The organism is Rubrobacter sp. M3-4 (genome assembly GCF_059772285.1).
On the sequence record NZ_JCBAJP010000001.1, the window covers coordinates 1 to 56645 of the forward strand.

Consider the following 56645-nt stretch of genomic DNA (forward strand, 5'->3'; position numbering starts at 1 on the left):
TGCCCTGGCCGCCGCCTCGGCCGCCGGAGACTGCACCGGAGCGACGGAAACGGAGACCGGGGTCGCCGTCTGTGAGGCGCCGCTGCTCACCACCCGGAGGGCGGACTCGGCCTGCTTCCTGGCGAGCGCCGCCTGATGTTCCTGGCGTGCCTTTATCTCCCGGGCCACCTTCGCGTCGAGCGAATCGAGGTACGCGGCGGCCTCCTTTCGGAGCCGGAGGGCTCGCTCCCGCTTCGCCTCGGCCTTCTTCAACACCTCGCTCTGCCGCCGTCGCTGCTCCTGGAGAGCGGCTTTCTTCGAGAGGAGAGCCTGCTCCGCCGCGCGCATCTTCTCGTAGCTGTTCCTCTGCTGGATGAAGGCGTTGACGAGCATGTCGAGCCGCGAGGTGAACTCCGAGAAGCTGCGGGTGCCGACGAGGACGTCCACGAACCCGAGATCCCCGCTCTTGTACACCTGCGTGGCCTGTTCCCTCAGAGCCTTCCGGGAAGACTTCAGGCGCTCCCGCGCCCGTTCGAGGGCCCGGTCGGTCCGGGCCAGCCTGGCGTCTATGCGGTTCAGCTCGTACAAGGCGTTGTTGTAGTCCTCGTAGGCCGCCGCGGACCTGCGCCCCAACTGTGCCAGCCTCTGCTGCGCGGCACCGAGTTTGGCCTGATCAACCTTCAATCCGGCGGGAGAAGCCCCGGCCGAAGCCCCTCCCAGAAACAGGCCGGCCGCAGCCAGAGTCGTCGCTAAGGCTAAACTTCCCCTCCGAGGCATGATCCGGGCTCCCTCCCTTGGCCTCCACAACCTTCTTCTCCGGCTCTTCAACCAAGCCCCGGGGGACCATCAAATGGTTCCCCCCTCCGGCTGAGGACTCTAAATCAACGACGCACGACTCCGCAACGCCAGAATCACCACCGAAAAACACCCGTCACCCCACTAAACGCAATCTGTCTTGCCCTCCACCTGACCCCTCCACAACATAATGTTGTTTCCGTCCCGATACAATTTTTAACAATTTTTAATCTTCTACGAAAACCGGAGCCCGCGCAGCCGCAGGAAGGCGCTCCAGAAGCGACGTTTGCGGATCGGGTCGTCGAGGGCGGGTGAGATGGGGGGGAGGAGAAGGCCCAGGATGGATGCGGTCCAGTCGAACCACTCCCCGGGGGTGGCCTGCGAGAAATCGTTACGGGCGAGGGGGAAGTGTACCGAATCCACCGCGCGGGCAGGGACGTCTCCAACGGCGACGAGCACCCGGGGCTGGAGGGTGAGGATACAGAGGGCGAGGCTCTCTCCGGAGAAGAAGCACACCGAGGCATTCCGCAGGCCGACGGCGTCCAGGCTCAGGGAGAGGGCCTCGAGGGCTCTGGGGCCGGCATCGGGCTCCATCACGAGGAGGACGGCGGATGCGGGGTCGCCCAGCGGCCGGGGGAGACCGTATTCGTCCGCGAGACGGGCGAGGCGGGAACTCTGCGCGCGGAGCATGGCTTCGTAACCCGCCCTCGGGCTGCTAGGAGGAGGGATCTTTCCTGTGCTCGATGGTGACACGGCGCACGTAGAGGATTCGCTGGAAAGAGGTCACGAAGGCACCCAGCGCCACGGCCCACACGCCGACGACGAGGATGCCCAGGATGGCGCAGCCGGAGAGGAGCACGACCCTTCCCGCCCTCTCGAGCAACCCGACCTGGCACTCGTATCCCAGTCCCTCGGCGCGGGCCCTGGTGTAGGAGGTGAGCAGCGAGAAGGTCATGGCCAGTCCCGTCAGGAGCACTTCGACCGGGCGGGAAGAGTCGGCGTAGAAGAACATGATCCCGACGAAGACGGCCGACTCCGAGAACCGGTCGAGCGTCGAGTCGAGGAAGGCCCCGAAGGGACTGATGCGGTTGGACTGACGGGCGACCGCGCCGTCGAGCGCGTCGAAGAGCCCGGCGGCCAGCATGATCACCCCGGCCACCCTCACGTGCCCGCTCCCGAAGAACCCGGCGGCCACCAGCGAGAGCGCCCACCCCAGCATGGTGAGCGTATCCGGCCGCACCCGCATGGTGGAGAGCAGGCGGATAAGAGGCCCCAGAAAAAACTGCCGCAGCGACTCCTTGAACGACACCGGTCGGCGCGGCTCACGACGTGGCAGGCTCACGGGCTATCTACCTCTCCTTCTCGTCTACGTTCTCTCCGGTCTCCTCGGAAACGGGCACGACCGGGGCCATGCTCCACGGCTCGAAGACCAGCGTACCCTTAAGATACCTTATGGCGGCCGCCACCATCGCCACCACCGGAACGGCGAACAGTGCCCCGGCGATCCCGTAGAGAGCCGTGGCGGAGAGCATGGCGAACATGACCCACAGCGGATGTACCCCGACCGAGCTTCCCATGATCTTCGGCACCAGGATGTTCCCTTCGAGCTGTTGGGCGAGGAGGAAGAGCAGCGCCACCACCAGAGCCTCGACCGGCCCGTCGAGCAGAGCCAGTACGACGGCCGGCACCGCACCCAGGAAAGCACCGAGGACGGGGATGAGCTCGGTGAAACCCACCCACACCCCTATGAAGAGCGCGTAGCGCCCGCCGGTGAAGAAGACTATCCCCCATCCGATAGCCCCCATGAGCACGCACAGCAGGAGCTGCGCCCTGAGATAACGAGCCAGCGATCCCTCCACCGCCCTGAACAGCTCGATCGTCTGCTCCCGCACGGTTTCCGGCACCATACCGAGCGCCGCCCCCACGACCCGCTCCCTGTCCAGCGAAAGGTAGATCGAGATGATGAACATCAAGAACAGGTTCAGGATCGTGCCGAAGATCCCGAACACCCCACCGATGACCCCTAGAGCCCCCTTCAGAATCGTCCCGGCGGGCGGCAGGTTGCCCCTGACGAAGCGAGCCGCCGTCTGTCGATCCAGGAGCGCGGCCTGCTCCCCGACGTAGGGCAGACGACGAAGCCAGTCCAGGAACGCCGTGACCTGGTCGGTGATCGTCTGCGGGTTCCCCAAGAGCGCCTGCACCTGCCTGATGGCGGGTACTATAACCACGACGAGCGCCGCGGCCGCCAGGAGGAGCAGCATCAGGTAGACCCCGAGTACGGAGATCAGCCGCGGAACCCCCCATCTCTCGAACCGGCGCACGAGAGGGTTGAGCGCGTAGGCGAGGACCATAGCCATCAAAAAGGTGAGCAGCACCCCGCTTATCTGGCGCACCAGGACCACCAGCACCACGAGCGCGGCGGCCAGGAGCACGTACTGTAGATACCGGGATACCAGCAGCCTCTTCGCCGACATCAGAGCTCCGGAAAGAGAAGACTACACGACCGGGTCGACCCCGCCAGCAAGTTTACAGCCCCCCGCCCCATCTGTATAATCGGCCGCCAGCATGGGGAGGATGCGGATGCAGAGAACACAACATGTTGTTGAAGGAAGGCCCGAACTTCGGGTGCTCACCCGCCCTAAGAAGTATGAGGAGGAAGAGGCCCGCACGGCCGCGGACCCGCCCCGGCGCAAGAAGCGCCACCGGAAGTCCTCGGTCTTCTGGCGCCGCAGGATGACGGCAGCCGGCCTTCTCGCGCTCGTAGCGGCGCTCGTGACGGCGGTGGTCCTGGGGGCCGGGCACGGTAGGGCGGCCTCCCTGAAGGAAGCCCCTCCCACCCTGATCCTCGCCCGGGCCGGCGGGCTCGATATCTCCACCCCCATACGCCCCCGGCAGATAGAGGGTCTGGGATACCATCCGGCCGGTAACGGGCTCGTCCCGCTCTCCCCCCGCGGCCGGAACCTCTCGGCCAACCCGCTGATCACCATCCTCTCGGGCGAGGCCGGCAGCCCGGTGGGCTACTTTCTGATGGCACCCGCGGGACGTCAGGGTCCGGAGACCGGCGCCCTAGACGTGGGGGCGCCGGCCGGGGCGCCGGTCTACGCTCCGGTCTCCGGGACCATAACCGCCGTGCGACCGGACCCCCTGCTGCAGGGCGCGAGCGTCATAGAGATCCAACCTGACGCAGCCCCTCAGGAGCGCGTCGCGGTGGCGCTCCTGGGCAAGATAAAGAACGGGGTCGGCGTCGACAGCCCGGTCGAGGCCGGACAGACCCGCCTCGGCACCGTCGCGGATTCCTCCTCCGTCATGAAGACCCAGCTCTCCTCGTATATCAAAGGGGCGGGGAACCACGTGACGATCTCGGTCTACAGACTGGACTAACGGGGCCTCGGCCTCGACACCAGAGGCCGCCACACGCCGGAATCACCTCCGGCGTGTATCATTAGAGGCCATGTTCGTGAGCCTCTTCTCCCAGAGCCCGGCGGCCGCCATAGCGGTTCTCCTCGGCTTCGCCGTGGGTATCACGCTGCACGAGGCAGCCCACGCCTGGAGCGCCATGATGCTCGGCGACGACACGGCCTACCGGCAGGGACGGGTCACGCTCAACCCCGCCTCCCACCTCGACCCGCTCGGCAGCATCATGCTGCTCATCGCGGGTTTCGGCTGGGGCAGACCCACGCCGGTCAACCCCTCGAAGACGCGTGGAGGAGTCCTAGGTCCGGTCGCCGTGGCCGCCGCCGGTCCCCTCTCGAACCTCCTCATCGTAGCCCTCTGCGCCCTGCTCTTCCGCCTGCCGGCGCTGCAGAGCGGCTACCTGGCCCTCATCGTGGTCGCGGTGGCCTTCGTCAACGCCCTGCTGTTCGTCTTCAACCTCATCCCCATCCCTCCGCTGGACGGGTCCAAGGTGATCTTCCCCTTCCTCCCCCGTTCGCTGGACGGACTCGTGGTGTTCATGAACCACTACGGCCCGTTCATCCTGCTCGCCCTCTTCCTCCTGCCCTGGCTGGTCCCCTCGCTCTCGATCTTCGGCTACATACTTCGCCTCAGCCAGCCCATACTCCAGGCCTTCGGACTCCCATCGCTCTTCTACTGAGGGCGGCGAAAAAGAGAGGGGCACTTCCCGGTACCGCAGGGAGGGGGGAGTCTACGGCCCGGAAAGCTGCCCCACAAATATTCTACCCACTCCGAAGCGTAGCAACACATCGAACAAATTAAAATTGCGTTAAGATACTTTGCGCTCTTTATCGCCGGCCCGGTCGAGCGCCGGGAGGGAGACTGAGAAGGTGCTCCCCTCGTCGGGGCGGCTCTGGACCGTGATCTCACCCCCGAGGTGGTCGGTGATCTCACGGGCGAGGGCGAGTCCGAGTCCGGTGCCGTCGGCGCGGGAGGAGCCCTGGGCGCGGTAGAAGCGGTCGAAGATGTGCTCCTGTTCGGGCTCGGGGATGCCGCAGCCGTAGTCTCTCACGCTGACGACCGCGCGGTCGCCCTCCCGTTTGAGGATGAGGTCGACCGGCGAGCCGTCGGCGGAGTACTTTATGGCGTTGTCTACGAGGATCGCGAGAGCCCGGTGGAGCTGGGTGGGGTCGGTCTCCACCGGGGGCACCTCTCCCTCTACGTCCACGTTGATCTCGCGCCCGGTGTAGGTGAAATCCCGGCGCAGCTCGTAGAGGATCTCCTCCAGGTCCACCTCCTCGGTGCGGAAGGTCAGCGCTCCGGAGTCTATGCGGCTGAGGTCCAGGAGCGTGCGGGCCAGGTTCTGCAGACGCTCGGTCTGGGCGCGCATGTCCTTCAGGAAGGCCTGCCGCACCTCCTCGTCCTCCTCGTCCTCGAGCATCTCCAGGTAACCGGAGAGGGCGAAGATGGGCGTCTTCAGCTCGTGGGAGGCGTTGGCTATGAACTCCGCCTTCGCCCGCTCCACCTGGCGTTGCTCCGTGATGTCGCGCATGATCGCGAGCGCCCCGTCCTCCAGCGGCGCGGCGCGCACCTCGATCACCTTGTCTGAGGCCTCCACCTCGGAGGTTATCGGGCCTCTCTCGCGGCTCTCGGCCAGTATCTCCCGCAACCGGGAGTAGAACTCACTCCCCGAGGACTCCAGGAGTTCCTGAGCCCGCGGGTTCAGGAAGGTCGCGTTCAGTTCAGCATCCACCCCGATGACCGCGTCGGTCATCCCGTCGAGGATGGCCTTGCTCCGCTCCTTCTCCTGCTCCACCTGGCGGAAGGCTCCTTCGAGAGAAGATGCCATGGCGTTGAACGTCGCTCCCAGATCTCCGACCTCGTCCTTGAGCGTCGTCTCTATTCGCTCGCTGAAATTCCCCGCCGCCAGCCGGTCGGCCGCGATCCCGAGACGGGTGACCCGCCGGGCGATCATGTCGGCCGCTATGTAGCCCGCGAGCCCGGTTATCACCAGCGCGAGGATGCCGGCTATCATCGCCAGGCGCTGGATGTTGCCGAGGGCCGCATCGGCGTTGAGGATGTCGCTCTGCGCGTAGAACTTGAGGAAGACGATGGCCTTGTCCTTACCCTGCGCCGGGACCGCGTAGGTGTAGACCTCCTGCCCCTTGCGCACCCCCAGCTGAATCGTGTGAGGAGGGCTCTGCTGCGGGCGGCGGGTCTTTATGGCCTCCTTGACCGTCGTCGGGTTCCAGCCCTCGCTGAGGTTGCCCGCGACCTGCTTGCCGTCCTGCACGATGCCCCACTGAACGTCGTGGCTCGCCGCGAAGTTCTTCAACCGGGAGTAGTCGAAGTGAGGGTTGCGCTGGACTTCGCGCTGGAACTGCTCGCCCACCTGCTGGAAGTTCGCCTGGCTCGCCCGGTAGAGCGTCTCGGCCAGTATGGGCTTGACGACCTCGTAGGCCGTCGCCCCCGCGAACGCCGCGACCAGCACGAAGAGCGCCGTGAGCCAGGCCCGGATGCCTATCCGCGGCCAGCCCGCACCCTTGCGGCGCGGCGCACCCTCCTTCCTCCGGCCTCGCTTCCTACCGAAAAACATACCCGACGCCCCGCGCGGTGTGGATGAACTCCGGGTTGCGAGGGTCGCGTTCGATCTTCTCGCGCAGGTGGCGGATGTGCACGTCTACCGTACGCTCGTCGCGGAACTCGTCCCCCCAGACCCTGGTGAGCAGGGCGCTGCGCGAGAACACCCGGCCGGGGTTGGAGGCCAGCGTGACGAGAAGCTCGAACTCGGTGTAGGTGAGGTCGATCTCCCGGCCCTCGACCGACACCCGCCGGCTGGGGATGTTTATCTTCAGCCCGTCGTAGCTCAACTCGTCCTGGCGCTGCCCCGCCGGCACCGAGACCCGGCGCATGATCGCCCGCACCCTCGCCACCAGCTCTCTCACGGCGAAGGGCTTGGTCACGTAGTCGTCGGCGCCGAGCTCCAGGCCGACCACCCGGTCTATCTCGTCGTCCTTGGCGGTGAGCATGATGATCGGCACGTCGCTCTGCGCCCGGATCCTGCGGCACACCTCGGTACCGTCCAGCTTTGGCAGCATGATGTCCAGGATGATCAGGTGCGGCTGGTAGGCCGAGAAGGCCTCGAGCGCCTCCTCCCCGTCACCTGCGGTGTGTACCTCGAACCCTTCGCGCTCGAGCGCGCGGGTGAGCATCTTCTGGATGGAGGGCTCGTCGTCCACCAGGAGGATCTTGCGGGTGTTTCCCTGTACGCTCTGAACCACTCTCCTTATGCCTCTTCTCTCGCCGCGGGATCACAAGCCGGTGTGCGCCACACACCCCGATTCTAGCATGCTAATGGGGATACATTAACTCCCGGGAACCCCGGCCAGAACCCTCCGGACGGCCGCGACGAGGTCCTCTTCCCCCTCCAGACGCACCACTTCCAGCGGCGACGGCCGCCTCCTGAGATAACCGACCACGATCCGCAGCTCGTCCGGACCCCGGACGGTCTCAACCCGCCGGCCGCCGAGCACTCCTCTGGCGAAACGGCGGACTTTCTCTTCCTCACCAAGGCAGAAGGTGCGGTATCCGGCGAGCCTCCCGCTCCGGAAGGCGAAAGCCTCCACGCAGCCGGACTCGGAGGCCGCAGAGAGCACCGCGCACACGCCCTCCGAGCCTATCGCGGCCCGGGTGGCCCTGAGCCTCTCGATTCCGAGGATAAAGTCCCGCAGGCGGGCCGCGCCCTCGAACTCGAGTCGGGCGGCGAGCCGGTCACGCTCCCGCCGGAGGGCGTCGAGCTTCTCCTCCCCGCCCCGGCCGCGCAAAAGCGCGGCGATCTCCTGGACCACCTCCCTGCGATACTCTTCCTCGTCCATCCCCGAACACGGCCCGCAGCGGCCCATCTGCCCGTAGAAGCAGGGACCATCCCCCTCATCCGGGCACCGCCTCAGGGGAAAGATCCTGCCGAGGGCCTCGATGCAGCAATCCACCATGCCGGCGCTACCGTAGGGACCGAGTACGATCTCCTCTCCCCCGCCGGGCGCGGCGACCCGCTCAGGCACCGGGTACCTCTGCGAGAGATCCAGCCTCACGTACCACCCCGCCCGCTCAACACGGCCGGCCGTGTTGTAACGGGGCAGAAGACGCCGGATCTCCCGCGCCTCGAGCAGCAGCGCCTCGAGCTCACTCTCCGTCCGCCGGTACCGCACCCCGGCGGCCTCCTCGACCAGGCGGGCCACCTTGCGCCGGCCGTCCCCGCCGCCGAAGTAGCTCCCGACCCGCTTCCTGAGGTCCTTGGCCTTCCCGACGTAGAGGACCTCCCCCCGCCGGTCCACGAAGTAGTAGACCCCCGGCGCATGCGGGAGATCCCGCGGGATGATGTACCGCTTGCTCCTCCTCCGCCCTCTCCGCAGAGACGCGGCCTCCCCCACCGTGGTCACCCCCATCTCATCGAGCAGCGGAAGAAGCCTCAGAAAGACCCCGGCGGTCGCCGAAGCATCGGCGAGCGCCCGGTGGTTAGGACGCTGTTCGATCCCGAAGTGGTCCGCGAGCGAGGCGAGCCGGTACCGCCGCAGACCGGGCACGAGCAGCCGGGCGAGCCTGAGGGTGTCGAGGGTCGGGTTGGACAGAGTCCGCCCGAGCGCCGCCTCGACGAACGCGCAGTCGAAGCGCACGTTGTGCCCCACCAGCACGGCCCCCTCGGCGAACCCCTCGAAGCGGGAGGCCACCTCGCCGGCGGGTGGGGCCCCACGGACCATCTCGTCCGTTATCCCGGTGAGCCCGACCACGAAAGGATCTATGGAATGCCCGGGGTTCGCGAGCGAGGCGAACTCTTCGACGATGCGCCCACCCCGCAGCCTGACCGCCCCTATCTCCGTGATCCCGCCCTCGCGCGCCGAGGAGCCCGTCGTCTCCAAGTCGAAAACCACGTACTCGGCCTCGTCCAGCCCGAGGGAGGCGAGGTCCACGACCCCGAGCATCCCCTGCTCGTCCCACGTGAACCGGCCATCTCCGGCCACCAATCGCTCCACGAGACCCCTTGCCTCGCCGTTGGCATCGGGGATGGCGAGGAATTCCCTTGCGATCTCTTCGGGCGTCACCGCCCCCCGGCTTCGGAGAAAGCCGTAGAGGCTAGAGGACACGCGTCTCCGCTCTTCTCGCCGCCTCGGCTATGGTTCTCGCCTGCCTCTCGGTTATGCCGGGGATGCTCATCAGGTTCTCGTAAGTATATTCATCGTCGAGGAGCCCGCTCGCCAGCACCCTGTCCCGGGTCTTCGCCCCCACCCCGGGCAGGACCTCGGTGTGAAAGATCTTGCCGCGCTGGATCCTGAGCTGATCCACCCCGGCGAGCCTCTCGCCGTCGATGAGTATCCTCCTGAGGGTCCTGGCGAAGAGCTCGACCTGCTCGGGATGGTAGACGCTTCGCCCCATCAGCGCCGGCGTCATCGGCAGGGGATGCAGCAGGTTGGCGTCCCGCACGGTGGTGTGCCCCGGCGGCTCGTTCGGGCTCAAAGGGTCCGGGTCACCGAGCCTCTGCGCCCGCAGCGCGTGCTCGAAGACCTGCTCCTCCAGGTCTCCTTCGAGGTCGAGCTCGGTCACCACGGGCCTGCCCCGGAAGCGGTCGTTGCGGTTCGCGGCGTACAGGAAGACGCGCCCGCTGCGCTCGTTCTCGTAGAAGGTGACGATCGCCCTGGCGCGCTTCTCACCGATCCCGGGCAGCCGCGCCAGGGCCTTCACGTCGCTCTCGTCTATCATCTGGCGCAGCTCTTCCGGCTCTATGGCCTCCGCAGCCTTCGCCGCGGCCCTCCGATCCACCCCCCTCACGCGCTCGAGCATCCCATGTACGCTGTCGGGGAAGACGCCGCGGCGGAGGTGGTTGATCTTGCGCACGGCCGTGAACTCGCTGTACTCCTCCCAGCGCCAGACGAACTCCCGCACCCGCTCCACCGCCGCGTAGTCCTCGGGGACGAACTCTATGGTCACCGCGTCGCCGATGTAGCGGCCGTTGGCGCCGGCAAGCGTCTCGGCGTCGCGCATCACCTGTACCTTGACCGAAGGGGAGTAGAAAGAGAAGTGCACCGGCACGCCCGGCGCAACCTCCTTCATCAGGCGCAGCCTGAAGATCTTCTCCTCTGGTTCTGATCCCAACATCGGGATTACATTCTAGCATCCTGCCCCAGCAGCACCTCCTCCCGCAGCACGATCGCCTCGACCTCCTCCCCGGGCCGCACCTCGGCCCCGGGACCGATCAGGGCGAGCGCGTCCGCCTTCGTGAGCGAGCTGACGAGCCCGGAGCCCTGCGCCCCGGCGGACTCGGCGCGCCAGCCCCTCCCGGTGCGCGAGAGCCGCACCCGCATCGCGTGCAGCCTCCCCACCCGGTTGCGCACCACCTCGTCGAAGTACACCTTTATCCGCGGCCGCCTCGCGTCCTCCCTGCGCCCGGCCATCTTCATCAGCGCCGGACGTACGAAGACCTCGAAGCAGACCATCGCGCTCACCGGGTTGCCCGGAAGCCCGAAGACCCTGACCCCCTCCCGAAGACCGAAAAAGAGCGGCTTCCCGGGCTTGAAGTTTATCCCCCAGAAGACCTGCTCGACGCCGAGGTCGCGCATCGCGGACTTGACGAGGTCCTTCTCCCCCACCGATACGCCGCCGCTGGTCAGGACCACATCCGCCTCCGAGAGTGCCTCCTCGACCGCAGAGCGCAGCGTACCCTCCTCGTCGGAGGCGGCATACAGCCTGCGTGCCACCGCTCCCGCTTCCTGCGCCTGCGCGACGAGCGCGTAGGAGTTGGAGTCGTAGATCTCCCCCGGCTCGAGCCTTCTCTCGCCCGGCTCGACGAGCTCGCTCCCGGTCGAGAGGACGACCACCCGGGGCCTCCCGAATACGGGAAGCTCCGCGTACCCCTGGCTCGCGGCGAGCGCTATCTCGGGTGCTCCGATCTCGGTCCCGGCGCGCAGGATCACCTCGCCCGCACGCACGTCCTCGCCGCTCCGGCGTACGTTCTGTCCGGGACGCGCCGGCTTCTTCAGCTCGAACTCCTCGCCCCAGCCGCTCGTGTTCTCGACCATCACCACCGCGTCCGCTCCCTCGGGGACGACGCCGCCGGTGAAGATCTTGATCGCCTCCCCCTCCCCGACTTTTTTCTTCGACGGGCGGCCCGCCGGGGCCTCGTCCACCACCCGGAACACCCGCCCGGCCCCGGCGTCACGGCTCCTCAAGGCGTAGCCGTCCACCGCCGAGTTGTCGAACGGCGGAGAGTCGAACTTCGCCACCAGATCCTCCGCGAGCACAAGCCCCCGCGCCTCGGACAGGGGCACCCCCACCGCAGACGACCGCGGGGTGTTCTTCAGGATGATCTCCACGGCCTCTCCGTAATCCAGGAGCCTGTCGAAAGTCTGCACGACGACCTCTCCCTTCGATGTCGAATTTCAGGACCCGGGCTGCTTCACCAGCACCGCGTGCACCTCCCCGGGACCGTGCACGCCGACGGTGAGCGTCATCTCGATGTCCCCGGAGCGGCTGGGGCCGGTGTGGAAGCAGAGGTCGGGGGGCATCCGCCCCCCTTCGTACTCCCCGAGAGCCTCCTCCAGCGTGCCGAGCAGCCTCTCCTCCGGCACGAGCACCACGTGCACCGGCGGAAGGAGCGTGGCGAGCCTCCCCCCGCCGCTCTCGAGCAGCAGGCTCCCGGTCTCGGCGAGCGCCCACCTCGCCTCGGTCACCCCTGCGTCCGCCTCCTCCAGGGACCTCCGTTCTGCACCGCCCCGGTAGACGGCCACCTCCAGCCCGGCCTCTTCGAGGCGCAGCCCTTCCAGAAACTTCGCATCCCACCGCACGACCCGCCGCGCACCTCTCCCCCGCAGCACCTCGAGCACGTAATCACGCGCCTCCTCGATGCCGGATGCGCGCGTCGCGTGTCCGCCGACCGCCTCGAACTCCCGGACGAAACGCTCCGCCGGGTCTTCATGCCCCTCTTTTCTCCCCCCGTCCGCGCGTGGTGTCCAGGCCACGTCCGGAGCGTGGGTCGGGCGGTAGCGCCCGGCGCGGGTGCGGTGCCGTATCCCTTCGAGGAACTCCTCCTTCCTCGCCACTAGATCCTCCCCTCCCGCCAGAGCTCGCGGAAGCTCTTCTTCGCCAGGTGCGGGATCTCGCGGGACTCCGCCCATCCCTTCAAGGGCCCGGGGAGGGACCGGGCGACCCCGTCCCTGAGCAGCGGCCCCTGCACGCCCCGCGCGGCTTTCGCCCCGATCCCGTAGAGTCCGGGACGCCTCATCCCGAATTCGAACGCGTCGAAGGCGAGGCGCTGCGCTCTGCCGGAGATTCCCGTTTCGGCCTGCCTGCGGCGCAGCCTGAGCAAAAGCTCGTGCAGCGGGATGCCGACCGGGCACGCCTCCCAGCACGCCCCGCACAGGCTGGAGGCGTGCGGGAGGTCCTTCGCCTCCTCGTCCCCCTTGAGAAGGGGTGTTATCACCGCCCCGATGGGCCCGGAGTAGGTCGAGCCGTAGGCGTGGCCCCCGGTCTGACGGTAGACCGGACAGACGTTGAGGCACGCCCCGCAGCGGATGCAGTAGAGCGCCTCCTCGAACTCCCCACCGAGGAGGCTGGAGCGGCCGTTGTCGAGCAGCACCAGGTGGAACTCCTCCGGCCCGTCGGGCTCGTCCTCACCCTTCGGCCCGCTCACGAAGTCGGTGTAGACGGTCATCTTCTGGCCCGTGGCGCTGCGGGCGAGGAGCCTGAGAAAGACCGCGAGATCCTCGAGGCGCGGCACGACCTTCTCTATGCCCATCACCGCCACGTGCACCGACGGGACGCTCGCGACCAGCCCCTCGTTGCCCTCGTTGGTCGCGGTGACGACGGTCCCGGTCTCGGCGACGCCGAAGTTGGCCCCGGTTATCCCGATGTCCGCCGAGAGGAATTTCTGCCGCAGCCGCTCGCGGGCGAAGGACACGAGATCCTCCACGTTGGGCGGCAGGGGGCGGCCCGCCTCCTCCGAGAGGACCTCGGCGGCCCGGTGGCGGCTCATGTGCAGGATCGGGGCGACGATGTGCGAGGGGGCCTCCCCGGCGAGCTGCGCGATCCACTCCCCCAGGTCCGTCTCGACGATCTCGAGCCCGAGCTCGGGATACTCCTCCTGGAGGCGGCGGTTGAGCTCTATCTCCTCGGTGGCCATGCTCTTGGATTTGGTGATGACCTTCGCGCCGCGACGCCTCGCCAGTTCCCCGATATACCGGACGGCCTCCTCCCCGTCGTTCGCGAAGAAGACCTTCCCTCCCCTCTTCTCGACGGCGGAGGCCATCCGTTCCAGATGGCGGTCGAGGTTCGCCATCGTCTCCTGTTTGATACGGTAGGCGCGCTCCCTCAGCTCGGGTGCGTCCGGCAGGGCGGAGAGGGCGGCGTTGCGGTTTCGGATCGTGTTCTTCGAGTGCACCGCCACCGCCGAGCGCAGCCGCTCGTCCTTCACGGCCTCCCTCGCCCGCTCGTTGAAGCCCTCGACCCGGCTCTCGAGCCCCTCCCCCGGGCGTCCCGCCTTCGCCGCCATCCTCAGACCTCCCCCCGTCTCGGGTCCAGAACCTGCGCCAGGTGCAGCACCCGCGTGTCGTGTCCGGTGCGCCGCAGTCGCCCCTCCAGGTGCAACAGGCAGCTCGGGTCGCAGGAGATCAAAGTATCCGCCCCGCTCTTCTCCAGAGCCCGGATCTTCTGGTCCGCCATCGCCGCCGAGACCTCGGGCATCTTCACCGAGAACGTCCCCCCGAACCCGCAGCAGAGCTCCTCGTCCTCCCAGTCGAGCAGTTCGAGCCCGGAGACGCCGCGCAGTATCCGCCGCGGCTCTTCCAGCACCCCGAGCTCGCGCCGCTGGTGGCAGCCGGCGTGGAAGACGGCCCTACCGGAGTACGAGGCTCCCGGATCCTCCATCCCAATCACGTTGGCCAGGAAGTCCGAGAACTCCCTGACCCTGCCGCCCAGGGCCTCCGCGCGCCCGCGCTCCTCCGGCGTCTCCTCGAAGAGGAGCGGGTAGTAGCGCGAGACCATCGTCGAGCACGACCCGGACGGGCATACGACGTAGTCGAAGTCCTCCCGCTCGAAGACGTCGAGGAAGCGCCGGGCCACGCCGCGCGCCTCGCTGAAGAATCCCGAGTTGAACGCCGGCTGCCCGCAGCAGGTCTGCCCCTCCGGATAGACGACCTCGACCCCCAGGCTGCGCAGGACGCGCACGGTGGCGACCCCGACCTCCGGCCGGATGAGATCCACGAAGCACGGCACAAAGAGCGCCACCCTCAACGAAAGGCACCCCCGATCACACGCTTTCCTTCGGAGATCATTCTACCGCGGTGGGCTTCGCGGAAGGCGTCCTCAGGACTTCCAGAGTCCCGCCCGGTGCCCCCGCGATCCGAGACCGCTGGAAACACGCCATGCAACCGGGGGATAATGCAGGAAAACCGACGCCAGGGGGTAAGATCCGATGTCGAAGAAGCTGGCGGCCGAAAAACCCGCCGGACGCCGGCAAGGGGTGGGGTGGATCGCGTTGATCTCGAGAACACCCCTCAAAAACAAGGCGTCTCTGTACACGCTCCTGGTCGTTTCGTCGTGGTGCGTCGCGGCCTTCGGGTTCGCCGCGCTGGCGAAAGACACCCCGGCACGCGCCCTGACGACCCATCTCTGCTACTGGTCGACCGCCACGTTCGCCTTCGGCAGCGCGGTGTGGGCCGCGCGGCAGACCGGAGGCAGGGAGAGGGGATTCTGGGCGCTGTTCGCAGCCGGTCTTCTCACCAGCTTCTGCGGATACCTGCTGTGGCAGATGGGTCCGGACGGCGCAAGGCTCGCGCTCCCGAGGGATCTGTCGTACACCCTCTCCTACCTGCTCCTCTTCGTGGCGCTCCTCTACCTGCTCGGGCTCTACACCCGGGGCATAGCCCCTCTGGCCCCGCTCGACGCCCTGAGCGTGATGTTCTCGTCGGGCATGGTGGTGTGGTACTTCTTGCTCGCTCCGGCAGCGCCGGTCCACGGGAAGAGCCCCGGGGAGATCGCAGACACCCTCTCGGGGCCGGCGATAGACGCCGGGTTGCTCTTCCTCTGCCTCACGCTGCTCTCGAGCCGCAGCAAACCAGGCTTTTCGGGCTGGCTCGCGGGGGGATTTCTGGCCCTGGTGGCCGGAGACCTCGCCTGGGCCGGGCTCGAACCCTTCAAACCCTACGAGCCCGGCAGGTGGCCGGAGCTGCTGTGGACCCTGGGGCTGGTGCTGTTCGTCGCGGCGGCTCTGAGAGCATCCTCGGAGCCCCAAGACAGCCAGAGAACGGGGATCAGCCCCTGGCGGGTGTTCCTGTTCTGGGCGGGACCGCTCTCCCCGGCCGTGCAGTACGCCTTTTTGCTCGCCTGGGCGACGCTGCACCCGCCGGTGCCGGCGTACGTGAGCTGGACGGGGGTGGTGCTCATGCTCTACCTCGCGCTGCGCATCTCCGCCCTCTCCTACATAAACCGCTCCCTCAGGCTCGAAGCCGAGAGAGACGCCGTACGTCGGGAGCAGAGAAGGATCTCGAGCGAGCTGCACGACTCGCTCAAACAGAACGTCTACGGGGCGACGCTTCTGCTGGAGACCTACAGAAAAGCGAGGGACCAACGAGCCTCCGAGAGGCTCCTCGAAGAGGCGCTCTCCGCCTGCAGAGAGTCCGGACACCTGCTCGAAAGCTCCATCGAGGAGCTGCACGCCCGCTGCGAAAACTCCGGGGTGGAACTCGACGCCCTCCTGCAGAGGACGCTGCGGGACATAAGCAGCCACTTCGGAGTCCACGCCCACCAGGACCTGCGCGCGGATTGCGGCACGCTGGACACCACCCGGCGCGCCGCCGCCTACAGGATAGCCGCTGAAGCGCTCTGGAACGCGGCGAAGCATTCCAGGGCCTCCAACGTCTGGCTGGAGTCCAGGAAAGTCGGCCGGGTGCTGCTGCTCCGGGTGCGCGACGACGGGAGGGGCTTCGATCCCACCTCTCCAACCCCGGGAGTCGGGCTCTCGCTCATGAGGAGCCGGGCGGAGGAGGCGGGAGGCACCCTGGACATCTTCTCCTCCCCCGACAGGGGCACCACCGTACAGGTGAGGTTCGAGCTTGGATGAGGGTGCTCCTCGTCGAAGACCACCCCACCATGAGGCTGGGCATCCGGGCAGCCCTCGGTCTCGCCGACGATGTAGAGGTAATCGCAGAAGCCATAGGCGCCGGGGATGCCCTCCATCTCAACCAAAAGCTCAAACCCGACGTCGTGCTGCTCGACCTGCACCTCGGAGGGGAGCCCAGAGGCGCTGAGATCTGCCGCAGGATCAAAGAACTTCCAGACCCACCCCGCGTCCTCGTATACTCCGCCTACAACTCGGAAGAAGACATCCTCCTTTGCAGGCTCTCCGGTGCCGATGGCTACCTGCACAAGAGCGAGGGACCGGAGAAGCTCCTCGAAGCCTTGAGGGAGGTCCACCGCGGCGGAAGGATGTGGCTGGAGGGAAGGGAGGAGGGCCATCCCGGCCTGCAGGATGTCCCGGGCATCACCCATCTGACGCCCAAAGAGAAGGAAGTTCTCCACCTCTTGCTGGAGCGCTGCTCCAACGCCCAGATCGCGGAGCAGCTCTACATCTCCGAGCGTACGGCCAAGTTTCACGTGAAGAACATCCTCAAGAAGCTCGGCTTCTCCTCGCGCAGGGAGCTCTTCCGGCACCTCACCGGCAGTTAGGCGCTCGCAAAAGGACAGGTCACAACCTGTCCCCCGATCGTCGAAAAACTGTCCCGAAAGGACAGCGTGCCGGCGATGGGCGGCTGGTAGGCTGACGCCGGCGCACCGGAAAGATCGGCAGGAGGAGGGCCAGGGTGAAAACTCTCAAGCGACACCTGATCCTGGGCTTCGACGCCGGGTGTATGACGTGCAGCGAGCTGGCGCATCGCATCGAAGAGGCGGCAGGGGGCAGGCTCGAGGTCAGAAGCCTCCACGACCCGCAGGTCGAGCACTGGCGCAAGCAGGCTCTCGGAGAGAACGCATCCTGGGCTCCCACGCTCATCGAAGTCAGGGGCGGACAGGTCAAAGCCTGGACCGGGCTCAAGATGGGGCTGGTCCTGAGCAGAAAGCTCGGTCCCGGGGCAACATGGCGGGTGATGCAAGTGCTGGGAGAGCCACACATAGCGTCCGGCGTTGACGATGAGGCTCACAGTGCAGAGATGCGCAGCATCAGCCGCAGGCGCTTCTTGAAAGGCTTGGCCGGCGGGTTGGCTGCTTTCTCTCTACTGCCAGCTGATCGGGCATTCGCTTCAGTGTCTGATAGGAGCCAAAAGACAGCAGGTATCCCTAGATTAACTCGGCTCTCGGCCGATTCCGTGTACGTAAACAGATTGAAGCGTAGCAAGGATGTTAAGGTTGCTATCAATAGCTTCGGTAAACCGAAGTGGAACCAAGTCGAAAAAGTACAATACAATAGAGGCAATAAGGCACAGACGATCTTCTTAATCCCTTTCGTACGCACAGGTGAGGCAAGCGCCGACACCCAGACTACTTACCTTGTGACCAGCGGTGAGCTTCGACAAGAAGATGCGGTCAGCATGGCAATGCAGCTACACTCGAAAGGCAAGAGGGCAGAGTTTGCCTGGTACTTGCCAGAGGGCAGCTTTCTTGGCACAGCAGAAATCTCTCGTAATGGTAGGCTCATACCACACCCAAATTACGCACTCACGCAAGAATCTGTCCAACCTGCCAGCAGGCTATCATTCCTCAGGTGCTTCTTCCATTGTGTGGGCACTAATGATCTCTCTGTCGAGTGTGCCCTCGAGTGTCTTGCCTGCGCGCTTGCGATTGAGTGTGTACTTTGCTTTGCCTGTGGAGGTATAGTGGCTTACGAATGCGCCGAGCACTGTAGATACGCACTATAATCTGTCTTTGGCGTAAGGTTGGGGCATCGAATTTGCTAGAGGAGAGTCAATTGTTTCGCTCTCATTGAAGGTGTTGAACTATACTACGAAATTAGGGGTGAGGGCCCCGCCCTTGTCCTGATACACCCGAGAGGTATGGATAGCAGGGTGTGGGACACCCAGGTCACTACCTTCTGTGAGCATTACAGAGTCATCAGCTACGATCGACAGTTCTGTGGCAAAACAAAGAGGAACGAGGGGGGACAACATGCGGCGGGAGCTTCGAGTCTAGAGGATCTCAAGCGCATATTTGAGAGCAGAATTAACTCTCCGCCCTCCTCTTCCTACAACGAGTTGAAAAGCCTGCTCGATTGGTTAGGGATAGAAAAATGTCATCTCCTCGGTCTCGAGGAGGGCGGACAGGTGGCCCTGGAGTTTGCAGTTGTGTACCCGGAGATTACCGACAAACTCCTTCTGGTTAACACCCGGTTTCCTGTGCTGAGTGATTTCGAAGACCCAGGGTCGAGAGAGAAACTGTGGAGCGGCATACAACGAGGGATAGAAAAGGCACAGGGGTTCAGAGAAGCTATCCAAAAGTTGGTGCACGAAGGAGATCCAGAGCCGTTGGTCGAGTCAAAACTTGCAGACCCGCTGTACTCCAAGGCCACCCCGCAGACGCGCCAGAGGTTGCGAACGATTCTCTCAGAGAACGCCTTCTCTGTGTTCGAGGGCTTTGAGCCTCAGTCTCACAGGCTGGCCCTCCTGACGGAGGATAGGCTCAAGGAAATCGACGCACCCACTCTTCTAATACTGAGCGATGGCGGGCGCGATCCCCTGGCACGAGCGCTCGATGACAGGCTGGAAGAGCTCATCCCCACTCTGAGAACGGTCGTCCTTCCAGATGCCTCACCCATGGTAAACATGGACCGGCCGGAGGAGTTCAACAGGATGGTGCTGGAATTCTTAGGCACTCCCCGAGACATCTGACGGATGGCGATTACAGCCTCTGGCCAGCCACGCGCTCGAAACACGAGGAGGAGGACAGCTTGCCGAACGATGAGGATGGATATCGAGGGTCACCGTCCGGTTTGCCTCGTTTGGGGATGACCATCTGGGGGATTCTCGCATTAACTGTTGCAACGAGTTTGGTGGCGCTGGCGTGGAACAGTACCGGGACGGCTACAGGCATCGTGCAGATGAGGATCTTTCTGGTGGGCTGGGCCGTGGCCGCCGTGATAACCGTCGCGGTAAGGCTCTTGTCCGGTACGATCTCCCGGAGGGATGGTCGTGGGTCTGGCTCGTTGACGGCCATGGAGCTCTCATACCACCTGGTCGTGGGATGCGTGGTGGGGCTGGCCATTGGTACGACTAACTGGAGCAACCTGCATATCGTCGGGTGGTGGCAAATGTGGTGGACGGTTCCGCTCGTTTTGGGCTATCTAGGTAACCTGGCAGCTCTCCGAAGACGGAGGCAGGCACGATAAGATGGACTCCGGACAGTAAGCCGAGCCGGATGGCACTCGCTTGATAAAGACCCACGCGCTCACCAAGCGCTACGGCAGGAAAGAGGCCGTTCGGGACGTGAACCTGGACGTAAGGCGAGGCACGCTCTACGGTTTCCTCGGCCCCAACGGCGCGGGCAAGACGACGACCATAAAGCTCCTTTGCGGCCTCCTGCGCCCCACCTCCGGCGAGATCACGGTGGCAGGGGTGGACGTGGTCAGGGACTCGCTCGAGGCCAAGCGCAGGATCTCCTACGTCCCCGACGAACCCGCGCTCTTCGAGAAGCTCACCGCCCGGGAGTTTTTGGGTTTCGTCGCCGACGTCTACGGCGTGGAGCAGGCAGAGGCCAGGGATCGCTCCCGGGAGCTGCTCGAGATGTTCGGCCTCTCCGGGGAAGCCGACGAGCTGCTGGGTGGCTTCTCGCACGGGATGAAACAGAAGGTGGCGCTCGCGGCGGCGCTGTTGCACGAGCCTGAGGTACTGTTTCTGGACGAGCCGACGGTGGGGCTCGACCCGGCGAGCGCACGGCTCACCAAAGACGTGCTGAGGAGGTTCGTGGCGCGTGGTGGCACGGTCTTCATGGCCACGCACATCCTCGAGATGGCCGAGGCACTGTGCGACGAGGTCGGGATAATAGAGCGTGGCAGGATGATCGCCTCGGGGACCGTAACGGAGCTCAGGTCGCTCGCCCGGTCCTCTCGGGACGACACCCTGGAGGATGTCTTCCTCAGGCTCACCGGCTCCAGCGAGGGCCGTCAGATAGCAGACTACCTGGAGGAGTGAGCCCGGTGGGCACGTGGAGGCTGCTCTACAGGCTCAAGATGAAGACGCTCCTCAGGTTCTCCTCCGACGAGAGGGGCAACCAGCGGATGGCCGGCTACGTCCTCGTTGTGATCGGGCTGCCCCTGACCTTCCTGCTGATGATCGGCTCGTTCTTCACGCTCTTCAGGAGCCTGCAGGGTTCGGTCGCCGGCCGCCACGAGTCCTTCGTGCTGCTCGCGAGCACCTTCGGCGGTGTGGGCGCGTTCGCGCTCTTCGCGGGATTCGGGCGCTCGGTGCAGGTGCTCTACCTCTCACGGGATCTGACGCCGCTGCTCGCGATGCCCTTCAAATCCCGGACGGTCTTCGCGCTCAAGTTCTGGGAGAGCGCACTCGGTGGCTCACTGCTCGTGGGTGTACTCGGGCTCCCGATCCCGCTGGCCTACGGGCTGGCGACCGGGGCCTCCATCCTCTTCTATCCCGTCCTTCTCCTCGTGCTCGCGCTGCTCGCGGTCGTTGCAAACGCCATCGGGATGCTCTTGGTGATGCCGTTCATGAGGCTGGTCTCCCCGGGCAGGGCCCGGGAGATCCTCTACGCTACAGGAATAATCCTCGGGGTGGCCGTGCTCCTCGGCGTGTTGTTCCTCGGCGACCATCCGGGGCAGAAGATGCTCGACTTTCCGCTCCTCACGATCCCGCCTGGAAGCTGGGCCGCCGCGGCCGTCACCGGGGCGGCCTCCCTGAGTGCCACCACCCTTCTCGGAGGTCTGGTACCGCTCGCCGCCGCGACCGCCGCGCTGTACTTCCTCTGCCTGTTCGTCGCCGGTCACCACTACGCCTCGGGGGTCTCCCGCGCCGCCGAATTCGCGGCCGGAGCTCGCCGGCGTCGGAGAAGGGCCATAGAAGGGAGGAGTGAGCTTCCCCTTCTTCCGCGAGACGTAGGGGCGGTGGTGAAGAAGGACCTGCTCTCGCTGCGTCGGGATCTCAGGATCTCCGCGAGCCTCCTGATCCCGCCGGCGTTCGGGCTCTTCTACGCCCTGACGAACGATTTCCAGAAAACAGGAATCCTCGGCCTCGCACCGTATCTCCTGGCCGCGACCCTCTCCGGAGCCAGCACGGGACTCTGGGGGAACCAGATACAGAACGTGGGCTTCGAAGGACGAGCCTACGCTCTCATCCTCTCCTCTCCCATAGCGGCGAAGAGGTTTCTGTTCGGTAAGTGGGTGAGCGGCGCTCTGGTCGGCTCGCTGCTCGCCGCGGTGACGGAGCTGGCGCTCTGGCTGCTCTCCGGTCCAGGACGACCGGGGTTCGCGGCCGCAGGCCTGATCTTCGGGATCGCCTCGGCGGTCGTCTTCTCATGCTACGCCACGGGCGTCGGGGCGCTCTATCCCCGCTTCGACTGGGAGAACCCCCAGCAATCACTCACCGGGATGGGAAGGGTGGCGCTGGGCGGAGGGGTCTTCGGGTTGCTCGTGCTCGGAGCACTCTGTCTCGCAGCCGGCTACCTGCTCTCGCTCACGATACCCCCACCGGCCGCCTGGTGCGCGGCCGCCCTGCTGTGGGTTGCGGTCACCTGCACCGTCGCGTACGTCGTCTTCAGAGCCGGAACGCGGCATCTGCAGGAGATCGAGTGGCGGCTATAACTTCGGGCGGCGCTCGCGGTAGCGGTTCGTGATCGGCATCCTGCGGTCGCGTCCGAAGGCCCGGCTCGTCACCTTTATGCCGATGGGAGCCTGGCGGCGCTTGTACTCTGCGGCGTCGACCATCCGGACCACCCGGCGCACGTCCTCCTCGTCGTAGCCTTCGGCCACTATCTCGCCCACCCCCTTGTCCTCCTCGATGTACGCTTCGAGGATCGGGTCGAGAACCTCGTAGGGTGGCAGTGAGTCGGTGTCCTTCTGCCCCTCGCGCAGCTCGGCGGAGGGTTCTTTGGTCAGGACGGACTCCGGGATCACCTCACGACCCTCGGTCTCGTTGATGTGGCGGCAGATGCGGTAGACGAGCGTCTTGGGAACGTCCTTGATGACCGCGAAGCCGCCGGCCGAGTCGCCGTAGAGGGTGGAGTATCCAACGCTCATCTCGCTCTTGTTGCCGGTGGAAAGAAGGATCCAGCCGAACTTGTTCGAGAGCGCCATGAGGACGTTGCCCCGGATGCGCGACTGCAGGTTCTCCTCGGTCACGTCCTCGGGTAGCCCCCGGAAGGCGGCGGCGAGCATCTCCCTGTACGCGGAGAAGGCGGGCTCTATCGGGATCTCGAGCACTTCTATGCCGAGGTTCTTGGCAAGCGCGAGCGCGTCGGTGTTGCTCCCTTTGGAGGTGTAACGGCTCGGCAGCAGCACACCGGTCACGTTCTCCGGTCCCAGGGCACGGGCCGCGATGGCCGCTGAGAGCGAGGAGTCCACCCCGCCGGAGAGCCCGAGGACGGCCCGCGAGAAACCGTTCTTCTGGAAGTAATCCCTGAGGCCCAGCGTCAGCGCCTCCAAAACCTCACCTTCCTCGGGCAACAGTTCCTCGACGCGGGGCTCGATTCCCTCCTGCGGTTTTTTCTGTATGAGGCTTGGCCCCTCGACGACGACCGGCGATCCACCCGGGTTCTCCTTGCGCGGACGTGGGTCGTGGAGGCGGTGGATCAAAGCCTCCTCCGGGTGGATGTCCAGCACGAGCAGGTCCTCCTCGAACTGCCGGGCGCGGGCTAGAAGCCGCCCCTGCGGGTCTATGGCCACCGAGTGGCCGTCGAAGACGAGCTCGTCCTGACCACCGACCAGGTTGCAGAAGAGGACGTAGCAGCCGTAATCAGAGGCCCTGACGGCGAGCATCCGCTCCCGGAAGAGCCCCTTGCTCCGCGAGTAGGGCGAGGCGGAGATGTTGATGAGGACGCTGGCCCCCGCGAGCGCCTGCTCACGAGCCGGCCCCCCCGGGTACCAGATGTCCTCGCAGACGTTCACGCCGGCCAGCGATCCGTCCACGCTGAGGACCGGGACGCCCTCGCCCTCCCGGAAGTATCGGTTCTCGTCGAAGACCCCGTAGTTCGGCAGGTAGTGCTTGTGGTAGCGGTGGAGGACTTCTCCGCCGGAGACGAGGGCGCAGGAGTTGTAGAGGTCTCCGGCGAGATCGACGAAACCCACGGCCGCGATCACGCCCTCGGGCACCCGTCCGGCAAACTCTTCGAGCCCTTCCAGGTTGGCCCGGATGAAGTCCGGACGCAGGAGCAGATCTTCGGGGGGATACCCGGTGATCGTCAGCTCGGGGAAGGCGACGAGGTCGGCTCCATCCTCCAACGCACGTTCCAGGGCGGACGCGGCCTTCTCGACGTTGCCCCAAACGTCGCCTACCGTGGTGTTGATCTGGGCGAGAGCGACCCTCATGCCCCGTAATGATAGCGTCCCCGGCGGTCACGCGCCGCCCTTCTGGTTTAGAATCGCCTGCTGATGGGGCTCTCGCAGCACGGCTCTCCTCTGATCCCGGCCGCGCTCTCCAGCGCAGCCGGGGCGGCCCGTATGCTCCGGGAGGCGTGCGCCGCTTCGGATGGCCTGCGGCTGCGGACGACGGGAGAACTGGCCGCGGACATCCTGCGGGAGCTTCGTGCGCTGGAAGAAAACGACCCCCCACCTTCTCCCCACCTCCTCGCAGAGGCCGCGGGAAGCTGCGCGGACCTCGCCACCCTCGCGGCCTGCGCGCTGCCGCACATCGGTGAGGAACACCTCTCGCAGGTGGCGGCCGCGGTGCACCTGGCGTCCGGTTCGGCGAAAGCGCTCGGGGCTCTGGGCTGCTCCTCGTCCGAAGACTACGTGCTCCGCGACGCGCGGAGCGCCGCCTGGCGCGCGGAGCTCGCCGCCGGGCAGGCGGACGAGGCGCTTCAGCAGGCCGTCTCTTCGCGGAAGACGGCGCCGGGGTCCGCGTAGCCGCCGAGGGCAGCCCTCACCGCGCGAACCACCCGGACGAGGTATCCATCCTCGTTGGGGACGAACTCCTCGAGCGCGACCGTCTCCCTCCCGCTCCCATTTGGCCACCAGAATCTCGCCCCCACCCTCTCCCCGGCCAAGAGGTGATCGATCCCGTCGAGCGGGAGGCGGTAGACGGCCGAGACCTCCTCGCGCTGCAGGCTCATCGTCCGCGGAGGGAGGCCCTCCGGGAGCAGGAAGACCTCGTGCAGCTCGCGGTCCATCCCGCCCGGGATCTCCTGTTCTATCCTCCTGGTGCCGAGTCGGACGAGATCCCGCGGAGCCACCCGCACCCCGAGCTCTTCCGAGAGCTCCCTCAGTCCCGCCTCGATCACGCCCTCCCCGCTGCGGAGGTGCCCGGCGCAGGTGACGTCCAGGCATCCCGGGAAGGTATCCTTCTGCGGGGCCCGGCGCTGGACGAGGAGGAAGGGGCCCTCTTCGTCCTCGCCCGAGATCCAGCAGTGGAAGCAGCGGTGCCAGAGGCCGCGGCGGTGGGCCTCGCTCTTCCAGAGGACCTCACCCGTCGGGTTGCCGGCGGCGTCGAGAATATCTATTTTCTCATCCACAGAGACCAAGCATACACACTCGAGAAGGAGCGGACACGATGGTCAAGGTGGCCATAGCGAGCTATCTCCCGCAGGATCAGGTACAGAGGATAGAGAAGCTCGACCCCGCCATAGAGGTCCTCTACGACCCCGAGGTGGTCCCTCCCTCGCGCTGGCCCGGGGACCACGTAGGCCCCGCCGACTGGAGCCCCTCCCCTGCGCAGAGGGAGCGGCTGCTCGGCATGCTCGCCGAGGCCGAGGTCCTCTACGACTTCCCGCGCGAGAAGGGGGCTCCGATCCCGGACCTGCCGGCGCTCGCCCCGCGCCTGCGGTGGGTGCAGGGGAGCATGGCCGGCGCCGGGGAGGTGGCGAAGAGGGCCGGGCTCCTCGAGAGCGAGGTGGTGGTGACGACCGCGAGCGGGGTCTACTCCCCGTACCTGGCGGAGTTCGTGCTCCTGGCGATGCTCGCCCACGCCAAGCGCCTCTTCCGGCTCCAGAAGGACAAGGCGGCCAAAAGGTGGAACGAGGAGCCCGTGGACACGCTGGAGGGGAAGACGCTCTGCATCGTCGGCCTCGGGAACATCGGCCGGGCCATCGCCTCGCGAGCCCGGCCCTTCGGGATGCACACGACCGGTGTCAAGCGCACGGTGCGCGAGGACGATCCCGCCCGCGGATACGCCGACGAGCTCTACGCGACGGAAGACCTGCACGAGGCCCTCTCCCGGGCCGACTACGTCGCCGTGACGCTGCCCACAACCCCGGAGACCATCCGCCTGATAGACCGGCGTGCGATCTCGGCGATGCGGCGGGGGGCGTACTTCATCAACGTCGGGCGCGGGTCGGTGGTGGACGAGGGCGCGCTCGTCGAGGCCCTGCGCGAGGGACACCTTTCGGGGGCGGCGCTCGATGTCTTCGAGACCGAGCCGCTTCCCGCCGAGAGCCCCCTGTGGGAGATGGACGAAGTCATCGTGAGCCCGCACGCCACGGACAACGTCCCCGAAGCCGACCGGCGCCAGACGGATCTCTTTTGCGAAAACCTCCGCCGCTACCTCGCGGGGGAGCCACTCGAGAACCAGCTGGACAAGGAGCTACTCTACTAGGAGCTCTTGCGGGAGGCGCGCCGGATGTTATATTTCTTCCCAGGAGCCATGGACCCAGCCGAGACATCGAGTACCGGCGCGCCTCCTCTCGGGAGGCGCACCCGCGAAACCCGCCCGACCCGGAGGGAATCCTGGAAGGGCTAGCTCTTCAGGGCGCGAAACTCTTCTTCGCGCTGCTCCTCATCGCGCTGAACGGTCTGTTCGTCGCCGCGGAGTTCGCGCTGGTGCGCCTCAGGGCGACCCAGGTCGACGAGATGGAGCAGAAAGGCGGGTTCACCGCCCGGCTCGTCGGCGAGGCCACCGACCGTCTCGACACCTACCTCGCGGTCTGCCAGGTCGGAATCACGCTGTGCTCCGTCGGGCTCGGCGTGATCGGGGAGCCCGCCGTCTCGTACTTCCTCGAGCCGGTCCTCGAGGCCGTAGGACTCTCCGCCTCGGCAGCGGGCTACGCCGGACCTGTGATCAGCTTCCTCCTCGTCACGGCGCTCGTCGTGGTGCTCGGCGAGCTGGCCCCGAAGACCGTGGCGATCCAGAAGGCCGAAGGGACCTCGCTCGTTACGGCGCTGCCGATGAAGTTCTTCTACTACGCGTTCTTGCCCCTGGTGGTGCTCTTCAACGGGGCGGCCAACGCCCTCACCCGCGCGCTCGGCATCCCGCCGGCCTCCGAAGGCGAGGAGAGCCCTTCGGAGACCGAGATCCGGGCGCTCGTCCAGCAGTCGGCGAAGCACGGGATGCTCGAGCAGGAGGAGAGCGAGATGGTCGGCGCGATCTTCGAGCTCAACGACAAGGTGGCGCGCGAGATCATGGTCCCCCGCCCCGACGTGGTGGCGCTCCCGGCGGAGATGTCCTTCCGGGAGCTGCTCTCGGTGTCGGCCCGGGGCCACTACACCCGCTATCCGGTCTACGAGGAGGAGGACCCCGACCGCGTCATCGGCGCGGTGCACGTCAAGGACGTGCTGCGGGTGGTCGACCAGACGGGCAGCGCGGATGCGGATTTCACGGCCCGCGACCTGATGCGGGAGGTTCTCGTCGTCCCGGAGAACCGGCGCATAGACGACATCCTGGAGGACTTCCAGCGTGAGGAGCTGCAGCTCGCGGTGGTCATCGACGAGTGGGGGTCCTTCGAGGGGATCGTCACCATCGAGGACATCCTGGAGGAGATAGTCGGCGAGATCCGGGACGAGTTCGACCAGGAGGAGCCGCAGGTCCTCAAGCTCCCCGACGGCTCCTTCCTCATAGACGGCAGCGTCCCGCTGGAGGTCGCCAACGAGGCGCTCGACGCGAGCTTCGAGAGCGAGGACTTCGAGACGATCGGCGGTCTGGTCTTCGGTGAGCTGGGCCGCGCCCCCGAGGTCGGGGACGAGGTGGTCTCGGACGGCTACGTCCTGCGCGTCGACGAGACCGACGGCCCGCGCGTCTCTCAGGTCCTCGCCCGCAGGAAACCCATGGAGGAGAGATGAACGGTCCGCCTCAGTGCATCATCGCGAACGAGGCGTAGATCGCGAGCAGGGCGAACGTCAGCACGATGGAGATGATCAGAAGCTCCCGCAAAGGTCCCTCACCCCCTTTCTCCCGCTCATCGCCAGGTCACGTCCGGCTCCTGCAGCGCGTAGAGCCGGGCGTAGAGGCCGTCGCGCTCCAGCAGCTCCTCGTGGGTCCCGCTCTCCACGATATCTCCGGAGTCTATCACCAGTATCCTGTCCACCTCCCGGGCGAGCCTGAGCTCGTGCGAGATCACGAAGGTGGTCCTCCCCTCGGTGAGGTGCCGCCAGCTCTCGGCGACCGCCCCTGCGACTTCGGCGTCGAGCCCGGCCTCGGGTTCGTCCAGGATCAAGATGGGTGAATCCCGCAGCATCGCCCGGGCGATGGAGATGCGCTGGCGCTGACCCCCGGAGAGGCTCTCCCCACGCTCGGAGACGAGGGTGTCGTAACCTTCGGGCAGCGCCCGGATGAACTCCGCGGCGCCGGCGAGCTCGGCGGCGTGCTCTATCTCCTCCCGGCTCGCGCCGGGGCGGCCGTAGGCGATGTTCTCGGCGACCGTGGCGCGGAAGAGCATCGGCTCCTGGGGCACGAAGGTCACCGCCTCACGCAGAGAGCGCAGCGTGAAACCCTTGATGTCCTGGCCGTCGATCAGGATCCTCCCCTCCTGCGGGTCGTAGAGGCGGGCGATAAGCGAGGTCACGGTGGTCTTCCCCGCCCCGCTCACGCCGACGAGCGCGACCCGGCTGCCCGCCCCGACGTCGAAGCTCATCCCGTCGAGGACGTAGCCGGCCTGCGGGTCGTAGGCGAAGCTGACGTCCTCGAAGGTCACCCGCCCGGCGATGGCGGGTGCGGGCCTGGCCCCGGGGAGGTCCTTCACGCCCGGCTCGGCGTCGAGCAGCTCGACGATGCGCTCGGCCGAGACCAGCGACTGGCCGACCTGGTTCGCCTGCCTGCTGAGAGACCACATCGGGGAGAAGAACTGTCCCAGATAAGAGACGAAGACCGTGAGCTCCCCGACCGAGATCGCCCCGGCGAGGACCTGCCGCGCCCCGAAGTACACGACGAGCGCGACCCCGAGCCCCCCGACGAGCCCGAGCATGAGCCCGAAGCGGGCCTGTATCGCGGCGCTCTCGACGCTCGCCCTAAGCGCCTCCTCGCTCTCGCGCCGGAACCGGGAGAGCTCCTCGCGCTCGCGACCGAAGATCTTGACCGCCCGGATGCCGGTTATGGCCTCCTGGGCAACCGAGGCTATGGCTCCTTCCCTGGTGCGCACGGTGCGCATTCGGTTTATCAAGGCGCCCCGGTAGCGGCTGACGGCGAGGAAGAGGAAGGGCGCGCCGAGCAACGCGAGCAGCGTGAGCTTCCAGTCGAGGAAGAGCATTACGACGAGCATCCCGAGCAGGATCAACGACGAGGAGCCGATCTCGACGACCGAATCCACGAGCAGGGTCCTGACCTCCCGCACGTCCCCGGTCACGCGGGTTATCGTGTCCCCGGTGCGCCTGTCGGAGTGGTAGTCGAGGCCGAGCTCGTGCACCCGGCGATAGAGCGCGTTCCTGAGGTCGAAGACGGTCTCCTGCCCGAGCCGTTGCAGGAGGTAAGAACGCAGCGAGGAGATCCCCCGGCTCGCCCCGCTCACGACCACGGCGAGAAAAGCGAGCGCGGCGAGCAGGACCCCGCTCCCGGCGAGGAAACGGGGGACGTACCCCGGCAGGCTCTTCCCGCCGAGGACGTAGTCCAGGATGAGGGCGAGCGGCCAGGGCTGGGCGAGGCTCGAGCCCGTCTCGAGCAGCAGGAGCACGAGCGCGAGGAGCATCCCCCTGAGACGCGGCCTCAGGAAGGGCACGAAGCTCGCGAGCGTGCGCCTGGTCTCCCGCAGGCTGGAGACGACCTCGGAATACAGCCTCTTCACGCCAGATAAGATACCGCAAGCCGGAAGGGTAGAATCGCGGGTGTCGGCGAAAACTTCCGAAGGAGGGAACGCGGGTGCCAAGAAGGATCGTGGCGGCGGTGGAGGATCTGCTGTTCAGGAGCAAGATCTCGGCTACCGCCGACAAACTCGGCGTGGAGGTCTCCTTCCCCAGGAGCGGCGGGAAGCTGCTCGAATCCCTGCGCGAGAGCCCGCCGGACCTCCTCGTCCTCGACCTCGCCTCCTCCCGCTACGAGCCCGTCGAGCTCCTGCGCGAGGTGAAATCCGGCGAGGCCACGCGGAAGATCAGGACGATCGGCTTCGTCCCGCACGTCGAGACGGAGCTCATAAAGGCCGCCCGCGAGGCCGGCTGCGACCGGATCTTCTCCCGCGGGGCGTTCACCGAGGAGCTGCCCGCGATCCTCTCCGGAGAAGATGGCCGCTGAAGAGCGCTGGGAGAGCCTCTCTTCGCGGAGGCTCCTCGAAACCCCGTACTTCGCGCTGCGTGCCGACCGGCTGCGGCTGCCCGACGGCACCGTCAAAGACCCCTACTACGTCATCGAGCGTCCGGACGCCGCGATCGTCTTTCCGGTGACGGATGAGGGGCGCGTTCTGCTGGTGCGCCAGTACCGCCCGCCGCTCGGGCGGGAGGAGCTCGGGCTGCCGGCCGGGCTCCTCGAACCGGGCGAGAGGCCCGAGTACGCGGCCCGGCGCGAGCTGCTGGAGGAGACCGGCTACGGGGAGGGGGAGTGGGAGCTCCTCGGAAGGGTCTCCTCCTCTCCCTCGCTCAAGGACAACTGGGCCCACCTCTTCCTGGCGCGCGGCGTGGAGCGGGTGAACGAAAGCCTGGACCTCGACGAGCACGAGCGCCTCACGGTGGAGAGCGTGCCGATCGGCGGGGTGGAGCGGCTGGTGCTCTCGGGTGAGATCTTCAGCTCCAGCGGCGTCGCCGCGGCGCTCCTGGCCTTCAGACGCCTGCGGGGAGGCTCCCCGTGCTAGGCGCGGCGCCAGATCAGGGCCGCGTTCTGTCCCCCGAAGCCGAAGGAGTTGCTCATGGCCGTTTCTATCTGCTGCTCACGGGAGCGCAGGGGTACGACGTCCGGCGGGGCCTCCGGGTCTCTGTTCTCGCAGTTGATGGTGGGCGGGAGGACGCCTTCCTGCAGGGCGAGCACGGTGGCGAGGCTCTCGATGGCGCCCGCCGCACCGAGCATGTGACCGACGGCCCCTTTTATGGAGCTGACGGGGAGCGTCTCCAGATACTCCCCGAAGACCTTCTTCAAGGCTTTCGACTCGGCGAGATCCCCGGCCGGCGTCGCGGTGGCGTGGGCGTTGACGTATCCCACATCCCGCGCCGGGACGCCCGAGGAGCGTAGCGCCCGCTCCATCGCGAGCACCGCCCCTTCCCCCGAGGGGTCCGGCGCCGTCTCGTGGTAGGCGTCGTTGGAGGTGCCGTAGCCGGCGAGCTCGGCGTAGACCCGCGCGCCGCGCGCGAGCGCCCGCTCCAGCGGCTCCAGCACGAGCACGGCCGCCCCCTCCCCCATCACCATCCCCCGGCGGTCGGCGGCGAACGGGCGCGACCAGGCCCCGGGATCCTCCGGCCCTTTGAGCGCGATCGCGCTGGAGGCCGCGAGCCCGGCGAGGATCGCCGGCGAGAACAGGCACTCGGTCCCGCCCGCGATCACCGCGTCGGCCGCCCCCGCGCCGAGCCAGTAGAGCGCCTCGCCAATGGAGTTGGCCGAGGAGGCGCAGGCGGTCGAGTAGGTCATCACCGGACCCCGCAGCCCGTGGCGCATCGCCAACGCCCCCGCGGGTGCGTTGGGGATGGCCTTGGAGACCAGGCGCGGCTCCCCCCGGGCCGAAGGGTTCCTGGCCAGACGCGCCGCCCCGGCCTCGAGCGAGACGACCCCGCCGAAGACCGATCCCATCGAGATCCCGACCCGGTCCCGGTCGAGACCGGAGAAGGGAACATCCCCCAGCAACCCCGCGTCGGCAAGGGCCTCCTCCGCCGCCACGAGCGCCATCTGTGTGACCCTGTCCGTGTTGCGGACCAGGCGCTTCGGGAGATGATCGGCAGCGTCGAAGTCCCGGGCCCGGGCCGCGACCGGGGACCATCGGGCGAGCACCGGATCGTCCATCTCGCCCACCCCGGAGCGTCCGGAGAGGATCGCCTCCCAGAACGTCCGGACCCCGACCCCGAAGGGCGTGACGGCCCCGAGGCCGGTGACCACGACCCTCACCCGCCCATCACTCATCTCGTGCCAGCCTTAAGATGCATGCGCTCACCACGAAGTCGATCTCTCGCGAACATCACCCGGCAAGGATACGCCGCCCCGCGGCGCCCAGTCAAAGCCGCTTACAACAGCATAGCACCCCGCCCGGGGCTCATGCCCCTCTCTTCGCGAGCCTCTCGGCGAGCACCCGGGCCCCGCAGACGACGCTGCGCTCGCCCAGCGCTCCTCGCGCGACCGGCACGCCGCGAAAGGCGGGCATGATCGGCTCCGCATCCACGGCTTCCCCGACGAGGCGCATGAAAAGGTCGGACTGGGCCACCCCGCCGCCGAGGAGGACGACCTCCGGGTCGTAGGCGTAGACGAAGTTGACTATCGCCCGGCCGAGGTATCCGGCGGCCTCGGAGAGCACCGCGAGCGCCCGCCGGTCGCCGGAGGCGGCCGCGGTGGCGACGGCGAGCGCGGTGACCTCTCCCCCGTCCTGCGGAGCCCATCCGGTCTCGAGCGCCCGCCGGGCTATGGCGGTGCCGGAGGCGACGGCCTCCACGCACCCCCGTCGCCCGCAACCGCAGACGCGCTCGTCGTCGGTTATGACGGTGTGCCCGAGCTCGGCGGCGAACCCGCGCGAGCCGCCGAAGATCACGCCGCCCACGACGAGCCCGGTCCCGACGCCGGTGGAGACGGTTATGTAGAGCACCGAACCGTACCCCCGGCCACCGCCGTACACGGCCTCCCCCAGCGCACCGAGGTTGGCGTCGTTCTCGAGCGCGGCGGGGCACCCCAAGATCTCCTCCATCCTTCCGGCGAACTCGAGCCCCCACCACTCCCCGGAGAGGTTGGGTGGGTTGAGGATCACACCGCCGCGCGGGTCGAGCGGACCGGGGGAGGCGGCGGCCGCCGCTTCGATCCTCTCGCCCGCGGCGAGCGCGAGCACGGCCTCCCCGACCCTGCCGGCGACGTCCCCGTCTCGCGGGGTCTCGAACGTGGTGGATTCGAGCGGCTCCTCACGACCGGAGAAGATCTCCACGCGGGTCTTCGTCCCTCCCACGTCTATGGCGGCGACGGCCATCTCTAGAGTGCCTCCAGGCCCTGCATGCGGGGGGCGTATGAATCGTGGAGCACGAGCGCGGCCGCACCGAGGGCGACGGCCTCCTCCCCCGAAGCGGAGACCTCCACGCCCACCTGGCGCCGTCCGGGGTAGAGCACCCGCCCGAGCGCCTCCTCCGCCTCCCGCCGGTAGACCTCCCCGACCCCACCGAAGGCCCTGCCACCGAGCACGACCTTCTCCGGATCGAGCGTGTTGGCGAGCCCCACGAGCGCCCGGCCGAGCATCCTGGCGGACTCTCCGACCTCCTCGAGCGCGAGGCGATCCCCGGCGGCAGCGGCCCGCCGCACGGCCTCGTAGTCGAGCGCGGCCGGGTCTCGCCCGTGGATCCCGCGCAGCGTGCTCTCCTCCCCGGCATCGAGCCTGCGGCGTACGCGGTCGGTTATCTCCCGCGGCGAGCAGTAGCGCACGAGGCACCCCCGGTTCCCACACCCGCAGACGGGTCCCGCGGGATCGAGGGGGATGTGTCCGATCTCGCCGGCGGTCCCGCTCCTCCCGCGGTAGAGCTGCCCGTCGACGAAGATCCCGGCCGAGATCCCCCACCCGGCGTAGACGAAGAGGAAATCACGCACCCCCCGCGCCGCCCCGATCCAACGCTCCCCCACCGCCGAGGCGACCGCGTCGTTGTCGAGAACGACCGGGTACCCGCAGGCGGCCTCGATCTTCTCCTTGAGCCTGACCTCCTCCCAGCCTTCCATCCCCGGCGGACCGTAGACGACCCCGCTATCCGGGTCGAGCGGCCCCGGGGCGGCCACCCCGACCCCGAGCACCTTCCCCGACTCCACCCCACCCTCCCGGATCACCGCACCCACCGCCCCCACAGCGAGCTTCACGACGTCCTCCGGCCCTCCTCTCCCCGCGAGCGGATGCCTCCTCCGGCCGACCACCCTCCCCGCCAGATCGACCAGCGCAACCCGTACCTCGTCCCGGTCTATCTGCACCCCGACCGCGTACCCCGCCCCGGGCCGCAGCCGGAGCAGAACCCTCGGCTTGCCCCCGCCTCTCGACCTCCCCTTCCCCACCTCCTCGATCACACCCTCCGAAAGAAGCCGCCGCACGATGTTCGAGACCGTCTGCGCCGTGAGCCCCGTGCGCTCCGCGATCTCCACCCGACTCGCCCCGTCCCCGAGCCGGATGATCTCCAAAACCAGACGCTGGTTGTAGTCTTTGACCTTCAAAAGGTTCGTCCCCGTGCGCATAGGATCACCCCCTGAACAGACTCGAATGGCTCTATTCTAAGATCCCAATCATCTCGAAACTCGATTCTGTTAACATAACTCAAGTTGAGTTATTTAATAAGAGGAGAAGGGCATTTGCTGGAACGGTGGAGGATCGGGGACTTCGCGCCGGGTGATGGCTTTGCAGCCGGGGCGCACGAGGAAAGGTTTCCGGAGGAGGGGTGGATCGGAGCGGAGGTTCCGGGGGACGTGCACACGGCGTTGCTTCGGGCCGGCCGGATAGAGGACCCTTTCTACGGTCGGAACGAGGGGAGGTGCTCCTGGGTCGAGGAGCGGGAGTGGTGGTACCGCACCGCCTTCACGGGCCCGGAGGAGCCGCTGGGGGAGGACGAGAGGCTCAGGCTCGTCTTCGGGGGCCTCGACACCTTCGCCACCGTCTGGCTCAACGGGAAGGAGCTGGGCTCGCACGAGAACATGTTCCGGGAGGCCGTCTTCGACGTAAGCGAGGAGATCAGATTCGGCCGGGAGAACGTCCTCGCGGTACGCTTCGACCCGCCGCTCGAGAGGGTCTCTGGACGCGAAGTTCCGGGGTGGGCGGTGAACGAGGCGCGGCGGGTTCTCATGCGCAAGGCCCAGTTCGGCTACGGGTGGGACTGGGGGCCGAGGCTCCCGACGGTCGGGATCTGGCGCCCCGTCGAGCTCAGGCGCGAGCGCGGGGCTGCGCTCTCGGGCGTCCACTTCTACACGCTGGAGCTCGGGTGTGATCGGGCGCTCGTCGCGGTGCGGGTCGAGGCGGAACGCTTCGCCGGTCGAGGGCGGCTAGGGGTGCGCGCAAGGCTGGCATCGCCGGCGGGCGGGGAGGTCGCTGCGGGCGTGGTGGACCTCCGGGGGGAGGAGAGGCCGAGAGGCACGCTCTACCTGGAGGTCAAAGATCCCGAGCCCTGGTGGCCCAACGGGCTCGGGGAACCCGCGCTCTACGGGCTACGGGTCGAGCTTCAAGCAGGCGGCGAGGTTCTGGAGAGCAGAGAGCAGAAGGTCGGCATCCGCACGGTCGAGCTCGATCAGTCTCCGGACCCGGACGAGCCGGGGAGCAGGCACTTCCGGTTCGTCGTAAACGGGGTGCCCGTCTTCGCGCGGGGGGCGAACTGGATCCCGGCGGACTCCTTCCCCGGCAGCATCACACCAGGGCGCTACCGCGCCCTGGTTCTCGCGGCCAGGGAGGCCAACATGAACATGCTCCGGGTGTGGGGCGGCGGGGTCTACGAGCACGACGCCTTCTACGAGGCGTGCGACGAGTGTGGGGTGCTCGTCTGGCAGGACTTCATGTTCTCCTGCGCCGCCTACCCCGAGGACGAGGAAATGGCCGCCGAGGTCGAAGCAGAGGCCGAATATCAGGTAAAGCGGCTCAGGAACCACCCGTGCCTCGCCCTCTGGTGCGGCAACAACGAGAACCAGTGGATCCACGACCAGAAGCACTGGGACGAGCCGGGGAGCAAGGTCCCCGGCTCGCTCTACTACGACGAGATACTGCCCCGGGTGGTGCGCGAGCACGACGGCAGGACACCCTACTGGCCCGGCTCGCCGTACGGGGGCGACGACCACAACTCCATGCAGGACGGCGACCGGCACAACTGGGACGTCTGGCACGGCAGCTTCCCCCGGCGTTTCGGGGAGCGTCCCCGGCGCGAGCCCACACCCGAGAACGTCTCGTATGAGCGCTACGCCGAGGACGAGGGGCGCTTCATAAGCGAGTTCGGGATGCACGCCGCGCCGTCCATCCAGACCCTGAAGCGGGTCATACCAGAGGAGGAGCTCTACCATCACAGCCCCTCGATGGACCACCACAACAAAGACGAGCCCAAGGACAAGGGAGACAACCTCATGCTCACCGTCACGGGCCTGCCGGAGACGCTCGAGGAGTACGTGGACTACAGTCAGATCTCCCAGGCCGAAGGCCTCAAGTTCGCCATCGAGCACTTCCGGCGCCGCAAGCCCCACTGCTCCGGCACCCTCATCTGGCAGCTCGACGACTGCTGGCCCGGTCTCTCGTGGAGCATCATCGACTACTACGGACGGGGCAAGGCCGGCTACCACTACGCGAAGAGGGCCTACTCGCCCGTCCTCGCCTCGTTCAAAGAGACAGAGGAAGGCACGGTCGAGCTCTGGGTCACCAACGACACCACGAGACCGGTGGAAGACCGGGCACTGGTCTCGCTGAAGACCTTCGCCGGGAAAGTCCTGCGGGAAGAGGAGGTCACGCTCCGCGTTCCGGCGAACGCCAGCAGGCCCGTCGCGCGGTGGGAAGGGGTCGAAGGTGGGAACGATCGCTACCTCTCGGTCCGGTCGGAAGGTGGCCTCTTCCCCAAAAACCGGCACTTCTTCCGCGCCATAAAAGACCTCGCGCTGCCGGAGGCCGTCCCCGAGATCACGGCAGAACAGGGAGGGGAAGATCTTCTGCGGGTCACGCTGGAAGCCCCAGCATACCTCTACTTCGTCCACGTGGAGGCACCGGACGGGCGCCCCTCGGACGACTACTTCGACCTCGAAGCCGGAGAGAAGAAGGTCATAGAAGTGCGCGGGTCGGTCGGGAGACGTGACGTCCGGGTGCACTGGAGGAGGTTCGGGGAGGATAGTTAGAGGTCACGCGGGTGTTTAGGATGGACGAGCTTCACCCGCTGCCTCTCCTCCTTCAGGCGGGTGGTGACGGCGTTCACCTCTATCCCGACGAGAACCGCGAGCCCCGTGAGGTAGAGCCAGACCATCAGGATCACCACCGTCCCGAGCTGCCCGTAAATACGGCCGTAGTTGCCCAGGTTGGTCACGTAGAAGCTCAGGGCCCCGCTCATGACGAACATGAGGACGGTGGCGATGAGCCCTCCCGCGGTCACCCACCTGTAACGCATGTGCGCGTTCGGAGCGAGATAATAGACCACGTCGAGCGCCAGGGTGACGACCACGAACGCCAGCAACCAGCGCCCGACGTTCCAGTAGCGCAGCAGGGCGTGGGAGCCCGAAGCCCCCTGCGCGTAGACCAGCACCTTGAAGACCACCAGGGTCAGCACCGTCATCATGACGGTGAACCCGAGGGCTATCAGGACGGCGATCCCCCGCAGCTTCCAGAAAGGGCGGTTCTCCCTCAGGTCGTAGGCCCGGTTGGCGGCCTTGGTGATCGCGATCGCCGCCCCGGAGCCCAGCCACAGCGTGCCCAGGATGCCACCGACGAGTACGCTGGTGCTGGTGTGCTGCAGGGTACGCGAGACGTAGGTCGCAAGAAGCGTCGTCGCCTCCTCCGGAAGGAACCCCGAGGTGCGGTGGATCAGACGCTCCACGGCGGTCTGAGGATTGCTCACGGCCAGCCCGGCCAGCGAGACTATGAAGATCAGGAAGGGGAAGAAGGAGATCAGGAAGGAATAAGCCAGCTGTCCGGCGAGCCCGAGGAGGTCGTTCTCCCGAACCTTCAAGACGACCCGGACCAGGGCCTCCCGGCACAAGGCAACCCTGATGTCCGAGAGTAACTCGGTCAAGGCCCTTCTCCGGAAGAAGGTTTCACCGCTTCTCCAGCCTCTTCCTCACCGCTGGCCTCCTCTACGGGGTCGGTCAGCTCATCCAGGATGACCCCCACCAGCACCGCGGTCGGCACCGCGATGAGCGTGCCGACGACCGGGCCTATCAGCGTCCCCATCACGAGAAATGATACGATGATCACACCCTCCGGGAGCTTTATCTGCTGTCCCATGACCCTCGGCTGAAGCAGGTTGCCCTCGATCTGGTTGAGGATGAAGAACAGGACGACGACTTCCAGGGCCTTCACCGGCGAGATCGTGAGGGCGAGCAGGGCGGGCAGCAACCCGCCGAGTATCGACCCGAAGAACGGGATGATGTCCAGAAGGCCGGCCAGGATGCCGAAGGTGAGGGCGAGGGGGACGCCCAGTATCCAGAGGCCCACCCCGCCCCCCACGCCGATGAAGCTCGCGATTATCACCGTGCCTACGACCCACCCCCTCAGCCGATCTCCCACCCGGTAGATGAAAGCCTCGACCTCCCGCCGGTGCTCGCGGGGCACGATCCTCAGGACACCCGAGACGTAGGTGCGCGGGCTTATCGCGAAGTAGATCGAGAGGAATGCGGTCCCTATGACCGCCACCACGAACGAGGTCGCCGTGCTGATGAGGCTCGGGACGGAACCTACGATGCCCGAGAGCGAGCTCTGCAGACGCTCGAGCAAACGCGAGGTGTCGAAGGAGAACGGAAGGTTGTTCAGCAGGTTCTCGAGCGAGTTGAGGGTGCCGGGCCCCCGGCTCGAGATCAGGGTCTGCACCTCGCGCACCAGGTTCGGAACGACGAACAGCACGACGAGCGCGCCGAGCCCGGCGATGATCAGGATCAAGATCAGGACCGAGACCAGCGGCGGGGCGCCGAGATCCTCGAGGGCGTTGACGATCGTCCTGAGCACCAGCGCGACGAGCATCGCGACCACTATGACCTTCAGGACCGGCAGCACCTGGTAGGCGGCGAGCAGTACCACGACCATGATGACGGCCAGAGGTGCCCCGCGCGTGAAGCGGGAGGAAAAGATGCCGCGTCTCAACGCCTCTCCGGGCATCTCTCCTTCGTCGCCGCGCCGACCGCTCAAGAGGCCCCTCTCCCCTCCGGGCTGCGCCCTCTCCTGCGAAGACGCTCCACGAAGCGCTCCGCGCTGACACACACCAGCTCGACCGTGGAGGTGCTTATCATCTCGGGCAGGGGGTCGAGGGCGACGAGCCCGATCCCATCGCCCTCCTGCAACAACACCCTCAGTTCCTCCGCCCCGCTCTCCCTGGTGTGCCATCCATCCTCGAGCCCGGCACGCCAGAGGAACATCTCGGCCTCCTCCTCGAAGCTGAAGACCGGCAGGGCTTCTTTACCGGAGGCGTCCAGGGTGAGCGGACGCATGACGTCCCCCTCCTCGTTCACCACGAGCCAGTAGCGGGCCGGCCTGCTCCCCGTCCCCGTGAGATCCGAGTCCCTCATCACCCCAGCCACACCTTTCCACGCACGTCTCTCAGGTCGGGCCAGACCCGCCCCTTCATGGTGTATGCATCTTCCCGCAGCAGGATACCGGTGGACAACTCCTCGGTCATCTCGGTCGCCATGTTCTCCAGCCTAAAGTACCACCGGATGCGCCGCAAGCCGCGGAAGATGTGTGGTTGGAGCGGCGCCCCGGAGGGTAAGCAAAGGACACGTCCGCGAGCGAAAAGAGAGAAAAGGTATGGCGAAGATAGGATACTTCCTCTCCTGTGAGGAATTCGGTCCCGCCGAGCTTCTCGAGCAGGCGAGGATGGCCGAGGAGGCGGGCTTCGAGGGGCTCTGGATCAGCGACCACTACCACCCCTGGAACTCCGAGCAGGGCAACAGTCCGTTCGTGTGGTCGGTGATCGGAGCGCTCTCGCAGGCGACCTCTCTGCCGGTCACCACCGGCGTGACCTGCCCCACGATGCGCATCCATCCGGCCATAATAGCCCAGGCCGCCGCGACCTCCCAGGTGATGCTGAAGGGCAGGTTCTCCCTCGGCGTGGGAAGCGGCGAGAACCTGAACGAGCACATCCTCGGCGACCGCTGGCCCCCCGCCGACGTACGGCTGGAGATGCTGGAGGAGGCCATCGAGGTGATACGCCTCCTCTGGGAAGGAGGTGTCAAGGATCACCACGGAAGATACTATACCGTCGAGAACGCCCACCTCTACACCCTCCCCGACGAGCCGCCGAAGATCCTCGTCTCGGGGTTCGGTGAAGCCTCGGCCCAGCTCGCGGGCAGGATCGGTGACGGATACTGCGGTGCCTCCCCGGAGGGGGATCTGGTCTCGCTCTTCCGCTCCTCGGGCGGTGCGGACAAACCGGCCCACGGCGGGGCGAAGGTCTGCTGGGACGAGGACGAGAAGGAGGCTCGCAGGACGGCCCATCGGCTGTGGCCCAACGAACAGCTCCCCGGGCAGCTCGCCCAGGAACTGCCCACCCCGGCGCACTTCGAGCAGGCCAGCTCGCTAGTGACCGAGGAGATGGTCGCCGAGGCCGTCCCGTGTGGCCCCGACCCCGAACGTCACCGGCAGATGATCCGCGAGTACCTGGAGGCTGGCTACGACGAGATCTACATCCAGCAGATAGGCCCGCAGCAGGAGGGTTTCTTCCGCTTCTACGAGCGTGAGATCCTGCCGGGGTTCCGCTAGGGTCCTCACACCGGGCTGCGGGCGAGCTCCACGAAGGAGGCCCGCTGCTCCGGGGTGCCGAGAACCGCGAGCATGTCCCCGGGGCACAGCCTCTCCCCGGGCCCGGGGTTGGTGATCACATCCTCGCCCCGCACCAGCGCGACGATCGAGGCCCCGGTCCTCCCGCGCACCCCGAGCCCCCCGATCGTGCTCCCGGCCAGGGGGCTCCCCTCCGGGACCGAGACCCACTCGGTCTCTATCAGCTGCGAGGCACGCCGGAGCTGGGGGAGCATCCCGCCCCCGCCCCTCCGGGCCATCGGCGCGTAGAGCTCCCGGCGCACGGTGTCCGAGAAGCGCTGTATCTCCCCGGCGTCTATCCCGAGCTGCACCAGCGCCTGACGGGCGAGCTCTATCCCGGCCTCGAACTCGGGCTGGACCGCCTCGTAGACCCCGAGACGCCCCAGCTCCTCAAGCTCCTCGACGCTCGCCGACCGGGCCACGATGCGCACCCCGGGGTTGAGCGACCTGATGCGCTGCACGGCGAGGCGCGCCCCGATCACGTCGGGCACCGTCACGACTGCCAGCCGCGCATCTTCTATCCCCACCGCCTCGAGCACCTCCCCGGAGGTGGCGTCCCCGTAGACGACGGGGAGCCCCTCCTCGCGGGCCGCCTCGACCTTCTGCGGGTCTATGTCCAGCACGACGAACGGCTGGTCGAGCCGCCGGAGCATGCGCGAGACGAAGGTCCCGACCCGCCCGCACCCCACGACGACCACGTGCTCCCGCAGCTCACCCTCCGGCAGCTCCACCTTCATCGCGGGCTCCGTGGCCGGGAACCGCCGCCGCCAGAGCCCGTAGAGGACGGGGGCCGTGCGCGCCGCGAGCGGGGTGAAGGCCATCGTCAGGACGGCCACCGTGAGCGAGGTCGAGTACATCTTCTCAGATAGCGCCCCGCTCGAGGCCCCGGCCTGCGCGAGCAGGAACGAGAACTCCCCGACCTGGAACATCCCGAGCCCGACCGCGAAGGGGGCTATGTTCACGTAACCGAAGACGCGGGTCACCCCGGCGAGGATGGCTCCCTTGCCCACGAAGACCAGAAGAACCGCGGCGGCGACGAGCGGGACGTGGTGCCAGACGAAGGCGGGGTCGAGGAGCATCCCGACCGAGACGAAGAAGAGCATCGCGAACACGTCGCGCAGGGGGGCGATGTCCGCGAGCGCCTGGTGGCTGTAGTCCGAGCGGGAGAGGACTATCCCGGCGACGAACGCCCCGAAGGCGAACGAGAGCCCGACGTAGTAGGTCGCGTACCCCACCCCGAGCCCGACGGCGGCGACCGCGATCAGAAAGAGCTCCCGCGAGTTCCACCGCGCCACTCGCTCCATCAACCAGGGGAAGACGCGGCTGCCGAAGACCGCCATCCCGGCGACGAACGCCGCCGCCTCGAGCGCCGAGAGCCCGAGCTCCGGGAGGCCCTTCTGCAGGTTCCGCAGCTCCGGCAGCAGGACGAGAAAGGGTATCGCCGCGAGATCCTGCACGACGAGCATCCCGATCATCACCCGGCTGGAGAGGGTGTTCATCACCCCCTGCTCCTGCAGCGTCTTCAGCACGACCGCGGTGCTCGAGAGCGAGATCAGAGCCCCGAACCAGACCGCCTCGAGCCACCCGAACCCGAAGAGGCTCGCCACCCCGTAGCCGAAGAGGAGCGTGAGCAGGATCTGCAGCGGCGTCCCCAAAAACGCTATGCGCTTCACGGGCCTGAGCTCGTCGATCGGGAAGTGGAGCCCGATCGCGAAGAGAAGGAGCGCTATGCCGATCTCGGCGAGCAGCTCTATCTCGTGGGCGCTACCGACGGTGAGCCCGCCGGTCTTCGGCCCGACGGCGACCCCGGCCGCGATGTAGCCCAGGATGAGGGGCAGCCCGAGCCTGCGGGCGATCAGGCCGCCGAAGAAGGCGGCGACGATGATGAGCGCTATGTCTCCAGCTATGCCCATGGCGTCGCCGCCCTTTTATACTACGGGCGGTCCCGTGAACAGCCGCTACTGCGCGGTCCAGCCGCCGTCCACCAAAAGCACGCTCCCGGTCACGAAGCTCGAGGCGCGGGAGGCGAGGAAGACCGCCGGCCCGACTATCTCCCATACCTCACCGAAGCGGCCCATCGGCACCCGCCGCACCACGTCCTCGTACCACGCGGTGTCCTCCATCACCTGCCGCACGAGCGGCGTGGTGAAGTACGCCGGGGCGAGCGCGTTGACCAGGATGCCGTGCGGGGCGAACTCGAGCGCGAGCACCCGCGTCAGCTGCACCACGCCCCCCTTGCTCGCCGCGTAGGCCGCCTGCCGCTGCATCACCACGAGCCCGAAGATGGAGGCCATGTTGATGATCCTGCCGCCTCCCCCGCCGCGGACCATGAGCTCACCGAAGGCCTTCGAGCAGTGGAAGAGACCCCGCAGGTTCACGTCCAGGACGGCGTCGAACTCCTCCGGCTCGAGCTCCAGCACCGGCTTGCGCCGGTTGATGCCGGGGACGTTGACGGCGATGTCCAACCGCCCGGCCCACCTCCCGGTCTCCCCCGCCGCAGAGCGTACCCCCTCCCAGTCGCGCACGTCCACCGCGACCGCCGTGCTCTCCCGGCCGAGCTTCGAGATCTGCTCCGCCGTCTCCTCCGCGCCCTCCAGGTTGATGTCCAGGCAGACCACGTCCGCCCCGAAGCGCGCGAACCCGAGCGCTATCGCCCGCCCGAGGCCCGATGCAGCCCCCGTGACGGCGGCCTTTTTGCCCTCGAGGCTGAAGATCTCCGCGATGTCCTCCGGAAGCCCTTCCCGTCCTACCACGCTCTCCTCCATGACACCCCCAGAAAAGATGTATAGTCACATCCGCTACGCCAAGCCTAGTCTCCTGGGGGGCGGCTGTCAAACGCGGTGCAGGGCGTCTCCCCATCTGGAGGCGGCGATGCGCCTGGCGGCGAGCGTGCAGAACTCTTCCTCGAGCTCGGTGCCGACGAAGGCGCGCCCCAGCTCTCTGGCGGCGACGGCCGTCGTCCCGGAGCCGCAGAAGGGGTCGAAGACGAGCTCCTTCTCGCGCGTGGAGGCAAGTATCGTCCGACGCACGAGGCGTAGCGGCTTCTGGGTCGGGTGGTAGCCGCAGAGCCTCTCGGCGGGCGGGGCGCTCGGGATGCGCCAGACGGAGGTGAGAGGGGAGGATGACGCCCCCGAACCTTCGAAAACCCCGTGGTTGAAGGTGTAGCGCGCCGATCGGCTCCGCGAGGCCCACACCAGGAGCTCGTGCGCGTGGGTGAAGGCGGTGTGCAGCGCGTTCGGGGGCGGGTCGGGCTTCTCCCAGACTATGGTCTGTATGATCCTGAAACCCAGCCTGAGAAGCGCGAAGCCGACCGAGAAGACGTTGTGGTGGGTGCCGGTGATCCAGACGGTGCCGTCCGGCTTGAGTATGCGCCGCACCCCCCTGAGCCAGCGCAGGTCGAAGGCGTAATCCTCGCGCAAACCCCTCGGGCGGTCCCATTCCCCCTTGTCCACCGGTGCGAGCCTGCCGCCCCTGACCGTGACCCCGCCCGAGGAGAGTCGGTAGGGAGGATCCGCGAAGACCATGTCCACACACCCCGGCGGCACGAGGCGCATGAACTCCACGCAATCCGCACGGTAGACGATCGCCCCCGGCTCGCCGTAGGAGCTGATCCGGCCCAGGTCCATCGAAGAGCCTAGCGGAGCAGATCCGCCTCCGGAACACCCTCCAGCTCCGCGACCGCCGAGAGGAACCAGTCCGGGCGCGGGCGCGAACTTCCGGCCTCCGGGTCGTAGAAGACGTGGGCCGCACTCCCCTCGGCGGCGAGTTCACCCTCCTCGAAGCCCTTACCGACGCGCAGCTCGTACTCCATCGTGTACGAGCGGTTCCCCACCGAGGAGATGCTCGCCGCCCCGTAGAGCTCGTCGTCGAGGAAGACCGGCGAGACGTAGCGCACCCGGTTCTCCGCGACCACGTGCCGGGCCCCCGGGAGGTCCCCGGTCTCGAGCTCCACCCCCAGGTTCTCCGCCAGACGCCGCCAGTAGGCGAACTGCAGCGTCTCGAAGAACTCCAGGTAGACCGCGTTGTTGACGTGCCCGTAAGGGTCGAGATCGCGGTAGCGGATCTCGAGCCGCCTTATCACCGGGGTCCTCTTCAAGGCACCCTCCTTCGTCGGAACCTACGGCGAGAGATTCTAACCGCCCGCGGCGCCCAAGCTCCACGCCATCTGGTTTAATTGGGATGATGGGTTACGAAGAGTTTCTGGAGCAGGGTGAGACCCTCGCCGAGGAGGGTCTCGTGGAGGAGGCGCTCGCCCGCTTCGAGCAGGCCCTCGCGGAAGACCCCGGCAACCCGGAGGCGGTGGAGGCCGTGGGGCGGGCGCTGATGAACCTGGGGAGGCTCGAAGAAGCCGAAGAACGCTTCAGAGAGGCCCTCGCGCTGGACCCGGAGTGGGCCGCCCCGCACATCGACCTCGCCTTCCTGGCGATGCGCCGCGAGGAGCCGTTCAAGGTCGTCCACCATCTGGAACGCGCGATAGAGGCTGACCCCGAGCTACCGGAAGCCTACGTCGAGCTCGGCCGCTACTACGGGCTGATGGGCGAGCCCGAACTCGCCCGCGCGACCTTCGAGCGCTGGACCTCGGCCAACCCGGAGGACGCCGACGTCCTCATCGAGGCCGGGCTCACCCTCTTCGACGCCGGGGAGTACGCCGACGCCCTGGGCTTCTTCGAATCCGCCGCGGAAGCGGCCGGAAGCGAGGAGCAGAGGAGCGCCGCGCTCACCTACCGGGCGAACGCCCTCGACATGCTCGGCCGCTACGAGGAGGCCGTCGCCGGCTACGAGGGTGTGATCTCGCAAAACCCCTCGTGGTGGGAGGCGCACGCCAACCTGGGCATCTGCCACGACCGCAACGGAGAGCGGGAGAAGGCCGAGGCGGCCTTCCGGCGAGGGCTCGAAGAGTGCCCCGGATCCCCGGAGCTGCGAGACGAGCTCGCGGCCCACTACCTGGCGGAGAACCGGAACCTCAAGGAGGCCCTCGCGCTCTCGGAGGAAGCGGTGGCGTTGGGACGCGACGAGGTACGCCACCTCTACACGCTCGGCGAGGTGCGGGCGGCGCTGCATGACGACGCCGGGGCAGAGGAGGCCTACCGGGCCGTACTCACCCTCGACCCGGAAGACCCGGAAGCGCGGGTGGAACTCGGTCTCATCTACGAGCGGCGCGGCAGGATCTCCGAGGCCGAGGAGCAGTTCATGGAGGCGCTCAAGAGAGACCCGAACAACCCGCGCGCCCTCCACTCCTACGCCGGGCTCTACTACTCGGCCGGGGACGAGGCGATGGCCGAACGGTTGCTCGAGCGCGCGCTCACCTCCGACCCCGGCTACGCCCCGGCGCTCTCCGCGCTCTCCGGGCTCAAGGCCGGGCAGGGAGACAGAGAGGGCGCGTTGAGGTTGATGCGGCGCGCGATCGAAGCCGGGGAGCGGGACAGAAGCTACTTCGAGAACGCCCCGGAGTTCGCCGCGTTGCGCGGGGATGCGGTGTTCACCGCGCTCCTCGAGCGCATGGACGAAGCTGAAGGCTCCCCGTAGGAAGGCTGGCGATGTCCTTCGCCGCCGCAGCGGGAGGATTCCTGGTGGTGTTCGGTCTGATCTCGCTCGGCTTCGGCCTGGGCGCCCTGCTGCGTGGCGGCAGGGGACAGCGCGGCGGCATCGGGCCCCTCTCCGAGCGCGGGGTACACGTGGTCGCGGGCCTCAGGATGACGCTCGTAGGGGCGCTGTGCCTGGCCGCCGGGGCCTACGTCCTCTACTCGCACTACGCGGGCTAGAGGAGCTTCCCCCCGCGCGAAGAGTCCTTCAAGCTCCCGAAGAACCGGTCCATCTCCATACAGCGGTCGAGCGCGATCCTGCGGCTCGTCGCGAAGCGCAGCAGGCGCGGGAGCCGGCGGCGCAGCTCCTGCGCGTGATGGAACGCGGCCAAGATGTCGGGGACGTCCTCTTCGAGGCCCACCATCGCAAAGATCCTCGCGAGCCCGATACTGCCCAGATAGTCCAGGATCACGGCGTCCTTGAGGAGCAGCGACTCCGCCGAGGAGCCGGGAGCGCGCCCCGGCGGGTGGTGCTCTATGGCGTCGGCGACCAGCAGGATACGCTCCTCCGGGAAGTTGCGGTCGCGCAGGATACGGGTGGCCACCGAGGCGGATCGCTCCGCGTGGTCCCGGCCCTCCCTCAGGTTGTAGGCCCGGTAGAGCCCGATGTCGTGCAGCAGGGCGGCGAGGAAGAGCGCCTCTTCGTCGTGATCGAGCTCCTCCTCGCGCGCGAGGGAGCGGGCGGTCTCGTAGACCCTCAGGCAGTGGGCGTAGCCCCAGACCGGGTGGGTCCCGGCCCGGGCGACGAGCGCCTCGATCTCGGCGAATACGTCCCGCACGGAAGTCCCGGCTCAGGAGGAATCGGAGGCGCCGCCGTTCTCCAGCACCAGGGCTCCCTCCTCGTCCCTGGCGAGCGCGGCCGCACCAAGCACCCCCGCCTCGGGCCCCAGGGTGGCCTCGCGCACCCGCACCAGCTCGCGCGAGGGGGAGCGCGCCCGCAGCCACACCTCCCTGCGCGCCGGCTCCAGGATGAGCTCTCCCGCCTCCGAGACGCCGCCTCCTATGGCGATGACCTCCGGGTTGAAGATGTTGACGAAGGCCGCGAGCCCTATCCCGAGCCACCTCCCGGCCTCGCGCAGAACCTGTAAAGCCGCCTCGTCCCCCCGACGCGCAAGCCGGAGCACGTCCTCGCCGAGCACGTCCCGCTCGACGGCGAGGCGCCCGAGCGCCGAGTGGGGCATCTCGCTCGCCACCTCCCGGGCCCGGCGACGGATCGCCGTGCCGGAGGTCAGCGTCTCCAGGCAACCCCGGTTGCCGCAGCTGCAGCGCGGCCCCGTCGCCTGAACGGTCACGTGCCCGAGCTCCCCGGCAGCCCCCTGCGCCCCGCGCAAAAGCACGCCGTGCGAGATCACGCCACCGCCCACCCCGGTGCCGAGCGTCACGAACACCAGGTGCTCGCACCTCTCGCCGGAGCCGAAGCGGAACTCTCCCCAGGCCGCGGCGTTCGCGTCGTTCTCGACGGTCACCGGGAGCCCCACCCTGCCCCCGAGCTCCTCCCGCAGTGGTATCCCCTCTATGACCTCCAGGTTGGGGGCTGTTATGACCCTGTTTTCCCGGGTCGATACGAACCCCGGGACCGCCAGGCACACGCCCCCCACCTCGTATCCGCTCCCGACCTCCCGGATGGCGGCGGCGATGCTCGAGAGCAACCTCTCCCGGAAAGCCGGCGTGGGATAGCGCACCTCGTTCAGTATCTTGCCCTCAGGTGAGACGACGCCCGCGGCGATCTTGGTACCCCCGATGTCTACACCTATGGCGTTCATCAAGCCCCCCTCGGATCTTCCCCGCAGGATCTCATACCGGGGTATTGTACGCGCCCTCCGGGCCGACCCGCTCACACGAACGTGCTCCATGCGGGGTGGGCGAGCGGCACGGCGCGTCTCGGATCCGGTGGGGGGAATACCCCGGGGTGGAGGATGGAGGCGAGCAGCTCTACCCCTTCGACGAGCCTGGGTCCGGGGCGGCTGAAATACGAGTTCGCGTCCACCGCCCACACGCACCCCTGAGCGACGGCCGGCAGGCTCTCCCAGCCGGGCAGGCGTGTGAGAATCCGTCCCTCGCGCGCGGCCCGGCGCGCGTCGAAGCCGCAGGGCATCAACACGAGGACGTCGGGAGAAGAGTGTACGACCTCCTCCCAACCGATGCGACGCGAGGGCTCGCCCGGCTCCGAGACGGCCTCCTCTCCGCCGGCGATCTTCACCATTTCAGGCACCCAGTGTCCGGCGCCGAAGAGAGGATCGAGCCACTCGAGACACACCACACGAACCGGCCGGAGGGAGGAAGTCGCCTCCCCGACGCGGCGCAGCCTCTCCCGCAGTGCAGCGACCCTGCCGCGCACCCCCTCCGCCCGGCCCACCGCCTCCCCGACGGCGAGCGCATCTTCGAGCACCTCCCCGAGCGAGCGTGGGTCCATCGAGAACACGGCAGGGCGCGGGTGTAGCCCCGAGACCGCCTCCTCGACGAGCGAGGGTGAGACGGCGCACACCTCGCACAGGCCCTGGGTGAGGACGAGGTCCGGCCTCAGGCGCGCGAGGAGCCCGGCGTCGAGCACGTAGACGCTCCCCTCGTCGGAGAGCCTGTTCACGGCCGCGTCTATCTCCGCGCTCGACATGCGGGAGGGGTCTACCGGAGTGGAGGTGAGCTTCGGAAGACGCCGCACCCCGGGCGGATGGTCGCACTCGTGGGTGACGCCGACGAGCTCGTCTTCGGCCCCGGCGAGGGCCACCATCTCGGTAGCGGCCGGGAGCAGCGAGACGATGCGCAACCTCTTTCTCCCTTCAGAATCCCTTCCGGTGGTCCATGCCGCGCAGCAGGTTCGCCTGCCCGATATCCTCTATCGTAAGCATCCCGACGAGCTCCCCGGATGCGCTCACCACCGGGATGGCCCGCATCCCGCTCTCCTGCAGGAGCCTCTGCCCCTCCTGGAAGAGGTCGGCCTCAGGGGTGACGGTGGGGAAGTCGGTGCGCATCAGGTCACGCACCGTCGCGTAGCGGTCGGGAGAGTGGGCGGCGGCGAGGATCTCGTTGCGGGTTATCATGCCGACGAGGGTTCCGTCCTCGTCGACGACGGGGAAGTCCTCCTGGTAGCCGTGGATGACGGCGTCGAGCACCTGTCCGAAGGTGTGGTAGGGGCTCACCGTCTCGGTGCGGCGCCTCGAACCCATCACGTCGGACACGGAGAGCCCCCGCATCGTCTCCCGCTGGCGCACCATCTGAGCCTCTCCACCGGCACCGAAGAAGATGAAGATCGCGATGAGCGCGAGCAGGAAGCGCCCGGTGAAGATGCCGCCCAGGAAGAAGAGGAACGCGAAGAACTGTCCGATGGAGGCGGAGATCTCGGTGGATCTCAGGTTGCCCAGGCGGGTCGCGAGGAGCCCCCGGAGTACCCTGCCTCCATCCATCGGAAACGCCGGGATCATGTTGAAGAGCGCGAGGGCCAGGTTCGTCAGGGCGAGGTATTCGAGTATCTGACCCGCCGTGCCCCTGTTGGGCATGATACCCGGCGTACCGGTCGTCTCTCCCCCGCCGAAGCCGAGAGAAGCGACGAAGAAGATCGCCGCCAGCACGACGTTCACGAGGGGACCGGCTATCGCGATCTTCACCTCGTCCATGGGCCTCTCCGGCATGCTCTTCATCCGGGCGAGCCCGCCGAGCGGCAGGAGGGTTATATCCGGGATCTCGATGCCGAGCCTCTGGGCAACCAGAGAGTGACCCAGTTCGTGCAGCAGCACGAAGACGAAGAGCGCGATGATGAGCCCTATCGTGATCAGGGTTGCGGCGAGGCTGCCCGAGGAGCTGTAGGCCGAATATCCGAAGACGAGCAGCAGCAGGAAGAAGGTCCAGTGGACCTGTATGTCGATGCCGAAGGCCCGTCCTATCTTGAAGGAACCGCCCATCTCGAAAGAGAGTGTACCCTATCAGGAGCGGCAACCGAACGTATCCCCGTGTCCCGCTGCTAGAATCTCCCGCATGGAGGGACTCTCCGGGCACACCCTGATAACGAAAAGGGGCGAACTCGAGGCCGTCGCGAGCGAGATCGCGGGTGCCCCGGTGGTCGGTGTGGACGCGGAGACGACGGGTCTGAACCCGCGCGACGGCCGGCTGCGTCTGCTGCAGCTCGCCACCCCACAGAAGACCTTCGTCGTGGACGTCTTCGAGGTGGGGGACCTCTCGCCCCTCGCGCACCTCCTCGAGGATGGCCCAGAGAAAGTCCTGCACAACGCGAAGTTCGACTACGAGTTCCTCCTCGCCGGGCAGGGGATCAGGCTCCACCCCATCTTCGACACCATGCTCGCCGCGCAGCTCCTCGACGGCGGCCAGCAGGGATCCTCCTACGCGCTGGAGGCCGTAGCCGAGCGCTACCTGGAGGAAGAGGTGGACAAGGAGGCTCGCCGGGAGGACTGGTCCGGCGAGCTCTCCGAGGAGCAGTTGCGCTACGCGGCGAAGGACGCGGCCGTGCTCCTCCCGCTGCGCGAGGTGCTCGCGGAGCACCTCGCCGAAGAGAGGCTGCGCCGGATAGCACGCATAGAGTTCGGGGCGGTCGGGGCCATAGCGGAGATGGAGCTCGCCGGCATCAGGCTGGACCTCTCCCGCTGGAGGGAGCTCGAGAAGACCATACGCCGCAGGAGGGACGAGGCGGCGGCAGAGCTGGAGTCGTTCTTCCCACCCCCGGAGGGTGTCCTCCCGCTGGAGGGACTCGGGCCGAGCCTCAACCTGAACAGCCCGCAGCAGGTGATGGAGGCCTTCCGCTCCCTCGGCATAGAGCTCCCGGACACCCGGGTGTGGACGCTGCTCGGGGTCGACCACCCGGCCGCGCGGGCGCTTTTGCGCTACCGCGAGCTGCAGAAGAAGCTCGGCACTTACCTGGAACCCTACCCGGGCTACATCCACCCCAGGACCGGTCGCATCCACGCCAGCTTCCTGCAGTGCCGGGTCCCCACGGGGCGGCTCGCGTGCACCAACCCCAACATCCAGCAGATCCCGCACGAGGACGAGTTCCGCAGCTGCTTCGTCGCCGAGGAGGGCAACACTTTAGTCATCGCCGACTACTCGCAGATAGAGCTGAGGATCCTCGCGGAGGTCTCCGGGGATCCGGCGTTCCTGAGGGCCTTCAACGAGGGTGAGGATCTGCACCGGCTCACCGCGGCCACGATGTACGGTATCCGGCCGGAGGAGGTGAGCCGGGAGCAGCGCTCGGCGGCCAAGCGGATAAACTTCGGGCTGATGTACGGCCGGGGGGCGAAGAGCCTCTCGGCCCAGCTCGGCACAGACGAGGAGCACGGCCGCAGGCTCATAGACGAATACTTCGCCAGCTACCCGAAGGTACAGGGTTACCTGCAGACGACCGCGGAGAGGGCCCTGCGGGAGAGGAGGCTGCGCACGCTCGCCGGAAGGCTCAGGAAGTTCGGTCTTCCCTCGCCGCAGGAGGACCGCGGCGCCCTCAGGAGGGAGGCGATGAACTACCCGATACAGGGGACCTCGGCGGACATCACCAAGCTCGCCCTCTGCTACGTCGGCCGCGACCTGATGGACCTCGAGGCCCGCCTGGTCAACTGCATCCACGACGAGCTGGTCGTGGAGTGCCCCGAGGAGGAGGCCGAAGAGGTGGCAAGACGCATGAAGGAGGCGATGGTGCGGGCCGGAGAGAAGATACTCACGAAGGTCCCGGTCGAGGTGGAGGTCGCCGTCTCACCGGAGTGGCGCAAGGGTTAGCGCCGCTCGCACAGCGGCAGCAGGCTCTCGTAGCAGCGTCGGGCGGCCTCTTTGGCCGGCAGCCGCCACAGATCAGCGTTGAACAGCTCGATGGAGAAGTAGCCCTCGTAGCCGCTCTCCTCCAGAGCCGAGATGATCCCGGCTAGATCCAACACCCCTTCTCCCGGCAGGACCCGGTCGAAGTCGCGGTGGGTCAGGTCCGCCGGTTTGTCGGGCATGTCGTCGAGGTGGACGTGTTTGATCCACTTCACCGAGTCCGGGTTGATATCAGAGAGCTTAGTCGGGGTAACGTGGTAGTGGGCGGCGTCGAAGAGGACGCCCACCCGCGGGTGATTCGCCATCTCCGCCACCCGCACCGCGCTCGAGAGGCTCCTGACGAGCGGCGACCAGTTGAACTCGATGGCGATGTCCACCCCCAGGCCTTCGGTGGCTTCCGCCAGATCCCGCGCCGCCTCCGCCACGGCGTCCAGCGCCTCGACGGAGTTCTGCTCCGGACCGTCGGTGCCGACGACCATCACCCCTGCACCGAGCTCGCGGACGAGGCGGGCGTTTTCGGCGTTGGCCCTCAGGTTGGGAAGCCGGGCGTCCGGCGAGCCGAAGCACATCATCTCGAGCTCGGAGCTCGCGACGACGCGCAGAGAGCGCGATTCGAAGAGCTCCCTCGCCTCTTCTACCGTGTGCCCGTCTTGGAGCCAGCCCTTCACCAGGTTCAGGTGCGGCTCGACGTTCTTGAACCCCGCGGCGGCGTAGGCATCCAGAGCTTCCTCGAGGCTCCGGTGGGCGGTGCACTGCGAGTTGATGGCGAGCTGCCCGGCTCTCAAAGATCCCTCCCTCTCCATTCCCCGTGCCGGGCGACCTCCCTGCGGCGCCCGGCACGGATCGCCTTGTCCCTCTGCCTCATCCTCCTCTAGGAGAGCCAGCGGACTATCTCGACCTTGTTCTCGGTGAAAAACCGCACCCCATCCTTGCCCGTGGCGTGCAGATCCCCGTAGAAGGACTTCTTTATCCCGTTGAAGGGCATGAACGCCATGGGTGCTGCTACTCCTATGTTGACCCCGAGCATCCCGGCCTGTATGCGCTCTCGCCAGTGCCTCACCGCTGAGCCGCTCTCGGTGAAGATCGAGCAGGCGTTGCCAAAGGGGGATGCGTTGGTGAACTCTATGGCTTCGTCGAGGTCAGAGGCGCGTACTATGGAGAGTACCGGCCCAAAGATCTCTTCTCTTGCTACCCGCATCTCCCCTGTTACCCGATCGAGGATCGTGGGCCCAAAGAAAAACCCTTCTTCTCTTGGCGCTACCCTCCCATCGAGTACTACTTCGGCTCCTTCTTTTTCTGCAAGATCGACGTAGGAGCGTACCTTCTCTCTGTGGCTCTCCCGGATGAGGGGTGTAAGCTCCGATCCTTCTTCGTATCCAGGCCCTACCTTCATCGCAGAGGCCGCTTCTTTTATGGCTCCTACGAGCCTGTCTTGCTCTTCTTCTTTTCCTACGGCTATAAGAACGCTGCCTGCAAGACACCTCTCCCCTGCGTTGCCATACGCTGAGGAGATGATGTTCGGGACAGCTCTCTCCAGAACGGCATCGGGCATGGCGATCATACTGTTTTTGGCTCCCGCTAAAGCCTGCACCCTCTTTCCATGGGCGCATCCTTCTCTGTAGACGTACTCGGCTACGGGCTGAGATCCTACGAAGGAGACGGCTTTTATCTCGGGGTGGGCGAGGATGGCATCAACCACCTCTTTGGCTCCGTTTACTATGTTGAAAACACCCTCCGGAAGCCCCGCCTCAAAGAGCAGCTCTGCTATCCTCTGCGAGCAAAGCGGCGTCCTCTCGGAGGGCTTCAGGATGTAGGTGTTGCCCGCTCCTATGGCTATGGGTAAAGTCCACATCGGCACCATGCACGGGAAGTTGAACGGTGTGATGGCCGCCACCACCCCCAAAGGGTAGCGAAAGGAGACGTTGTCTATCCCCCTGGCCACGTCTCTTGCCGTCTCCCCCATGAGGAGCGTGGGCATCCCGCAGGCAAACTCAACCACCTCTATCGCCCGCCTGACCTCCCCTGAGGCATCCTTTTTGTCCTTGCCGTTCTCCAGGGTGACAAGAGAGGAGAGCTCATCGAAGTTCTCCTCCATGAGCATCTTCAGGCGAAAGAGGATGCGCGCCCTCTCGACAACCGGGGTCGAAGACCACCCTCCGAAAGCTTCTCGGGCGGCCGCCACGGCCTTATCCACCTCATCTTTTCCTGAGAGTGGGGTTTCTGCTATGACCCTGGCCGTTGCCGGGTCGTAGACGGGTTCTTTAGGGAGCTCTTCCCCCTCCTCCCACTTCCCCCCGATCAGGTTGCGTACCTTCCACTGCGTCTTCTGCATCGCTCCTCCTCTCCTTACCGGATCACTTCAGCAGCCACTCGTGGTCCGGGTCGTTGCTTACGGCCCATTCTCTCACCGGTCCGGCCATCACGTTGAGGTAGTAGAGGTCGTAGCCGGGCGGGGCGCTGACGGTATGGTAGCCCTTCGGGACCAGCACCACGTCCCCGTCGCGCACGCTCACCGTCTCGTCGAGGGAGCGGTCCCCGCTGTAGACCCGCTGCAGCGCGAAGCCTTTCTCCGGCCTCATGCGGTGGTAGTAGGTCTCCTCCAGGTAGGTCTCACGCGGCGGGTCCTCGACGTCGTGCTTGTGCGGCGGGTAGCTCGACCAGTGGCCCTGCGGGGTGATGACCTCGACGACGAGCAGGTGCTCGGCGGGACGGTCGGCCATCAGGATGGGGCGCACCTCCCGCTCGAAGGCGCCGCTCCCGCGCCGCTCGACCTCTATGTCGTCCGGCCCGACGAGCAGAGGGTCCGCCCCACGCTCGGCCGGGGACCAGCACAGGGCGACCTCGGCCGGCCCCGCGGTCGCCTCCACGGTGTAGGAGACGTCGGGCGGGAGGTAGAGGCCGTGCGGGAGCCCGTCGAAGACGTTCTTGCGGCCTCCCACCTCTTCCCAGCTTCCCGCCTCCCCGGAGACCCGGATGGTCCCCGAGAGCGGCACCAGGCAGACCTCCTGGCCCTCGTTGTCGCGTTTCAGGGTCCCCGGACCCTCGATCCTCACGACCTCGAAGCCCACCCAGCCCCACCCGGCGGACTCCGGGGTCACCCGGACGAGGGTGCCGTCCGGGTCGGGCTCGGCGCGGCTGGGGACGACGATCTCCGGCAAAGACCCACCTCCTCACAGGTAGCGGCGCTGGAGGCGCCTTTTCTCATCGTACTCCCGGCGTGCCTTTCGTACCGGCTCCCGGCCGGAGACCTCGGCGACCGGCACGTCCCACCACGACTCGTAGTTCGGCACGCCCTCGTAGCGGTCTGCGGGTATGTGGATCACGACGGTCCTCTCCACCTCCTTCGCCTCGGCCAGGGCGCCCTTGAGTTCCCCCATGGTCTTCGCCCGTATGACGTGTGCGCCCAGAGACTCGGCGTTTCTGGCCAGGTCGACGGGCAGCACCTCTCCGGGGGATTCCTCGGTATCGAGTCCGATCGAGCCGTCTTTGCGATAGCGGTAGTGGGTGCCGAAGCCCTCGGCGCCGACCGAGCGGGAGAGGGAGCCGATCGAGGAGAAGCCCGCGTTGTCCACCAGGACGATGGTGAGCTTGTAACCCTCCTGGATGGAGGTTGCGATCTCGGCGTTCATCATCAGGTAGGAGCCGTCGCCCACCATCACGTAGACCTCGCGCGAGGGGTCGGCCATCTTAACCCCGAGACCGCCGGCTATCTCGTATCCCATGCACGAGTAGCCGTACTCGACGTGGTAGCCCTTGGGGTCGCGGGTGCGCCAGAGCCTGAGCAAATCTCCCGGCATCGAGCCCGCGGCGCAGACGACCACGTCACGGGGCCCGGAGAAGGCGTTCACCGCCCCGATTATCTCGCTCTGCGCCGGGAGCGGTTCGTGCCCGAGGTTGCAGAGCCGCTCTACCTCCCGGTCCCACTCCTCTACGGCCCGTGCGGCCTCCTCGCGGTAGGAGTCCTCGACCTCGTACCCGGAGAGCGCCTCCGAGAGGGTCTCGATGGTGGCCCGCGCGTCGCCGACCAGCGAGAGGCCGGCGTGCTTGGCCGCATCAAAGGCGGCGACGTTTATGTTGACGAACCTCACCCGGGGGTTCTGGAAGGCGGTCTTGGAGGCGGTAGTGAAGTCCGTGTAGCGGGTGCCGATGCCGATGACGAGGTCGGCTTCTCTGGCGAAGCGGTTCGCGGCGAGCGAGCCGTTCGGGCCCACCGGGCCCAGGTCGAGCGGGTGGCCGTGGGGCAGCGAGCCTTTCCCGGCCTGCGTCTCGCAGACGGGTATACCGGTCCTCTCGGCGAAGCCCTTCAGAGCCTCTGTGGCCTCCGAGTAGATCACGCCTCCCCCCGCCACGATCAGGGGCCGCCGGGCCTCACGTACGAGATCCAGAGCCCGTTCCAGGCTCTCCCGGTCCGGGAGCGGGCGCGGTACGTGCCACACCCGCCTCTCGAAGAACTCCTCCGGGAAGTCGTAGGCCTCGGCCTGCACGTCCTGGGGCATCGCGAGGGTGACGGCCCCGGTCTCGGCCTGGTCGGTGAGGACCCGCATCGCCGAGAGGGCGGCCGGGATGAGCTGCTCGGGGCGGTAGATCCTGTCCCAGTAGCGCGAGACGGGCCTGAAGCAATCGTTGACCGAGAGGGTCCCGTCGTGGGGCGCCTCGAGCTGCTGCAGGACGGGGTCGGGGGTGCGCGAGGCGAAGATGTCCCCGGGCAGGAGCAGCACGGGGAGGCGGTTCACGGTGGCGAGCGCCGCCCCCGTGACCATGTTGGTCGCGCCGGGGCCGATCGAGGTGGTGCACGCCAGCATGCGGAGGCGGTTGTTGTGGCGGGCGTAGGCCGCGGCGGTGTGCACCATCGCCTGCTCGTTGCGGCTCTGGTAGTAGGTGATCAGGTCGCGGTACTCGTGCAGGGCCTGTCCGATCCCGGCGACGTTGCCGTGGCCGAAGATCCCGAAGACCCCGCCGAAGAGCCTGCGCTCGACGCCGTCACGCTCGGTGTACTGGTTGGACAGGAACCTGATGAGGGCCTGCGCCGTCGTGAGCCTCACGGTGCCCATATCGCACCACCTCCTCCTCTCTCACTCGGGTCTCTCGCCCGCCGGCGGCTCGGACCCCATCTTCTGCAGCTCGGCGCTCAGCCTCTCGAGCTCCGCGCCCCCGGCCATCATCCGCTCGAGCTCGTCTATGCTGATCTCTTCGCGTTCGAAGGTGCCCATGCTGCGCCCGTGGTTGAGGACGGTGAACCGGTCGCCTATGGCGTAGGCGTGGTGT

At 67.2% G+C, this 56645-nt stretch carries 53 protein-coding genes (1 of these 53 running past the window's edge); 18 read left to right on the forward strand and 35 right to left on the reverse strand.

Features of this window, described 5'->3' with window-relative positions; genetic code table 11:
- From AC6EKW_RS00005 to AC6EKW_RS00020, 4 genes are all read right to left on the reverse strand, one after another.
- On the reverse strand, nt 1–612 hold a 612-nt coding region (locus AC6EKW_RS00005), incomplete at its 3' end, for a hypothetical protein (RefSeq protein ID WP_498513302.1).
- 396 nt (nt 613–1008) lie between these two features.
- Complete coding sequence (locus AC6EKW_RS00010; RefSeq protein ID WP_498513303.1) at nt 1009–1464, reverse strand: hypothetical protein; 456 nt, start codon at nt 1462–1464, stop codon at nt 1009–1011.
- A 25-nt stretch (nt 1465–1489) separates the two neighbouring features.
- Nucleotides 1490–2116, reverse strand: coding sequence for a CDP-alcohol phosphatidyltransferase family protein (locus AC6EKW_RS00015; protein ID WP_273886521.1), 627 nt, complete (start codon nt 2114–2116; stop codon nt 1490–1492).
- Nucleotides 2117–2123: 7 nt separating this feature from the next.
- Nucleotides 2124–3248 carry an AI-2E family transporter gene (locus AC6EKW_RS00020; protein WP_273886520.1) on the reverse strand — a complete coding sequence of 375 codons (1125 nt, stop codon included), beginning with the start codon at nt 3246–3248 and terminating at the stop codon, nt 2124–2126.
- 106 nt (nt 3249–3354) lie between these two features.
- Between AC6EKW_RS00020 and AC6EKW_RS00025 the strand changes: the two genes are divergently transcribed.
- Both AC6EKW_RS00025 and AC6EKW_RS00030 read left to right on the forward strand, forming a co-directional pair.
- Nucleotides 3355–4155: a hypothetical protein gene (locus tag AC6EKW_RS00025; RefSeq protein ID WP_498513304.1), complete on the forward strand. Its 801-nt coding sequence runs from the start codon at nt 3355–3357 to the stop codon at nt 4153–4155.
- A gap of 76 nt (nt 4156–4231) precedes the next feature.
- A complete protein-coding gene (locus AC6EKW_RS00030; protein WP_273886518.1) occupies nt 4232–4867 on the forward strand; it encodes a site-2 protease family protein in 636 nt (211 codons plus the stop codon).
- 129 nt (nt 4868–4996) lie between these two features.
- On the opposite strand, the gene AC6EKW_RS00035 is transcribed toward AC6EKW_RS00030, so the two are convergent.
- From AC6EKW_RS00035 to AC6EKW_RS00070, 8 genes are all read right to left on the reverse strand, one after another.
- Nucleotides 4997–6763, reverse strand: coding sequence for a sensor histidine kinase (locus tag AC6EKW_RS00035; RefSeq protein WP_498513305.1), 1767 nt, complete (start codon nt 6761–6763; stop codon nt 4997–4999).
- On the reverse strand, nt 6750–7448 hold the full coding sequence (locus tag AC6EKW_RS00040) for a response regulator (RefSeq protein WP_273886516.1): 699 nt from the start codon (nt 7446–7448) through the stop codon (nt 6750–6752). Before AC6EKW_RS00040 ends, AC6EKW_RS00035 begins: the two co-directional genes overlap by 14 nt.
- Nucleotides 7449–7532: 84 nt before the next feature.
- Complete coding sequence (locus AC6EKW_RS00045) at nt 7533–9308, reverse strand: DEDD exonuclease domain-containing protein (RefSeq protein ID WP_498513306.1); 1776 nt, start codon at nt 9306–9308, stop codon at nt 7533–7535.
- The gene (locus tag AC6EKW_RS00050; RefSeq protein WP_498513307.1) at nt 9298–10317 is read right to left on the reverse strand and encodes a helix-hairpin-helix domain-containing protein; all 1020 of its coding nucleotides are present in this window, start codon (nt 10315–10317) and stop codon (nt 9298–9300) included. The genes AC6EKW_RS00045 and AC6EKW_RS00050 overlap by 11 nt, the downstream gene beginning before the upstream one ends.
- 5 nt (nt 10318–10322) lie before the next feature.
- Complete coding sequence (locus tag AC6EKW_RS00055) at nt 10323–11570, reverse strand: molybdopterin molybdotransferase MoeA (RefSeq protein WP_498513308.1); 1248 nt, start codon at nt 11568–11570, stop codon at nt 10323–10325.
- 27 nt (nt 11571–11597) lie between these two features.
- Nucleotides 11598–12257 (reverse strand): LutC/YkgG family protein, encoded by a 660-nt coding sequence (locus tag AC6EKW_RS00060; RefSeq protein WP_498513309.1) that lies wholly within the window; start codon nt 12255–12257, stop codon nt 11598–11600.
- A complete protein-coding gene (locus AC6EKW_RS00065) occupies nt 12257–13705 on the reverse strand; it encodes a LutB/LldF family L-lactate oxidation iron-sulfur protein (protein ID WP_498513310.1) in 1449 nt (482 codons plus the stop codon). Before AC6EKW_RS00065 ends, AC6EKW_RS00060 begins: the two co-directional genes overlap by 1 nt.
- 2 nt (nt 13706–13707) lie before the next feature.
- Nucleotides 13708–14439, reverse strand: coding sequence for a (Fe-S)-binding protein (locus AC6EKW_RS00070; protein ID WP_498513570.1), 732 nt, complete (start codon nt 14437–14439; stop codon nt 13708–13710).
- 187 nt (nt 14440–14626) lie between these two features.
- Here AC6EKW_RS00070 and AC6EKW_RS00075 point away from each other — a divergent pair, with 187 nt between their 5' ends.
- The 4 genes from AC6EKW_RS00075 (at nt 14627) to AC6EKW_RS00090 (ending at nt 19028) form a co-directional block, all read left to right on the forward strand.
- Nucleotides 14627–16273, forward strand: a complete 1647-nt coding sequence (locus AC6EKW_RS00075; RefSeq protein ID WP_498513311.1) for a sensor histidine kinase — start codon at nt 14627–14629, stop codon at nt 16271–16273.
- On the forward strand, nt 16270–16878 hold the full coding sequence (locus AC6EKW_RS00080) for a response regulator (protein ID WP_498513312.1): 609 nt from the start codon (nt 16270–16272) through the stop codon (nt 16876–16878). Before AC6EKW_RS00075 ends, AC6EKW_RS00080 begins: the two co-directional genes overlap by 4 nt.
- Nucleotides 16879–17012: 134 nt before the next feature.
- Nucleotides 17013–18062: a hypothetical protein gene (locus AC6EKW_RS00085; RefSeq protein ID WP_498513313.1), complete on the forward strand. Its 1050-nt coding sequence runs from the start codon at nt 17013–17015 to the stop codon at nt 18060–18062.
- Nucleotides 18063–18182: 120 nt separating this feature from the next.
- A complete protein-coding gene (locus tag AC6EKW_RS00090; RefSeq protein WP_498513571.1) occupies nt 18183–19028 on the forward strand; it encodes an alpha/beta fold hydrolase in 846 nt (281 codons plus the stop codon).
- 10 nt (nt 19029–19038) lie between these two features.
- Here the strand turns inward: AC6EKW_RS00090 and AC6EKW_RS00095 are convergent, their stop codons facing one another.
- Nucleotides 19039–19353, reverse strand: a complete 315-nt coding sequence (locus tag AC6EKW_RS00095) for a hypothetical protein (protein WP_498513314.1) — start codon at nt 19351–19353, stop codon at nt 19039–19041.
- 212 nt (nt 19354–19565) lie between these two features.
- Here AC6EKW_RS00095 and AC6EKW_RS00100 point away from each other — a divergent pair, with 212 nt between their 5' ends.
- Nucleotides 19566–20327: an ABC transporter ATP-binding protein gene (locus tag AC6EKW_RS00100; protein WP_498513315.1), complete on the forward strand. Its 762-nt coding sequence runs from the start codon at nt 19566–19568 to the stop codon at nt 20325–20327.
- A 5-nt stretch (nt 20328–20332) separates the two neighbouring features.
- The gene (locus tag AC6EKW_RS00105; protein ID WP_498513316.1) at nt 20333–21946 is read left to right on the forward strand and encodes a putative ABC transporter permease subunit; all 1614 of its coding nucleotides are present in this window, start codon (nt 20333–20335) and stop codon (nt 21944–21946) included.
- Here AC6EKW_RS00105 and AC6EKW_RS00110 read toward each other — a convergent pair.
- Nucleotides 21941–23668: an NAD+ synthase gene (locus tag AC6EKW_RS00110; protein ID WP_498513317.1), complete on the reverse strand. Its 1728-nt coding sequence runs from the start codon at nt 23666–23668 to the stop codon at nt 21941–21943. The two genes, AC6EKW_RS00105 and AC6EKW_RS00110, sit on opposite strands and share 6 nt — an antisense overlap.
- A 63-nt stretch (nt 23669–23731) precedes the next feature.
- Here AC6EKW_RS00110 and AC6EKW_RS00115 point away from each other — a divergent pair, with 63 nt between their 5' ends.
- Entirely contained in the window at nt 23732–24205 is a 474-nt protein-coding gene (locus tag AC6EKW_RS00115; RefSeq protein ID WP_498513318.1) for a hypothetical protein, read from the forward strand.
- Here the strand turns inward: AC6EKW_RS00115 and AC6EKW_RS00120 are convergent.
- Complete coding sequence (locus AC6EKW_RS00120) at nt 24160–24810, reverse strand: NUDIX hydrolase (protein ID WP_498513319.1); 651 nt, start codon at nt 24808–24810, stop codon at nt 24160–24162. The two genes, AC6EKW_RS00115 and AC6EKW_RS00120, sit on opposite strands and share 46 nt — an antisense overlap.
- 38 nt (nt 24811–24848) lie before the next feature.
- Between AC6EKW_RS00120 and AC6EKW_RS00125 the strand changes: the two genes are divergently transcribed.
- Nucleotides 24849–25889 carry a D-2-hydroxyacid dehydrogenase gene (locus AC6EKW_RS00125; RefSeq protein ID WP_498513320.1) on the forward strand — a complete coding sequence of 347 codons (1041 nt, stop codon included), beginning with the start codon at nt 24849–24851 and terminating at the stop codon, nt 25887–25889.
- A 173-nt stretch (nt 25890–26062) separates the two neighbouring features.
- Entirely contained in the window at nt 26063–27349 is a 1287-nt protein-coding gene (locus AC6EKW_RS00130; RefSeq protein WP_273886792.1) for a hemolysin family protein, read from the forward strand.
- A 116-nt stretch (nt 27350–27465) separates the two neighbouring features.
- Here the strand turns inward: AC6EKW_RS00130 and AC6EKW_RS00135 are convergent, their stop codons facing one another.
- Entirely contained in the window at nt 27466–29283 is a 1818-nt protein-coding gene (locus AC6EKW_RS00135) for an ABC transporter ATP-binding protein (protein ID WP_498513321.1), read from the reverse strand.
- A gap of 74 nt (nt 29284–29357) precedes the next feature.
- Here AC6EKW_RS00135 and AC6EKW_RS00140 point away from each other — a divergent pair, with 74 nt between their 5' ends.
- Both AC6EKW_RS00140 and AC6EKW_RS00145 read left to right on the forward strand, forming a co-directional pair.
- Nucleotides 29358–29726: a response regulator gene (locus tag AC6EKW_RS00140; protein WP_273886500.1), complete on the forward strand. Its 369-nt coding sequence runs from the start codon at nt 29358–29360 to the stop codon at nt 29724–29726.
- Nucleotides 29716–30279 carry an NUDIX hydrolase gene (locus tag AC6EKW_RS00145; RefSeq protein ID WP_498513322.1) on the forward strand — a complete coding sequence of 188 codons (564 nt, stop codon included), beginning with the start codon at nt 29716–29718 and terminating at the stop codon, nt 30277–30279. Before AC6EKW_RS00140 ends, AC6EKW_RS00145 begins: the two co-directional genes overlap by 11 nt.
- On the opposite strand, the gene AC6EKW_RS00150 is transcribed toward AC6EKW_RS00145, so the two are convergent.
- From AC6EKW_RS00150 to AC6EKW_RS00160, 3 genes are all read right to left on the reverse strand, one after another.
- Nucleotides 30276–31532, reverse strand: coding sequence for a beta-ketoacyl-[acyl-carrier-protein] synthase family protein (locus tag AC6EKW_RS00150; protein ID WP_498513323.1), 1257 nt, complete (start codon nt 31530–31532; stop codon nt 30276–30278). The genes AC6EKW_RS00145 and AC6EKW_RS00150 overlap by 4 nt on opposite strands.
- A 130-nt stretch (nt 31533–31662) precedes the next feature.
- Nucleotides 31663–32577, reverse strand: a complete 915-nt coding sequence (locus AC6EKW_RS00155; protein ID WP_498513324.1) for an ROK family protein — start codon at nt 32575–32577, stop codon at nt 31663–31665.
- Between the two features lie 2 nt (nt 32578–32579).
- The gene (locus AC6EKW_RS00160; protein WP_498513325.1) at nt 32580–33812 is read right to left on the reverse strand and encodes an ROK family transcriptional regulator; all 1233 of its coding nucleotides are present in this window, start codon (nt 33810–33812) and stop codon (nt 32580–32582) included.
- Nucleotides 33813–33926: 114 nt separating this feature from the next.
- On the opposite strand from AC6EKW_RS00160, the gene AC6EKW_RS00165 reads away from it, so the two are divergent.
- Entirely contained in the window at nt 33927–36428 is a 2502-nt protein-coding gene (locus tag AC6EKW_RS00165; RefSeq protein ID WP_498513326.1) for a glycoside hydrolase family 2 protein, read from the forward strand.
- Here AC6EKW_RS00165 and AC6EKW_RS00170 read toward each other — a convergent pair.
- Genes AC6EKW_RS00170 through AC6EKW_RS00180 form a run of 3 tightly spaced genes read right to left on the reverse strand, consistent with a single transcriptional unit; the run spans nt 36425 to nt 38813 of the window.
- Nucleotides 36425–37315 (reverse strand): YihY/virulence factor BrkB family protein, encoded by an 891-nt coding sequence (locus AC6EKW_RS00170; RefSeq protein WP_498513327.1) that lies wholly within the window; start codon nt 37313–37315, stop codon nt 36425–36427. The genes AC6EKW_RS00165 and AC6EKW_RS00170 overlap by 4 nt on opposite strands.
- The gene (locus AC6EKW_RS00175; protein WP_273889286.1) at nt 37312–38424 is read right to left on the reverse strand and encodes an AI-2E family transporter; all 1113 of its coding nucleotides are present in this window, start codon (nt 38422–38424) and stop codon (nt 37312–37314) included. The genes AC6EKW_RS00170 and AC6EKW_RS00175 overlap by 4 nt, the downstream gene beginning before the upstream one ends.
- Complete coding sequence (locus AC6EKW_RS00180; protein ID WP_498513328.1) at nt 38421–38813, reverse strand: hypothetical protein; 393 nt, start codon at nt 38811–38813, stop codon at nt 38421–38423. The genes AC6EKW_RS00175 and AC6EKW_RS00180 overlap by 4 nt, the downstream gene beginning before the upstream one ends.
- Nucleotides 38814–39039: 226 nt before the next feature.
- Between AC6EKW_RS00180 and AC6EKW_RS00185 the strand changes: the two genes are divergently transcribed.
- The gene (locus AC6EKW_RS00185) at nt 39040–39993 is read left to right on the forward strand and encodes an LLM class F420-dependent oxidoreductase (RefSeq protein WP_498513329.1); all 954 of its coding nucleotides are present in this window, start codon (nt 39040–39042) and stop codon (nt 39991–39993) included.
- A gap of 5 nt (nt 39994–39998) precedes the next feature.
- Here the strand turns inward: AC6EKW_RS00185 and AC6EKW_RS00190 are convergent, their stop codons facing one another.
- The 4 genes from AC6EKW_RS00190 to AC6EKW_RS00205 all read right to left on the reverse strand — a co-directional run bounded on the left by AC6EKW_RS00190 (nt 39999) and on the right by AC6EKW_RS00205 (nt 44146).
- Nucleotides 39999–41963: a monovalent cation:proton antiporter family protein gene (locus tag AC6EKW_RS00190; protein ID WP_273889282.1), complete on the reverse strand. Its 1965-nt coding sequence runs from the start codon at nt 41961–41963 to the stop codon at nt 39999–40001.
- A 45-nt stretch (nt 41964–42008) separates the two neighbouring features.
- Nucleotides 42009–42803: an SDR family NAD(P)-dependent oxidoreductase gene (locus AC6EKW_RS00195; protein ID WP_273889281.1), complete on the reverse strand. Its 795-nt coding sequence runs from the start codon at nt 42801–42803 to the stop codon at nt 42009–42011.
- 78 nt (nt 42804–42881) lie between these two features.
- Nucleotides 42882–43676 (reverse strand): DNA-methyltransferase, encoded by a 795-nt coding sequence (locus AC6EKW_RS00200; RefSeq protein WP_498513330.1) that lies wholly within the window; start codon nt 43674–43676, stop codon nt 42882–42884.
- Between the two features lie 8 nt (nt 43677–43684).
- Nucleotides 43685–44146: an acyl-CoA thioesterase gene (locus AC6EKW_RS00205; protein WP_273889279.1), complete on the reverse strand. Its 462-nt coding sequence runs from the start codon at nt 44144–44146 to the stop codon at nt 43685–43687.
- An 86-nt stretch (nt 44147–44232) separates the two neighbouring features.
- On the opposite strand from AC6EKW_RS00205, the gene AC6EKW_RS00210 reads away from it, so the two are divergent.
- Together AC6EKW_RS00210 and AC6EKW_RS00215 are read left to right on the forward strand one after the other, a co-directional pair.
- Complete coding sequence (locus tag AC6EKW_RS00210) at nt 44233–45576, forward strand: tetratricopeptide repeat protein (protein ID WP_273889278.1); 1344 nt, start codon at nt 44233–44235, stop codon at nt 45574–45576.
- An 11-nt stretch (nt 45577–45587) separates the two neighbouring features.
- Nucleotides 45588–45812 (forward strand): hypothetical protein, encoded by a 225-nt coding sequence (locus tag AC6EKW_RS00215; protein ID WP_273889277.1) that lies wholly within the window; start codon nt 45588–45590, stop codon nt 45810–45812.
- On the opposite strand, the gene AC6EKW_RS00220 is transcribed toward AC6EKW_RS00215, so the two are convergent.
- The 4 genes from AC6EKW_RS00220 to AC6EKW_RS00235 form a co-directional block, all read right to left on the reverse strand.
- Nucleotides 45809–46411 (reverse strand): HD domain-containing protein, encoded by a 603-nt coding sequence (locus AC6EKW_RS00220; RefSeq protein ID WP_498513331.1) that lies wholly within the window; start codon nt 46409–46411, stop codon nt 45809–45811. The two genes, AC6EKW_RS00215 and AC6EKW_RS00220, sit on opposite strands and share 4 nt — an antisense overlap.
- A 12-nt stretch (nt 46412–46423) precedes the next feature.
- Nucleotides 46424–47395, reverse strand: coding sequence for an ROK family protein (locus AC6EKW_RS00225; RefSeq protein ID WP_273847361.1), 972 nt, complete (start codon nt 47393–47395; stop codon nt 46424–46426).
- 71 nt (nt 47396–47466) lie between these two features.
- The gene (locus tag AC6EKW_RS00230) at nt 47467–48396 is read right to left on the reverse strand and encodes a BtuF-related (seleno)protein (RefSeq protein WP_498513332.1); all 930 of its coding nucleotides are present in this window, start codon (nt 48394–48396) and stop codon (nt 47467–47469) included.
- A gap of 13 nt (nt 48397–48409) precedes the next feature.
- Nucleotides 48410–49528: a site-2 protease family protein gene (locus tag AC6EKW_RS00235; RefSeq protein ID WP_498513333.1), complete on the reverse strand. Its 1119-nt coding sequence runs from the start codon at nt 49526–49528 to the stop codon at nt 48410–48412.
- 73 nt (nt 49529–49601) lie between these two features.
- Here AC6EKW_RS00235 and AC6EKW_RS00240 point away from each other — a divergent pair, with 73 nt between their 5' ends.
- Nucleotides 49602–51344: a bifunctional 3'-5' exonuclease/DNA polymerase gene (locus AC6EKW_RS00240; RefSeq protein WP_498513334.1), complete on the forward strand. Its 1743-nt coding sequence runs from the start codon at nt 49602–49604 to the stop codon at nt 51342–51344.
- Here AC6EKW_RS00240 and AC6EKW_RS00245 read toward each other — a convergent pair.
- The 5 genes from AC6EKW_RS00245 to AC6EKW_RS00265 form a co-directional block, all read right to left on the reverse strand.
- Nucleotides 51341–52165, reverse strand: coding sequence for a sugar phosphate isomerase/epimerase family protein (locus AC6EKW_RS00245; RefSeq protein WP_498513335.1), 825 nt, complete (start codon nt 52163–52165; stop codon nt 51341–51343). The two genes, AC6EKW_RS00240 and AC6EKW_RS00245, sit on opposite strands and share 4 nt — an antisense overlap.
- A gap of 86 nt (nt 52166–52251) precedes the next feature.
- Entirely contained in the window at nt 52252–53712 is a 1461-nt protein-coding gene (locus tag AC6EKW_RS00250) for a CoA-acylating methylmalonate-semialdehyde dehydrogenase (RefSeq protein WP_498513336.1), read from the reverse strand.
- 22 nt (nt 53713–53734) lie between these two features.
- Nucleotides 53735–54538, reverse strand: coding sequence for a 5-deoxy-glucuronate isomerase (gene iolB / locus AC6EKW_RS00255; RefSeq protein ID WP_498513337.1), 804 nt, complete (start codon nt 54536–54538; stop codon nt 53735–53737).
- 12 nt (nt 54539–54550) lie between these two features.
- Nucleotides 54551–56431, reverse strand: coding sequence for a 3D-(3,5/4)-trihydroxycyclohexane-1,2-dione acylhydrolase (decyclizing) (gene iolD / locus AC6EKW_RS00260; protein WP_498513338.1), 1881 nt, complete (start codon nt 56429–56431; stop codon nt 54551–54553).
- A 21-nt stretch (nt 56432–56452) separates the two neighbouring features.
- A protein-coding gene (locus AC6EKW_RS00265; protein WP_420541970.1) for an ATP-binding cassette domain-containing protein crosses the window boundary here: on the reverse strand, nt 56453–56645 show its 3' portion. The gene runs 623 nt beyond the window's last position; 193 of the gene's 816 nt are visible here — the last part of the coding sequence; its start codon lies beyond the right edge, outside the window; it ends in the stop codon at nt 56453–56455.

What these genes read in the sequence shown, in the direction of transcription:
- AC6EKW_RS00010 (WP_498513303.1), bottom strand. Translation starts at nt 1,464, where the DNA reads ATGCTCCGCGCGCAGAGTTCCCGCCTCGCCCGTCTCGCGGACGAATAC.
- AC6EKW_RS00020 (WP_273886520.1), bottom strand. Translation starts at nt 3,248, where the DNA reads ATGTCGGCGAAGAGGCTGCTGGTATCCCGGTATCTACAGTACGTGCTC.
- AC6EKW_RS00025 (WP_498513304.1), top strand. Translation starts at nt 3,355, where the DNA reads ATGCAGAGAACACAACATGTTGTTGAAGGAAGGCCCGAACTTCGGGTG.
- AC6EKW_RS00035 (WP_498513305.1), bottom strand. Translation starts at nt 6,763, where the DNA reads ATGTTTTTCGGTAGGAAGCGAGGCCGGAGGAAGGAGGGTGCGCCGCGC.
- AC6EKW_RS00050 (WP_498513307.1), bottom strand. Translation starts at nt 10,317, where the DNA reads ATGTTGGGATCAGAACCAGAGGAGAAGATCTTCAGGCTGCGCCTGATG.
- AC6EKW_RS00065 (WP_498513310.1), bottom strand. Translation starts at nt 13,705, where the DNA reads ATGGCGGCGAAGGCGGGACGCCCGGGGGAGGGGCTCGAGAGCCGGGTC.
- AC6EKW_RS00075 (WP_498513311.1), top strand. Translation starts at nt 14,627, where the DNA reads ATGTCGAAGAAGCTGGCGGCCGAAAAACCCGCCGGACGCCGGCAAGGG.
- AC6EKW_RS00080 (WP_498513312.1), top strand. Translation starts at nt 16,270, where the DNA reads ATGAGGGTGCTCCTCGTCGAAGACCACCCCACCATGAGGCTGGGCATC.
- AC6EKW_RS00095 (WP_498513314.1), bottom strand. Translation starts at nt 19,353, where the DNA reads ATGGCCGTCAACGAGCCAGACCCACGACCATCCCTCCGGGAGATCGTA.
- AC6EKW_RS00110 (WP_498513317.1), bottom strand. Translation starts at nt 23,668, where the DNA reads ATGAGGGTCGCTCTCGCCCAGATCAACACCACGGTAGGCGACGTTTGG.
- AC6EKW_RS00115 (WP_498513318.1), top strand. Translation starts at nt 23,732, where the DNA reads ATGGGGCTCTCGCAGCACGGCTCTCCTCTGATCCCGGCCGCGCTCTCC.
- AC6EKW_RS00125 (WP_498513320.1), top strand. Translation starts at nt 24,849, where the DNA reads ATGGTCAAGGTGGCCATAGCGAGCTATCTCCCGCAGGATCAGGTACAG.
- AC6EKW_RS00145 (WP_498513322.1), top strand. Translation starts at nt 29,716, where the DNA reads ATGGCCGCTGAAGAGCGCTGGGAGAGCCTCTCTTCGCGGAGGCTCCTC.
- AC6EKW_RS00150 (WP_498513323.1), bottom strand. Translation starts at nt 31,532, where the DNA reads ATGAGTGATGGGCGGGTGAGGGTCGTGGTCACCGGCCTCGGGGCCGTC.
- AC6EKW_RS00155 (WP_498513324.1), bottom strand. Translation starts at nt 32,577, where the DNA reads ATGGCCGTCGCCGCCATAGACGTGGGAGGGACGAAGACCCGCGTGGAG.
- AC6EKW_RS00160 (WP_498513325.1), bottom strand. Translation starts at nt 33,812, where the DNA reads ATGCGCACGGGGACGAACCTTTTGAAGGTCAAAGACTACAACCAGCGT.
- AC6EKW_RS00185 (WP_498513329.1), top strand. Translation starts at nt 39,040, where the DNA reads ATGGCGAAGATAGGATACTTCCTCTCCTGTGAGGAATTCGGTCCCGCC.
- AC6EKW_RS00190 (WP_273889282.1), bottom strand. Translation starts at nt 41,963, where the DNA reads ATGGGCATAGCTGGAGACATAGCGCTCATCATCGTCGCCGCCTTCTTC.
- AC6EKW_RS00200 (WP_498513330.1), bottom strand. Translation starts at nt 43,676, where the DNA reads ATGGACCTGGGCCGGATCAGCTCCTACGGCGAGCCGGGGGCGATCGTC.
- AC6EKW_RS00210 (WP_273889278.1), top strand. Translation starts at nt 44,233, where the DNA reads ATGGGTTACGAAGAGTTTCTGGAGCAGGGTGAGACCCTCGCCGAGGAG.
- AC6EKW_RS00215 (WP_273889277.1), top strand. Translation starts at nt 45,588, where the DNA reads ATGTCCTTCGCCGCCGCAGCGGGAGGATTCCTGGTGGTGTTCGGTCTG.
- AC6EKW_RS00225 (WP_273847361.1), bottom strand. Translation starts at nt 47,395, where the DNA reads ATGAACGCCATAGGTGTAGACATCGGGGGTACCAAGATCGCCGCGGGC.
- AC6EKW_RS00235 (WP_498513333.1), bottom strand. Translation starts at nt 49,528, where the DNA reads ATGGGCGGTTCCTTCAAGATAGGACGGGCCTTCGGCATCGACATACAG.
- AC6EKW_RS00240 (WP_498513334.1), top strand. Translation starts at nt 49,602, where the DNA reads ATGGAGGGACTCTCCGGGCACACCCTGATAACGAAAAGGGGCGAACTC.
- AC6EKW_RS00250 (WP_498513336.1), bottom strand. Translation starts at nt 53,712, where the DNA reads ATGCAGAAGACGCAGTGGAAGGTACGCAACCTGATCGGGGGGAAGTGG.
- iolD (WP_498513338.1), bottom strand. Translation starts at nt 56,431, where the DNA reads ATGGGCACCGTGAGGCTCACGACGGCGCAGGCCCTCATCAGGTTCCTG.